The 53,739-nt window shown below is 73.4% G+C and carries 49 protein-coding genes and 1 pseudogene; 17 read left to right on the forward strand and 33 right to left on the reverse strand.

The window, feature by feature from the left end:
• Positions 1-323: 323 nt before the first annotated feature.
• Both ACFV4G_RS07660 and ACFV4G_RS07665 read right to left on the reverse strand, forming a co-directional pair.
• A complete protein-coding gene (locus ACFV4G_RS07660) occupies positions 324-686 on the reverse strand; it encodes a DoxX family protein (RefSeq protein WP_380437575.1) in 363 nt (120 codons plus the stop codon).
• Positions 687-703: 17 nt separating this feature from the next.
• On the reverse strand, positions 704-1,186 hold the full coding sequence (locus ACFV4G_RS07665; protein WP_380437577.1) for a cupin domain-containing protein: 483 nt from the start codon (positions 1,184-1,186) through the stop codon (positions 704-706).
• Positions 1,187-1,267: 81 nt separating this feature from the next.
• Between ACFV4G_RS07665 and ACFV4G_RS07670 the strand changes: the two genes are divergently transcribed.
• Positions 1,268-2,119, forward strand: coding sequence for a LysR family transcriptional regulator (locus ACFV4G_RS07670; protein WP_380437579.1), 852 nt, complete (start codon positions 1,268-1,270; stop codon positions 2,117-2,119).
• 66 nt (positions 2,120-2,185) lie between these two features.
• Here the strand turns inward: ACFV4G_RS07670 and ACFV4G_RS07675 are convergent, their stop codons facing one another.
• The 3 genes from ACFV4G_RS07675 to ACFV4G_RS07685 form a co-directional block, all read right to left on the reverse strand.
• Positions 2,186-2,524 (reverse strand): hypothetical protein, encoded by a 339-nt coding sequence (locus ACFV4G_RS07675; RefSeq protein ID WP_380437581.1) that lies wholly within the window; start codon positions 2,522-2,524, stop codon positions 2,186-2,188.
• 74 nt (positions 2,525-2,598) lie between these two features.
• Positions 2,599-3,738 (reverse strand): hypothetical protein, encoded by a 1,140-nt coding sequence (locus tag ACFV4G_RS07680; RefSeq protein ID WP_380437583.1) that lies wholly within the window; start codon positions 3,736-3,738, stop codon positions 2,599-2,601.
• A complete protein-coding gene (locus ACFV4G_RS07685) occupies positions 3,735-4,658 on the reverse strand; it encodes a 5-dehydro-4-deoxyglucarate dehydratase (protein WP_380437585.1) in 924 nt (307 codons plus the stop codon). Before ACFV4G_RS07685 ends, ACFV4G_RS07680 begins: the two co-directional genes overlap by 4 nt.
• Positions 4,659-4,834: 176 nt before the next feature.
• On the opposite strand from ACFV4G_RS07685, the gene ACFV4G_RS07690 reads away from it, so the two are divergent.
• On the forward strand, positions 4,835-5,638 hold the full coding sequence (locus ACFV4G_RS07690) for an NAD-dependent epimerase/dehydratase family protein (protein WP_380437587.1): 804 nt from the start codon (positions 4,835-4,837) through the stop codon (positions 5,636-5,638).
• 31 nt (positions 5,639-5,669) lie between these two features.
• On the opposite strand, the gene ACFV4G_RS07695 is transcribed toward ACFV4G_RS07690, so the two are convergent.
• Positions 5,670-7,034: a sugar porter family MFS transporter gene (locus ACFV4G_RS07695; RefSeq protein WP_380437589.1), complete on the reverse strand. Its 1,365-nt coding sequence runs from the start codon at positions 7,032-7,034 to the stop codon at positions 5,670-5,672.
• Positions 7,035-7,325: 291 nt separating this feature from the next.
• The gene (locus tag ACFV4G_RS07700; RefSeq protein WP_380437591.1) at positions 7,326-8,708 is read right to left on the reverse strand and encodes a S8 family serine peptidase; all 1,383 of its coding nucleotides are present in this window, start codon (positions 8,706-8,708) and stop codon (positions 7,326-7,328) included.
• A 482-nt stretch (positions 8,709-9,190) separates the two neighbouring features.
• On the opposite strand from ACFV4G_RS07700, the gene ACFV4G_RS07705 reads away from it, so the two are divergent.
• Entirely contained in the window at positions 9,191-10,642 is a 1,452-nt protein-coding gene (locus tag ACFV4G_RS07705) for a purine-cytosine permease family protein (protein ID WP_380437593.1), read from the forward strand.
• A gap of 98 nt (positions 10,643-10,740) precedes the next feature.
• On the opposite strand, the gene ACFV4G_RS07710 is transcribed toward ACFV4G_RS07705, so the two are convergent.
• From ACFV4G_RS07710 to ACFV4G_RS07740, 7 genes are all read right to left on the reverse strand, one after another.
• Positions 10,741-11,241 carry a LacI family DNA-binding transcriptional regulator gene (locus ACFV4G_RS07710; RefSeq protein ID WP_380437595.1) on the reverse strand — a complete coding sequence of 167 codons (501 nt, stop codon included), beginning with the start codon at positions 11,239-11,241 and terminating at the stop codon, positions 10,741-10,743.
• 123 nt (positions 11,242-11,364) lie between these two features.
• A complete protein-coding gene (locus tag ACFV4G_RS07715) occupies positions 11,365-12,387 on the reverse strand; it encodes a hypothetical protein (protein ID WP_380437597.1) in 1,023 nt (340 codons plus the stop codon).
• 150 nt (positions 12,388-12,537) lie between these two features.
• Positions 12,538-13,260 carry a hypothetical protein gene (locus tag ACFV4G_RS07720; RefSeq protein WP_380437599.1) on the reverse strand — a complete coding sequence of 241 codons (723 nt, stop codon included), beginning with the start codon at positions 13,258-13,260 and terminating at the stop codon, positions 12,538-12,540.
• 44 nt (positions 13,261-13,304) lie between these two features.
• Positions 13,305-14,357 carry a hypothetical protein gene (locus ACFV4G_RS07725; protein ID WP_380437600.1) on the reverse strand — a complete coding sequence of 351 codons (1,053 nt, stop codon included), beginning with the start codon at positions 14,355-14,357 and terminating at the stop codon, positions 13,305-13,307.
• On the reverse strand, positions 14,354-15,670 hold the full coding sequence (locus ACFV4G_RS07730; RefSeq protein WP_380437602.1) for a CHAT domain-containing protein: 1,317 nt from the start codon (positions 15,668-15,670) through the stop codon (positions 14,354-14,356). The genes ACFV4G_RS07725 and ACFV4G_RS07730 overlap by 4 nt, the downstream gene beginning before the upstream one ends.
• 5 nt (positions 15,671-15,675) lie before the next feature.
• Entirely contained in the window at positions 15,676-21,486 is a 5,811-nt protein-coding gene (gene fxsT, locus ACFV4G_RS07735) for an FxSxx-COOH system tetratricopeptide repeat protein (protein ID WP_380437604.1), read from the reverse strand.
• A 138-nt stretch (positions 21,487-21,624) separates the two neighbouring features.
• Positions 21,625-22,368: an SOS response-associated peptidase gene (locus ACFV4G_RS07740; RefSeq protein WP_380437606.1), complete on the reverse strand. Its 744-nt coding sequence runs from the start codon at positions 22,366-22,368 to the stop codon at positions 21,625-21,627.
• A gap of 264 nt (positions 22,369-22,632) precedes the next feature.
• Here ACFV4G_RS07740 and ACFV4G_RS07745 point away from each other — a divergent pair, with 264 nt between their 5' ends.
• Positions 22,633-23,139, forward strand: coding sequence for a hypothetical protein (locus ACFV4G_RS07745; protein ID WP_380437608.1), 507 nt, complete (start codon positions 22,633-22,635; stop codon positions 23,137-23,139).
• Positions 23,140-23,219: 80 nt separating this feature from the next.
• Here the strand turns inward: ACFV4G_RS07745 and ACFV4G_RS07750 are convergent, their stop codons facing one another.
• From ACFV4G_RS07750 to ACFV4G_RS07770, 5 genes are all read right to left on the reverse strand, one after another.
• A complete protein-coding gene (locus tag ACFV4G_RS07750; protein WP_380437610.1) occupies positions 23,220-24,101 on the reverse strand; it encodes a JmjC domain-containing protein in 882 nt (293 codons plus the stop codon).
• Positions 24,102-24,111: 10 nt separating this feature from the next.
• Positions 24,112-24,417, reverse strand: coding sequence for a hypothetical protein (locus ACFV4G_RS07755; protein WP_380437612.1), 306 nt, complete (start codon positions 24,415-24,417; stop codon positions 24,112-24,114).
• Between the two features lie 293 nt (positions 24,418-24,710).
• Positions 24,711-24,947, reverse strand: coding sequence for a DUF397 domain-containing protein (locus ACFV4G_RS07760; protein ID WP_380437614.1), 237 nt, complete (start codon positions 24,945-24,947; stop codon positions 24,711-24,713).
• 114 nt (positions 24,948-25,061) lie between these two features.
• Positions 25,062-25,565 carry an NUDIX domain-containing protein gene (locus ACFV4G_RS07765; protein ID WP_380437616.1) on the reverse strand — a complete coding sequence of 168 codons (504 nt, stop codon included), beginning with the start codon at positions 25,563-25,565 and terminating at the stop codon, positions 25,062-25,064.
• A 201-nt stretch (positions 25,566-25,766) separates the two neighbouring features.
• Complete coding sequence (locus ACFV4G_RS07770; RefSeq protein ID WP_380437618.1) at positions 25,767-26,006, reverse strand: hypothetical protein; 240 nt, start codon at positions 26,004-26,006, stop codon at positions 25,767-25,769.
• A 127-nt stretch (positions 26,007-26,133) separates the two neighbouring features.
• Here ACFV4G_RS07770 and ACFV4G_RS07775 point away from each other — a divergent pair.
• The 5 genes and pseudogenes from ACFV4G_RS07775 to ACFV4G_RS07795 all read left to right on the forward strand — a co-directional run.
• Positions 26,134-26,337, forward strand: a pseudogene (locus tag ACFV4G_RS07775) (helix-turn-helix domain-containing protein); the annotation flags it as partial.
• Between the two features lie 15 nt (positions 26,338-26,352).
• Positions 26,353-26,964, forward strand: a complete 612-nt coding sequence (locus ACFV4G_RS07780; RefSeq protein ID WP_380437763.1) for a DUF5753 domain-containing protein — start codon at positions 26,353-26,355, stop codon at positions 26,962-26,964.
• Positions 26,961-27,155 (forward strand): DUF397 domain-containing protein, encoded by a 195-nt coding sequence (locus ACFV4G_RS07785; protein WP_380437620.1) that lies wholly within the window; start codon positions 26,961-26,963, stop codon positions 27,153-27,155. Before ACFV4G_RS07780 ends, ACFV4G_RS07785 begins: the two co-directional genes overlap by 4 nt.
• Positions 27,156-27,261: 106 nt before the next feature.
• On the forward strand, positions 27,262-27,456 hold the full coding sequence (locus ACFV4G_RS07790) for a DUF397 domain-containing protein (protein ID WP_380437622.1): 195 nt from the start codon (positions 27,262-27,264) through the stop codon (positions 27,454-27,456).
• Positions 27,457-27,602: 146 nt separating this feature from the next.
• Entirely contained in the window at positions 27,603-28,454 is an 852-nt protein-coding gene (locus ACFV4G_RS07795; RefSeq protein ID WP_380437624.1) for a hypothetical protein, read from the forward strand.
• Between the two features lie 473 nt (positions 28,455-28,927).
• Here the strand turns inward: ACFV4G_RS07795 and ACFV4G_RS07800 are convergent, their stop codons facing one another.
• Complete coding sequence (locus tag ACFV4G_RS07800) at positions 28,928-29,689, reverse strand: 3-hydroxybutyrate dehydrogenase (protein WP_380437626.1); 762 nt, start codon at positions 29,687-29,689, stop codon at positions 28,928-28,930.
• A gap of 309 nt (positions 29,690-29,998) precedes the next feature.
• On the opposite strand from ACFV4G_RS07800, the gene ACFV4G_RS07805 reads away from it, so the two are divergent.
• Positions 29,999-31,900 carry a regulator gene (locus tag ACFV4G_RS07805; RefSeq protein ID WP_380437628.1) on the forward strand — a complete coding sequence of 634 codons (1,902 nt, stop codon included), beginning with the start codon at positions 29,999-30,001 and terminating at the stop codon, positions 31,898-31,900.
• A 134-nt stretch (positions 31,901-32,034) separates the two neighbouring features.
• Here ACFV4G_RS07805 and ACFV4G_RS07810 read toward each other — a convergent pair whose 3' ends face one another.
• From ACFV4G_RS07810 to ACFV4G_RS07820, 3 genes are all read right to left on the reverse strand, one after another.
• Complete coding sequence (locus tag ACFV4G_RS07810; protein WP_380437630.1) at positions 32,035-33,258, reverse strand: cation:proton antiporter; 1,224 nt, start codon at positions 33,256-33,258, stop codon at positions 32,035-32,037.
• 175 nt (positions 33,259-33,433) lie between these two features.
• On the reverse strand, positions 33,434-34,765 hold the full coding sequence (locus ACFV4G_RS07815) for an NAD(P)/FAD-dependent oxidoreductase (protein WP_380437632.1): 1,332 nt from the start codon (positions 34,763-34,765) through the stop codon (positions 33,434-33,436).
• 371 nt (positions 34,766-35,136) lie between these two features.
• Complete coding sequence (locus ACFV4G_RS07820; RefSeq protein ID WP_380437634.1) at positions 35,137-36,051, reverse strand: TIGR01777 family oxidoreductase; 915 nt, start codon at positions 36,049-36,051, stop codon at positions 35,137-35,139.
• 73 nt (positions 36,052-36,124) lie between these two features.
• Between ACFV4G_RS07820 and ACFV4G_RS07825 the strand changes: the two genes are divergently transcribed.
• Both ACFV4G_RS07825 and ACFV4G_RS07830 read left to right on the forward strand, forming a co-directional pair.
• Positions 36,125-36,622, forward strand: coding sequence for a GNAT family N-acetyltransferase (locus ACFV4G_RS07825; RefSeq protein ID WP_380437636.1), 498 nt, complete (start codon positions 36,125-36,127; stop codon positions 36,620-36,622).
• Positions 36,623-36,741: 119 nt separating this feature from the next.
• Positions 36,742-37,875, forward strand: coding sequence for a DUF2510 domain-containing protein (locus tag ACFV4G_RS07830; protein ID WP_380437638.1), 1,134 nt, complete (start codon positions 36,742-36,744; stop codon positions 37,873-37,875).
• Positions 37,876-37,894: 19 nt separating this feature from the next.
• Here ACFV4G_RS07830 and ACFV4G_RS07835 read toward each other — a convergent pair whose 3' ends face one another.
• The 7 genes from ACFV4G_RS07835 to cobU all read right to left on the reverse strand — a co-directional run bounded on the left by ACFV4G_RS07835 (position 37,895) and on the right by cobU (position 46,639).
• Entirely contained in the window at positions 37,895-38,410 is a 516-nt protein-coding gene (locus ACFV4G_RS07835) for a DUF4240 domain-containing protein (protein WP_380437640.1), read from the reverse strand.
• 158 nt (positions 38,411-38,568) lie between these two features.
• Complete coding sequence (gene sucB / locus ACFV4G_RS07840) at positions 38,569-40,332, reverse strand: 2-oxoglutarate dehydrogenase, E2 component, dihydrolipoamide succinyltransferase (protein WP_380437642.1); 1,764 nt, start codon at positions 40,330-40,332, stop codon at positions 38,569-38,571.
• A gap of 79 nt (positions 40,333-40,411) precedes the next feature.
• Positions 40,412-41,800, reverse strand: a complete 1,389-nt coding sequence (gene lpdA / locus ACFV4G_RS07845) for a dihydrolipoyl dehydrogenase (RefSeq protein ID WP_380437644.1) — start codon at positions 41,798-41,800, stop codon at positions 40,412-40,414.
• Positions 41,801-42,297: 497 nt separating this feature from the next.
• The gene (locus ACFV4G_RS07850) at positions 42,298-43,797 is read right to left on the reverse strand and encodes a leucyl aminopeptidase (protein WP_380437646.1); all 1,500 of its coding nucleotides are present in this window, start codon (positions 43,795-43,797) and stop codon (positions 42,298-42,300) included.
• A gap of 261 nt (positions 43,798-44,058) precedes the next feature.
• Positions 44,059-44,838, reverse strand: a complete 780-nt coding sequence (locus ACFV4G_RS07855) for an adenosylcobinamide-GDP ribazoletransferase (RefSeq protein ID WP_380437648.1) — start codon at positions 44,836-44,838, stop codon at positions 44,059-44,061.
• Positions 44,839-44,922: 84 nt separating this feature from the next.
• On the reverse strand, positions 44,923-46,038 hold the full coding sequence (locus ACFV4G_RS07860) for a nicotinate-nucleotide--dimethylbenzimidazole phosphoribosyltransferase (protein ID WP_380437650.1): 1,116 nt from the start codon (positions 46,036-46,038) through the stop codon (positions 44,923-44,925).
• Positions 46,039-46,066: 28 nt separating this feature from the next.
• Positions 46,067-46,639, reverse strand: coding sequence for a bifunctional adenosylcobinamide kinase/adenosylcobinamide-phosphate guanylyltransferase (gene cobU, locus ACFV4G_RS07865; RefSeq protein ID WP_380437652.1), 573 nt, complete (start codon positions 46,637-46,639; stop codon positions 46,067-46,069).
• A gap of 96 nt (positions 46,640-46,735) precedes the next feature.
• Between cobU and ACFV4G_RS07870 the strand changes: the two genes are divergently transcribed.
• Positions 46,736-46,936 carry a hypothetical protein gene (locus tag ACFV4G_RS07870; protein WP_359967816.1) on the forward strand — a complete coding sequence of 67 codons (201 nt, stop codon included), beginning with the start codon at positions 46,736-46,738 and terminating at the stop codon, positions 46,934-46,936.
• 26 nt (positions 46,937-46,962) lie between these two features.
• On the opposite strand, the gene ACFV4G_RS07875 is transcribed toward ACFV4G_RS07870, so the two are convergent.
• Positions 46,963-47,673, reverse strand: a complete 711-nt coding sequence (locus tag ACFV4G_RS07875; protein ID WP_380437764.1) for a class I SAM-dependent methyltransferase — start codon at positions 47,671-47,673, stop codon at positions 46,963-46,965.
• Between the two features lie 218 nt (positions 47,674-47,891).
• Positions 47,892-48,488 (reverse strand): DUF3043 domain-containing protein, encoded by a 597-nt coding sequence (locus tag ACFV4G_RS07880; RefSeq protein ID WP_380437654.1) that lies wholly within the window; start codon positions 48,486-48,488, stop codon positions 47,892-47,894.
• A gap of 300 nt (positions 48,489-48,788) precedes the next feature.
• On the opposite strand from ACFV4G_RS07880, the gene ACFV4G_RS07885 reads away from it, so the two are divergent.
• Together ACFV4G_RS07885 and ACFV4G_RS07890 are read left to right on the forward strand one after the other, a co-directional pair.
• Positions 48,789-49,595 carry a PspA/IM30 family protein gene (locus tag ACFV4G_RS07885; protein WP_380437655.1) on the forward strand — a complete coding sequence of 269 codons (807 nt, stop codon included), beginning with the start codon at positions 48,789-48,791 and terminating at the stop codon, positions 49,593-49,595.
• A 36-nt stretch (positions 49,596-49,631) separates the two neighbouring features.
• On the forward strand, positions 49,632-49,925 hold the full coding sequence (locus tag ACFV4G_RS07890) for a hypothetical protein (protein WP_363652151.1): 294 nt from the start codon (positions 49,632-49,634) through the stop codon (positions 49,923-49,925).
• A 98-nt stretch (positions 49,926-50,023) separates the two neighbouring features.
• On the opposite strand, the gene nadA is transcribed toward ACFV4G_RS07890, so the two are convergent.
• Complete coding sequence (gene nadA, locus ACFV4G_RS07895) at positions 50,024-51,208, reverse strand: quinolinate synthase NadA (RefSeq protein ID WP_380437657.1); 1,185 nt, start codon at positions 51,206-51,208, stop codon at positions 50,024-50,026.
• Positions 51,209-51,597: 389 nt separating this feature from the next.
• On the opposite strand from nadA, the gene ACFV4G_RS07900 reads away from it, so the two are divergent.
• Positions 51,598-52,062, forward strand: a complete 465-nt coding sequence (locus ACFV4G_RS07900; RefSeq protein WP_359967830.1) for an Lrp/AsnC family transcriptional regulator — start codon at positions 51,598-51,600, stop codon at positions 52,060-52,062.
• Positions 52,063-52,257: 195 nt separating this feature from the next.
• Positions 52,258-53,625: a pyridoxal phosphate-dependent decarboxylase family protein gene (locus ACFV4G_RS07905; protein ID WP_380437659.1), complete on the forward strand. Its 1,368-nt coding sequence runs from the start codon at positions 52,258-52,260 to the stop codon at positions 53,623-53,625.
• The last annotated feature ends 114 nt before the right edge of the window (positions 53,626-53,739 follow it).

Here is a 53,739-nt window from a genome sequence, read left to right on the forward strand (position 1 = left end):
CCCTGCACTGGGTGCCCTGCTACCTGCTCGACACCGTGATGCCGCCCGACCAGGCCCGCCGCGTCCACGACGCCTGGGACGCCTGGGAACACGGCTCCGGCCGGCCTCTCCTCCTCCACGGCACCCCCGTCCCGATCCGCTGACGCAGGAAGTCGACCACGCCGACTTCCTGCGCACAGAGGACGGACCCACCATCGGCGCCGCTTCGACAGTGCCGAAGCGGCGCCCGAGAACCCGAAGTGCGCAACCAATCCAGCCGCACAGGAAGTCGGACCCGCCGACTTCTTATGAAGAGTCGAGCCGCGACCGAGAGCCGTGCTCGATCACAGCCCAGTGGCCAGCCAGGCGGTCACGGCCGCGGTGACGATGAGCCCGGCGTTGAGGGCGATCCGGCGGTCTCCGCCGGTCAGGTGGACGGTGATCGCGCCGGCCTGGAGGAGGACGAGGCCGACGGCGGCAACAACGGCCAGTGCGGGGGCGACACCCGTCAGCGGCGGCAGGATCAGACCGGCCGCCCCGAGCAGTTCCACCGCCCCCAGCGCCCTGACGGCGGGCAGGGGCATGCGATCGACCCAGGCCATCATCGGCCGGAGTTGGTCCCGGCTACGGACGGCCTTCAGCGTGCCCGAGTAGACGTAGAAGAGCGCGAGCAGTCCCGCGACGATCCCGTAGGCGATGTGGTTCATGGTTCCCGTTCGGTGAATCACGCGTGATCGGTGGCGGGCTCGGTCGCGTAGCGGCTCATCGCGTCGAGGTTGGTTTGCGGCGTCAGGGGCCGTCCGTCGGCGAGCGACTCCTGAAGGTCCCGGAAGTACTGCACGTACAGGTCGGGGGTGAACGTGCTGAGCATGACGGCGGGTTGGTCGGTGAGGTTGGCGAAGGTGTGCGGGGTGCCGGGCGGGACGATCACGAGCGTGCCCGTGGTGGCCTCGTAGTCGTCCGTCCCGACGGTGAACCGCACGGTGCCGGAGAGGACGTAGAAGCCCTCGTCGTGCCGGCCGTGGCGGTGCTGGGGCGGCCCCTGGGTGTGCGGGGCGAGGACGGACTCGGCGATCGCGAGGCGGTGTCCGGTGTGGCTGCCGTCCTCCAGGACGCGCATGTGCGTGGTGCCGAGGACGATCGTTTCGCCCTGGCCGGGCCCCACGACGTACACGGCGGGCTCGCTGGTCTTCGCTTCTTCGGTCATGCTCACCAGTGCACCGCCGGGACCGCACGGCCGTCCAAGACCTGTCCTGCAGCGCCGATACCTCGTGGGTATCGTTGCAGCGTGGAGCTACGAACCCTGCGCTACTTCGTGGCCGTCGCCGAGGAACTCCACTTCGGCCGGGCCGCCACCCGACTGCACATGAGCCAGCCGCCGTTGAGCCGGGCGATCAAGCGGTTGGAGGCCGAGGTCGGGGCCCTGCTGTTCGCCCGCTCGCCCACGGGCGTCACGCGCACGCCGGTGGGCGCGGTGCTGCTCGACGAGGCGCGGGCCCTGCTCGACCACGCCGACCGCGTCCGGGAGCGGGTGAGCGCGGCGGCCGGCCACGCGACCATCACCGTCGGCATCCTGGGCGACGGCACCGATCCGGGCGTGGCCAGGCTGGCCGCCGCCTACCGTCGGAGCCACCCCGGCGTCGACATCCGCATCCGCGACACCGATCTGACCGACCCGACCTGCGGGCTGCGCGCCGGACTCGTCGACGTCGCGCTGACCAGGGCGCCCTTCGACGAGACCGCCCTGACGGTGCGTGCGCTGCGGGCCGATCCGGTCGGCGTGGTGCTGCGCGCCGACGATCCGCTGGCCCGCCGCGACCGGCTGCGGCTGGCCGAGCTGAGCGACCGCCGCTGGTTCCAGTTCCCGCCGGGCACCGACCCCGTCTGGCAGTCGTACTGGAACGGCGGCACGCCGCGCGAGGGCCCGGTGGTGCGCGCCGTCCAGGAGTGCCTGCAGGCCGTGCTGTGGAACGCCACGGTCGGCTTGGCCCCGCTCGGACACGACCTGCCAGCGGAGTTGGCCGTCGTACCGCTGGTCGATATGCCGCCGAGCCGAGTGGTGGCGGTGTGGAACGAGGGCGACACCAACCCGTTGGTCCGGTCGTTCGTCGATATCGCGACGGCCGCGTACCGCCACTGAGCGGTCCGGCCCGAAACGCGAAGGAGCTCCTTCCCAGGGCGGGGGAGGAGCTCCGCGGACGGCTTCTTACTTCGGATCAGGCGCGGAACGGCCCCGGAGCCAGCCCCAACGGCGGCGCGCAGTGGTTTTGGGAGGCTCGGGTGCAGAGCGGGCGGCCCCGGGAGTGACTTCGACGACAGCCAGCGCATCGGCGCTTCCGTCGAGCTTTTCGCCGCGTCTGTCACCGGCCCAGACCACCGCGCGGAATCCGTCCGGTGCGATGCCTGTCCGGTTCTCTTCGAGGAACTTCTCCAGGAGCATCTCGCCCAGATCGGAAGGCTCACCAGGCCATGCGATCACGTTCACACGGTCATCGTTCGTGGCCCACACGACGGAGTCGTCGGGCCAGATCTGCTTGCGCTGCACTGCACAGGTATAGACCGGCATGGACCCGAACCTACCTCACCGTTCCGGGAGTTCGGTAGGGAGCAGGCCCGTGTTCACCTTCCGACGGCGGTGCGGACGGCGGCGAGATCCTGGTGGGAGGCCAGGCCGAGGTGGTAGAAGCGCAGCTCGGTCGCGCCGGCCGCAGCCAGGTCCGCGCACCAGGCGGGCAGGTCGGCGGGATCGCCGCCGAGGCCGGCGACGGCGCTCACGGTGGCTGCGAGGCGTCGGCCCGGAGCGGCGTACGCGCGGACGGCGGCCAGGGCGGCCTCCGCGCGGGTGGGGGCGAGCACGACGGGTACGGCGCCGCGGGCGTCCTTGGGGGCCAGGCCCGGGGACGGGCCGAAGCCGAGCGGGTCCGGCTGGGCGTGCAGGAGGACGGGGAGGTCCGGGCGTTCCGTCGCCACCGCTGCCAGCACGGACCGCCGCAGCTCGGCGGCGGTGCGCACCCGCATCCGGGCGACGGCCGCGGCCGACTCGGGGTCGAGCGCCGCGTCCTGCGTCGTGCCGGCGAAGACCGGGTCGAGCGCGTCCCGGACCTTCGCGCGTAGCGCCCACGGCTCGGCGCCCTCCGCCGCGTAGCCGTCCCGGCAGTGCGGGCAGAAGCAGAGCGAGATCAGCAGCCGCGCCGCCGGCGCCAGGGACACCCCCGCGACCTTGTCGTGTGCGTGCAGGTGGTCGAAGCCGTACCAGCCGCAGGACTCCAACTCCACTCCGGACAGGCCCGGTTGGGCGGCGGTCTCGGCGGCCAGCGTGGCGCAGTAGAGTCGCACGGCGGGGGAGGCGACGCACAGCGCCCACGGGTAGCGGTCGCCGTAGGCGTTGAGGACGGCCGCGTCGGGGTGGCGCACGCCGAGGCGCTGGCCGTGTGCGAGGACCGTCCAGGCGTACACCTCCACCCCGGCCTCGGCCAGCGACTCCGTGGCCCGGCCGAAGGAGCGCGGCGACCACGGCGCCTCGACCGGGCGCAGCCGTCCGGGGCCGGACCAGCGGTCCTGGTCGGGCCGGTAGTAGACGGCCGCGTGCTCGGCGGTGACGACCTTGTGGCGCGGGTGGCGGGGCGTCAGCGCACGCACGCTGTGGTAGGCGGCGGCGACGGCGGCCCGCCGGATGCCGAGCCCGGCGAGGCGTGCGCCGCAGGCCGGGTCGCCGTCCACGTCCCAGGGGTAGAGGTACGCGCCGAAGGCCGGCGTCACGCCAGCGCCTCCCGCGTGCGGTCGACGAGGTCCAGCAGCGCCCGCACGTGCTCCGGCGCCGGCTCGGTCAGCGGCGCGCGCACGCCCCCGACCGGGTGGCCCACGGCCCGCGTCGCCGCCTTGACCAGGGAGACCGCGTAGCCGGGCCGCAGGCTGCGCAGTTCGACGTAGGGCCGCAGGAAGAGCTCGATCAGCACCGCCAGCGTGCCCCGGTCGTCCTCGGCGAAGGCGCGGTGGAAGGCGAGCGCGATGTCCGGGGCGAAGCAGAAGACGGCGGACGAGTAGAGCGGCACGCCGATGGCGCGGTAGGCGAGCTGGGTCATCTCGGCGGTCGGCATGCCGTTGAAGAACAGGAAGTCCGGGTGTCCGGCGGCGCGGACGGCGCTGACGGTGCGCAGCATCCGGTCGAGGTCGCCGAGGCCGTCCTTGAAGCCGATGACGCCGGGCAGCGCGGCGAGGCGGGCCACGGTGCCGGGCTCGTAGGCCGTCCGGTCGCGCTGGTAGAGGATCAGGTCGAGCGGGGTGGCGTCGGCGAGTGCGGTGATGTGGCGGACGAGGCCGTCCTGGCCGCCCTCGGGGCCGTACGGGGGCAGGACGAGCAGGGCGTCGGCGCCCGCGTCCTGCGCCGCGCGGGCGTAGGCGAGGGCGAGTGCGGTGCCGTAGCCGGTGCCGGCGACGACGGGCACGCGTTCGCCGGCCGCGTCGACGGCGACGGAGACGCAGCGTTCGTACTCCGCGGGGGCGAGGGCGGGGAACTCTCCGGTGCCGCAGGCGGCGAACACGGCGGCGGGGCCGTCGTCGAGGCGTGCGTCGAGGTGGGCGCGCTGGGCGCCGGGGTCGAAGGAACCGTCGGGGGCGAAAGCGGTGACGGGGAAGAAGAGGAGCCCGTCGAGCGGGAGCGGGCCGGTGCGTGCGGGCATGGGGTGGGTCCCTTCGTGGAGAGCGTCCAGCGGTGGGAACACCGAGGAGCGTAGGAGGGCCCGCGCGCGGAGGTCAAGGGATCGGCGTTCTCATATCTGAATGACAGTCATTCTTGTGAACTGCCTTCGGGCTTTGTGAGCATGGGGTGCATCCGTCCCCGGTCCAGGGAGTCACCGTGTCCCGCATCCTCGTCACCGGCGCGGCAGGCGCCGTCGGCAGCCTCATCCGCCCCCGGCTCGCCCGCCCCGGCCGCACCCTCCGGCTGCTCGACCTCGTGCCGCTCGACCCCGGCGAGGGCGAGGAGGCCGTCCAGGCCTCCGTCACCGACGCCGACGCGATGCGCGCCGCCTGCGAAGGCGTCGACGCCGTGATCCACCTCGGCGGGATCTCCCTCGAAGCGCCCTGGGAGCGGATCCTCGACGTCAACATCCACGGCACCTACACCGTCTTCGAGGCCGCCCGCCGCGCCGGCGTGGCCCGCGTCGTCTTCGCGTCCTCCAACCACGTCGTCGGCTACCGCACCCCCGCCGAGTACCCGCTCACCGCCGACACCCCGCCACTGCCCGACACCTACTACGGCGTCTCCAAGGCGACCGGCGAGGCCCTCGGTGCGCTCTACCACCACCGCTACGGCCTCGACGTCATCTGCGTCCGCATCATGACCTGCTTCGCCGAACCGCCGAACCCCCGTGCCCTCTCCACCTGGCTCTCCCCGGACGACTGCGCCCGCCTGCTGGAGGCCTGCCTGGCCGTCGAGAAGCCCGGCTACCGCATCGTCTACGGCGTCTCGCCGAACACGCGCGGCGGTTGGGTCTCCCTCGACGAGGCCCGCGCGCTCGGCTACGCCCCGGCCGACGACGCCGAGGTCCACGCCGACGCCGTCCACGCCGCGCACGGGCGGCCCGCCCACGACGACCCCGTCTTCGCCTACTTGGGCGGGCCCTTCACCTTCCCCGACCTCGACGCCGACCGCTTGTAAGGACCTGCGGCCCCTCGGGGGCGAGCGGGATTCAGGCGCGCAGGCCGAGTTCGATCTGCTCCAGGGTGCGGCCCTTCGTCTCCGGCACGAGACGGAGGGTCAGCACCAGCAGGACCGCGTTGACGCCGGCGAACACGTACATCGAGCCGCCGACCCCGAGGTGGTGGCGGTCGGACATGACCGGGTAGCCGGCGGTGACCACGCCGGTCGCCGCCCACAGCACCACCGCCGCGACGCCCGTCCCGGCGCCGCGCGCCTTGAGGGGGAACACCTCCGCCATCATGACCCACACCACCGCGCCCCAGCCCAGCTCGTACCCGGCCAGGTAGAGGACGAGCAGCACGACGGTCAGCGTGCCGAGGGCGGACTTGTCGTGGACGTGCGTGACGACCCAGCCGGTCAGGCCCAGCGTCACCACCATCACGGCGCTGCCGATCAGCAGCAGCGGCTTGCGGCCCCAGCGGTCCACGACGAACACCACCCATGCGGTGAAGGCGAGTTTGGTGATGCCGAGGATGATCGCCGAGAGGAGTGCGGTGTCGGTGGTGAGCCCGAGCGAGACGAGCATCGTCGGGAAGTACGCGTTGATCGCGTTGACGCCGCCGAACTGCTGCCCGACCGCGAGCAGCAGGGCCACCAGCAGCATCGGCCGCACCCAGGGGGCCCACAACTCCCGTACGCGGTAGGTGGTCTGCGCGGCATCGAGCCGGATCACCGCGCGGATCGAGTCGAGTTCGGCCTCGATCTCCCCGGCCGGGTGGGTGGCCGCGAGGACGGCCCTGGCCTCGTCCTCCCGGCCGAGGTTGACCAGCCAGCGCGGCGTCTCCGGCAGGAACGCGAGCCCGGCGACGAGGATCACGGCGGGCACCAGCGCGCCCGCGAACATCCAGCGCCACAGGTGGTGCGGCTGGAGCCAGTAGTCGACGAGGAACGCGATCAGGATGCCGCCGACGATGAAGATCTGGTTGAGCGAGCCCATCGCACCCCGGATTCGCGCCGGCGCGAGCTCGGACAGGTACGTCGGCACGGTGGCCGAGGAGAGGCCGACCCCGAGGCCGAGCACCGTCCGGAAGCCCACCAGCGCACCGAAGTCCGGCGCGAGCGCGCAGGCGAGCGTGCCGACGATCACCACGCCGCCGGCCGCCATGATGGTGCGGCGGCGGCCGATCCGCCCGTTGAGCCGCGCGGCCAGGCCCGCGCCGAGCATCGCGCCCGCGGACAGTGAGGCCGTCAGGACGCCCTGCTCGAAGCCGGACAGCTGCCAGGACTTGGCGACCACGACGAGGATGCCCGCGATCACGCCGAGGTCGTAGCCGAAGAGGACGCCGCCGAGTGCGCCGAAGGAGTACAGGAGGACGGGCTTGATCCTGCGGGGAGTGGGGCCGGGCCGGCTCATGGGGGATCGCCTCGTCTCGGGGGTGGCGCGCGGGTGATGGGTGCCGTGCGAGGGAGGTGCGGTACGGGGAGTGAAGCGGTCGGCGGGGTGGTGGTCAAGACCTCTCGTCCAGATCCGCGAATCCGGAGAGAAGCCGAATGCGGAGTTGTGGGCGGGTATTTGGCGATTGGCCCGTTCAAAGGGCTGAACTGTGAACGGGATTCGGAACGCCGAGGAACACAACGATGGCCCCCGCCCAGTGAGGGCAGGGGCCATCGGCGCGCAGGGGGGACGATCGTGTCCTGGAGCGCGTCAGAGGTCGGCGCGGCCGCTGAGGGACTTGACGAACTGGTAGGCGTCGATGGTGCCCCAGCCGGTGGCGAGGTTGTAGCCCGGGCCGGCCGAGTAGCCGGTGACCCCGTGGGCGGAGTTGTCGCCGCTGGTCACGTCCAGGATCCCGTGCGGGTGGTCGGCGTCCTGGCCCTGCGCGAGCGGGTAGAGGCGCGGGCCGAGGGCGCCGAGGCGGGTGCCTGCTGCCTGGTCGGCCAGCGCGGTGACGCCGGCCAGCATCGGGGTGGCCTGGCTGGTGCCGCCGATGACCTCCCAGCCGGTGTGTGCCGGGTCGTAGCTGCTGTAGATCCAGGCGCCACCCTGCGGAGAGGCGCTCATGCTGAGGTCGGGGATGCCGCGGTTGGCGCCGGTGGTGGCCGCCACGCCGGCCTGGTAGTCGGGACGGGCGAACACCCGGGATATCCCACCGCCGGTGGCGCCGCCGTTTCCGTCGTTCCAGACTTCGTCGGGCGAGAGCCGGGTGCCGCTGTCGTCCAGATACATCCTGGTGCCGCCGACGGCGGTGACCAGCGGGTCGGAGGCGGGCCAGCCCACCTCGCGCTGCTGGTAGTAGGTCTTGCCGTCGAGCATCTTGTCGGTGGCGCCGTTGTCGCCGCTCGCGGCCAGCACGGTGCTGTTCTGCGCGGCGGCGGCCTGCAGGCCGTAGCGCAGGTTCTGCAGCAAGTGGTAGTCGCCCGCCCGGCCGGCCTCCTCGGCGAAAGTGTCCTCGGTGGCGCCCAGGCTGAAGCTGATCACGTCACCGCGGCCCTTGGCGGCCAGGTCCTTGATCGCGTCCATCATCTCGGGGAATCCGGAGGTGCCCTCGTTCTCGGAGGTGCCGGTCTCGACCAGCAGGATGTGCGCGCCGGGCGCCACGGCATGGGCGTACTCGACGTCCAGGGTGGTCTCGCCGGCCCAGGCGGTGTGCTCCTTGTTGGTCGGATCGAAGGCCGGCACGTTGCCCCACTTGACCACCTCGACCTGGGTGTCGGGCAGCCCGTACTGGCGGTCGAAGGCCTCCAGGTCGTGCTGGACCGTCGGCGAGCCGAAGGAGTCGACGATGACGATCGTGCGGCCGGTGCCGTCGATGCCCGCGTCGTACAGCGGCTGCAGGTTGTAGGCGGTGCGGTAGTGCAGCGGGCCGTAGCAGTCCGTGCCCGACTGGGCCTGGCAGTCGGCGGTGGAACTCGGCGCCGTCGCGTCGACCCGGTGCAGGTGCCCGGCACTCGCAGGTATGGGGCGGGCGTGCGCGGTGGGGTGGTGTGCGGCCGTGGCGTTCGGCTGGGCGGAGGGCAGCAGCGTCGTGACCGTGGCGACGGCGGTGGCGCCGAGGGCGGTCAGGGCGGTGCGCTTGGAGGAGGGCATGGGTCATCCCCAGTGGAGGTGTCGGGATTCCGCGCGGTGCGGTGGATGCCGGGTGCGCGGCGCCCGGGCCGGCGGAGGGGTCTGCGGGCCACGGGCGTCGGTCAATGTGATTGCCAGACTGGCAACTTCCGCACCACTGTGAACACCCGTCGATCGGCGGGTGACGAAGCAGCCGGTCGGCGGCTCTCGGTGGTGCCGGGCCGGCGGCTAGGTGTGCCGCCCGTCTCGGCTTGGCGCGTCAGACCATGTCGGTGGCACGGGGCAAGGCCAAGGACGCCGTGCTCGACCAGGACGGCACCCGGCACCCGCGCTACGAACGCACCTACGCCGGCCGGGTACGGCGGCGGGGGCGACGGTGCGTTTCGTCAGAATCATTGACTGAAATTTAAGTCAGTCCCTAGGGTGGCGCCGCCCCCGTGATCACGGAATGCCGGGGTAGTCGACGTGGGCCGCGGACGGCCCCGCACACAGAAGGCCATCACATGGGGAAAATCGCCTCGAACGCCGAGGGCCACGCACGTCCCGCAGGCATCGAACAGCACTCGATCGACTGGGTGCCCCTGGACGAGCGGCACGGCGAACCGTCGAGCATGGGCGCCATCTGGTTCGTGGGCAGCCTCAACCTCACCGGTCTGGCGACCGGAGTCGTCACGCTCTCGATGGGCGCCTCGCTCGTCTGGACGGTGATCGCCACCGTGCTGGGCTCGCTCTTCGGCACCTTCTTCATGGCGTTCCACGCGGCCCAGGGACCCCAGTTGGGACTGCCCCAACTCGTGCAGTCACGGCCGCAGTTCGGCTACCTCGGGGCCGCGCTCACGGTGTGGGTCTTCGCCCTGGTCAACTACGTGGCGTTCAACACCTCGGACGCCCTGCTGTCCGGTCAGGCCATGAACACGCTCTTCGGGATCCCCAACGTGGTCGGCTATCTGATGGCCGCGATGGTCGCGGCCGTGATCGCCCTGTTCGGCTACGACTGGATCCACCGCTTGAACAGGTGGCTGACCTGGCCCTTCGTCGTGGTCACCGTGGCGGTCACGGCGGCGGCGCTGTTCGGAGGGGGGCTGCCGGCCGGCATCTGGCACCCGGGCCCGTTCGAACTCGCCCCGTTCATGCTGGTGTTCGTCTTCGTCGCGGGCTTCCAGCTGGGCTGGGCGCCGTACGTCTCGGACTACTCGCGCTACCTGAGACCCGACGTGTCCGTCCGCAGCACCTTCTGGTGGACCTATCTGCCCAGCGCCGTCTCCGGGGTGTGGGTGTTCGTCCTCGGCGCCGTGGTCTCGGCCGCCGCCCCCGCGGACACGGACCCGGTGACCGCGCTGAAGCTCGCGGCCGACCGGCTGTTCGACGGGTTCGGCACGATCGCGGTCGTGGTGCTGCTGGTCGGGCTGCTCTCCATCATGGCGATCAACCAGTACGGCGGCAGCCTCACCATGATCTCGATCGTCGATTCGTTCCGTCCGGTCCGGCCGACGCGGGCCATCCGGGTGGGGACGATCGGGATCATGCTGGTGGCCGTCGGCGCGGTCTCCACCCTCGTCGGGATCGACCGCTTCAACTGGTTCTTCGCGAACGTGGTGGTCGTGCTGACGTACCTGTTCATCCCCTGGACGGCCATCAACCTGGTGGACTTCTTCTTCGTCCGGCGCGGCCAGTACGTCGTGCGGGAGATCTTCAACCCGCAAGGCATATACGGCCGTTGGGGCTGGCGCGGGAACCTCGCCTACGTGATCGGCCTGGCGTGCATGGCCCCGTTCATGGTGATCACCGGCCTCTACGTCGGGCCTGTCGCGAAGTTCCTCGACGGCGTCGACTACTCGCTCCTGGTCGGCCTTCCGGTGGCCGGTGCGCTGTACCGGGCCTTCGCACGGAGCCTCGACCTGGCGACCGAGCGCCGGATGGTGCGGGAGGAGGGGCTGCTGACGGAACTCCACTGAGCTGATCCACCCCGGTACGTACGGCTCGGCACATCCGCGCCGGCGAGCCGCTCTTCGAAGCCGAGGGGCGCCGGACGCCGAGAGGGCGCCGAGCCGAGTCAGACCGGCGGAGGTGCCGTCGACTCGCGGAGGATCACGCGGCCCTCCACCCGGATCCGGGACGGCTCGGCGGGGCTGTCTCCGTTGAGCCGGGACAGGAGCACCTGCGCGGTGATCATGCCGATCTCGTGCAGGGGGTGGGCGAACGCGGTGACGGGCGGCCGGCAGATCTCGAACCAGTCGGCGTTGCCGAACGCGACGAAGGACAGCCGGCCGGGGACGTCCAGGCCGAGGGCGTCGGCCTCGCGCAGTGCGCCCAGCGCGAGATCGCTGCTGGAAGCGAACACCGCGGTCGGCGCGGGCCGCAATTCCATCAGGCGCCGCAACGCCTCGGCGCCCCACGCCGCCGTGTGCTCGCGCGCCATGACGTACTGCTCGGGAAGCCCGCCCTCGCCCAGGGCGGCGCGGGCGCCGGCGACGCGTTCGCGGGCATTGCTGAACCCGGGGTCGCCGGCGATGACCGCGATGCGTTCATGTCCGAGCGACCGCAGGTGGTCCATCAGGGCTGCCGAGCCGTCGGCCTCGGCGCATTGGACGCTGCCCCGCCTCGGCCGGGGACTTGAAGAACAACGATGGCCCCCACCCGGTGAGGGCAGGGGCCATCGGAGCGGCGGAGGGTGGTACTAGACCGGGCTGCCGGGCTTGCCGGAGTCCTTGGACTTCACCGGGCCCGACCACGGGGTGAGGGAGGAGTAGACGCACAGCGCCTCGCGGTCGTCGAACAGCCACCAGCGGCCCTGGCTCGGGTAGAAGTACCCGATCATTCCGTCCTCGGGGAGGTCGGCGGAGCTCGCCCGGTCCTGGCACATCCGGCGCGCGCTCGCCTCGACGCTCGCGACGCCGGGGTAGGAGCCGTTGCCGGGGAGCGTCACCGAGGCGAAGACCTCCAAGCGGTGCGGCTGGGCGCACGGGACGACCTGGTAGTGGTCCGACCCGCTCCGGTACGTGTGGATGTCGCCGACGGCGCAGTCGCCCGCCTGCAGGTACCAGGAGCCGGCCCGCCCCGCGACGACCGGGTGGCCGTCGGCGCCGCGCGTCGGGCCCGACGTCAGGTCGTGGTACGCGAAGGCCATGATGCCGCCGAGCATGGCGACGAAGAGGGTCCAGGTGACGGAGAACATCAGGCCGACGGCGGCGAAGCCGAAGCCGCCCTGCCGGCGGCGGAAGATCCGGCCGAACGAGCCGAGGGCGAGGCCCATCGACACCAGCGACAGCGGCGGGAGGAACCCGATGAGCCCGAGCACGAAGGAGGCGACGGCCATCCCGCTGACCTTGGCCTTCGGCTGCGGGACGAAGGGCGGCGGTACGGGGGCGCCGGGCGCGCCGGGCACGTACGGCGGCCAGGCCTGCTGCCCGGGGACCGGTCCGAACTGCCGCCCGGCGGCGAGGCCGGCGCCGGCCGGGCCGGTGGTGTACGGGTTGGCGTTGACGTCCGGAGCGGCGGCCGGGCCGGTGGTGTACGGGTTGGTGGCGTACGGGTTGGCGTTGACGTCCGGAGCGGCGGGCTGCGCGGGCACTGCGGCGGCGGGCCGGGCGTCCGCAGGCTCCGGCTCGGCGCTCGGCTTCGGTTCGACGTCGGGGGCCGGCTGGGCGGCCGACGGACCGGTGGCGGGTTCGGCGGACGGGTCGTCAATGGGCCGTGACACGGTGGCTGCTTTCCCCGGGGCGGTTCGGTGGGCGAAGGGCCCGCTCCCGGCGGGCCGCCCGGCGAATATAGCCGATGATCAGACTGCCGCTCACCCGAGATCCTCGGTAGGCGAAGGACCGGCCGAGGGACCGGGCCCCCGAAGGCGTCGTCAGCCCTCGAAGTCGTAGCACTCCCAAGGCACGACGAACGTGCCCGGTGCCACGAAGGCCTCGGGAATCCCGACCAGCCGGAGAAACGATTCGCCGCTGTCGTCCTCCGGCCCGTGCTCCACCTCGACGGCAGGGACGCCGAGGAACCCGCGCTCGAAGTGCAGCTCCGCGCGCACCGGCCGGGCCGGAGGCCGTCCGGTCAGGACGCCGAACACGCCCACGCCGTCCGCGTCCGCGTCCACCACCTCGCGGACCTCGAACCGCCAGTGGTCGGCGGCCAGCGCCAGGAGCCGACGGCCGTCGTCGCGGTGGAGCACCAGGACGTCCCGCCGGGCCCGGACCAGGTCGGCGATCACGCAGCACGCCTGGAGGCCGGGCAGGCCCGGGGCGCCGACCCGGCCGAAGTCGGGGTCGGGGAAACGATTCAGCAGCGTCTGGAGCAGGTCCAGCGCGGCTGAGGCGGCCCGCCGGTGGCCGTGTTCGACGACGTCCAGCAGGATCGGCACCGCGAGCTCGGCGGCCGGGTACACCGTGCCCTCGAAGTCGTCGGTGATGGCGCTGTCCAGCAGCCTGGTCATCCCGCGCGAGGCCTGGTTGAGCGTGGTCGCGGCGGCCAGGGCCCGCAGGTTCACCGCCGTGTCGGCAGTGTAGGGGTCCCGGCGGTGCGGGTGCGCCTCCCAGTCGACGGCGTCGATCGCTTCGAAGATCGCTTCCAGGTCCACGCGCGGCATCCTGCCAGACGCCCGGGCCGCCCCCGTACGGGTTTTCAGCGCGAGTGCGACGCCAGGCTCAGCATCAGGTGCGCCGACTCCGGGTGCTGGAAGTCCGAGTGGGCGCCCGCCGGTGCCAGCCGGGTCGCCGGGCCGCCCCGGTACACCGCGCTGGCGTCGATGTTCACGATCGGGTGGTCCAGTACGTCGTGCGGGTACGGCGAACCGGCCGGGCGCAGCAGCGTGGAGAACTGGTGCACCGGCGCCACGCCCGTGCCGGAGTGGCCGATGCCCGGCCGCCCTTCGGCCCGCAGGTGCCAGAAGCCGGTGGCGCGGTCCCAGCGGGAGTGGGTGAGCACGAGCGGCCCGCGCAGCGGCGCGGCGTGGGCCGGCCTGCGGTCGGACTCGGGGAACAGCCGCGGGAACAGCCGGGAGAAGGCGTCGCGGGGCGCGGCCATCTGGAAGACCAGCGCGCTGTCCACGGTGAACGGCCGCGCCGGATCGCCCGGCCGGCTCCAGCTCAGGACCCGGGGCCCGGCGGGCCGCTCGGCCGCGTGCTGGACGGCCTCGCACAGGAACCGCCCGCCGAAGGAGTGCCCGACCAGGTGCAGGTACTGGCCGCTGCGGTTGGCCAGCACGGCGGGGTCGGCCGGGTGGCCGCGGTCGGCGTCGAGGTAGCCGAGCAGGTGGCCGAGCACGTACCCGGCCTGGCCGCGGCCGGGCGCGCTCATCGCGTGTGCCCGTTCACGGACGCGGCGGTACCCGCCGAGCGAGGGCAGGCTCGACGACGGCCAGCGCACCACGACGCACCACGGCCGGTACCCGCGCTCCAGGCCCGGGTAGGCGCCCGGGCGGGCCCGGTGCAGGTCGGCGGCGCGCGAGAGCAGCGCCGTGGCCGCGCGGTCCGCCGCGGCGGGACTGGTCTGCCAGCCGTGGACGTACACGTAGATGTCGGTGGCCCGCTCCGGCACGCGCACGTGCCGGGCGAGGTGCTCGGCGACGCGCGCCTCGGGCACCGGGGTCCGGGTGCCGGGGACGAGCAGCCGACCGTTCTCGTCGAGGTCCACGGTGACGGGCCGGACGGACGGCGGGGTCGGGCGGCGGGTCACGGCGTGAGCTCCAGGATGCTGTCGATGCCGCAGTGCAGGGAGTAGGTGAGCGCGAGCGGGTTGCCGTGCTCGCGGGCGAAGCGCCGGACGAGGGTTTGGGTGATCTCGCCCGCGGTCAGCCCGCCGGTCAGGTAGAGGTCGAGGAAGGCGAACGCGTACTCGGCGGCGAACACCTGCGGGATCTCGATCTGCGGCCCGAGCACGCCCTCCGCCCCGAGGTCGACCAACGCCCGCCCCAGGTGTTCGAGTTCGCCTTCCGCGGACTGCCCGGTGTGGCAGGCGTTCAGGAGGACGAAGGGCCGGAACATCGCCTCCGGCGCGTCCAGGTGCCGGCGCCGGTGGCGGCGCACGAGGTCGGCGTCGATGTGCCGGTCGTCGGAGAGGCGGACGGCGAGCTGCTTGAAGGCGGAGCCGTCGGCGACGAACTGGCCGTGGCACCAGAAGTACATGACGTCCTCGTCCAGCACCGCGCGCGACAGGGCGTCGAGCAGGCCGCGGGACTCGGTGCGGACGGTGAGGTGCGAGCGGTCCTCCAGCAGCTTGCGGACCTCGGGGGCGCGGCCGATGGATTCGAGGGTGTCGTCGGTGTTGAGGCTGGTGACCGGCCGGGGCCGGGCCGGGTGGGGCGGCTGGATCGGCGGGTAGGCGGCCCCGGTCTGCTCGATCTGGTGCCGGTGGCCGAGGAAGTCCGCCCACGGGTCCGGGCGGCCGTCGGGGCCCGGTCCGCCGTCGACGGCGAGCATCGGCCACGGCAGGTGCAGGTCGGAGTCGAAGCTGATCCGGAGCGGGCCGTGCTCGGTGAGCGTCCGGTTGAGGTACTCCCGGAAGACGGTCAGCTCCCGACCGGGTCCGTCGAGCATCGTCTCCAGGAAGTACCGCCCCTCCTCGGCGAGTTCGGCCGCCCGGCCCTCGGCGACGGGGCGCAGGTGGGACACGTCGACGGCGGAGGCGAACGGGTAGTCGTCGGGCATCCCGAAGTCGTCGACCGTCGCGTAGCGGACCAGCTGGTCGCGCCAGGCCGTGCGCAGCCGGGCGGCCCTGGCGAGGAGCTTCGTGCCCGTGACAGCGAGCTCCGCGCGGTGCGGGCGGGTGCGCGGGGTGCGCTCGCCGGGCCGGAACGCGTGGACGTCCAGGGTGTCGTCGCGCCGGCGGCGCAGCGAGACGATGAGGTCGAGCGGGAGCGGGTCCTCGGCGTCCTCGGGGTTCCTGGCGTCCCTGGCGTCGTCGGCTTCTCGCGGACTGCGCTGGCGGGGAAGCCGGGTGAAGTTCGCGGAGGGGTTCTGCCGGATCTCGACGAGGAGCTCCTGGGGCACGTGCGTCACTCCTGCGTGGACTGGGGATCGGGGAGGCCGTGGACGGGACCGGGCAGCGGCACGTCCACGACGGCGGTGAGGTCCTGGAGGGCGGCGCCGTGGCCCGCGTCGTACACGGTGATCCGCACCCGGTGCCGCCCCGGCACGGCGGGCGTCAGCGCCAGCACGGCCGGTTCGCGGCCGGGCGCGTAGGCGGCGACCGGCGGTTCGAGCGCGGCGTCCGAGGCGACGGCGGCGACGAGCCGCAGGTCCGGCAGCTCGCGGGGGTCGGCGCCGGGCGCGTCGGGCTCAAGCCGCAGTTCGAGCCGCACGGTGGTGCCGGGCGCGGGCTCGTCGAGCAGCGTGAGCCGGGGGTGCCAGGCGCTGCGGGACACCGTCACGGCCGTTCGCCGGGCCCGTCGTGCGGGGAGCGGCTGGTCGGGCACGGCGGTGAGGGCGGGAGGCTCCGCAGAACCGTGCAGCCTCGCCCGGGTCTCGATGGCCAGCGGGTGTTCGGGGCCCATGACGGCCTCCCGCCCGGCCCGGACGGCGTCGAGCAGCTCCTGCGCGGCCTCCGGCCGGCCCGCCCCGGCGAGGGCTCGGGCGAGGCCGACGGCGAGGGTGGGGTAGTGGCCGACCACGCGGGGCCGCTCGGCCCCGACGGACAGGGCCCGCTCGTCGAGCCGCCGGTGCCCGTCGGCCAGCAGGGTGACGGCGCTCCGGCTGTTGGGCGGCAGGAGGTCCGCGACGACGCCCGCGTAGACGCGGACGGCCCCGGCGTGGTCCCCGGCGCGGAGACGGGCGTACGCGAGGCTCTGGCGGATGCTCAGGGTGCCCGGGTGGCGGGGGCCGTGCGCCTCGGTGGTTTCCTCGGCGAGTTCCTCCAGGAGGACGACGGCGCGCAGCGGGCGGGGGCCGTCGGCGAGGACGAGGCCCTGGATCTCGCGGGCCAGGAGGGCGCGGGGGTCGGTCGGGTCCAGGGTCTCGCGCGTGCGGGCGACGAGCTCCGCCGCCAGGAGCGTGGCGGCCTCCTGGTCGCCGTTCGCCCGGTGCGCGAGCGCGAGGTTGCCCTCCGTCCCGAGGACCATCGGATGGGCGGCGCCGAGGTGCCGGGCCGCGTCGGCGGCCAGGGCGGTGTAGTCGGCCACGGCGGCTTCAGCGCTACCGGCGCTACCGGCGCTACCGGCGAAACCGGCGTCACCGGCCAGGAGCCGGGCGTCGGCGAGGTCGCGGCGCGTCATCAGCACCTGGAGGCTGCCCTCGCCGAGGGCCAGGGTCGCGGCGCCGAGGACGTCCTCGTAGCAGGCGACGGATTCGGCGTAGCGCCCGGCGTCGCAGTGGTTGAGCGCGATGCTGTCCCAGGCGTCGAGCGTCAGGGGGTGCCCGGCGCCGAGGGCGCGGACGCGGCCGGACCTGACGTGCTCGAAGACGGCGGCGGCGCGGTCGTGCTGCCAGGCGCGGCGGAGTCCGTGGCCGAGCGACTCGGTGGCGGCGAGGGCGTCCGGGTGGTCGGGCCCAAGGACGCGGGCGTGCGCGGCGACGACGGCCTCGCGTTCGGCGATCGCCGCGCGCTTGCGGCCGGCCAGGTTGAGGGCCTGGGCGAGGCCGCGGCGCTCGTCGAGGGTGTCGGGGTGGTCGGGGCCCTGGATCCGGGTCCGGTCGGCGACCAGCGCCTCGTACAGCTCGACGGCCCGGTCGGCCTCGCCGAGTTCGCGCCGGGTCCGGGCGATCGCGCGGCGCAGGTCGAGGGTGGCGGGGTGCTCGGGGCCCTGGATCCGCAGCCGGTCGGCGAGCAGCGCTTCCCGGTCGTCCAGGGCCTGACGGATCATCCCCGCCTCGTGGCGGGCGAAGGCGAGGTTGGCGCGCTCGGTCAGCGTGGCCGGGTGGTCCGGGCCTAGGACGCGGATGCGGTCCTGGAGCAGCTCCTCGATGAGCCTGGCGGCGAGGCGCCTGTCACCCGCTGCCTGGTGCGTCGAGGCGAGCAGGTACCGGGTGCCGAGCGTGCTCGCGTGGTCCGGCCCGTCGAGGCGCAGCCGGTCGGCGAGCAGGGCCTCGCACAGCTCCGTCGCCCGCCCGAAGTCGTTCGTCACCCGGTATTCGACCGCGAGCCACCACCGGTCGCCGAGCGCCCCCGGGTGGTCGGCACCGAGGACGCGGGCCCGGTCGGACGCCAGCGACTCGAAGAGGGCGATCGCGCGCCGGTGGTCGCCGGCCTCCTGGACGAACCAGGCCAGGGTGAACCGGGCGCCGAAGGTGTCCGGGTGGTCCGGGCCCACGAGCCGGGTCCGGGCCGCGACGAGCTCCTCCGCGATGTCCCGGGCACGGCGGTGGCTCCGTGCGGCGGAGCAGGCCCAGGCCAGGCCGGAGCGGGCCTGGAGCGTTTCGTGGTGGTCGGGGCCGTGGTTGCGGGCGTTGTCGGTGACGAGGGCGTCGAAGAGTTCGAGGGCGCGGGCGTGGTCGTCGGCGAGGCGGTGCGCCGTGGCCTGCCACCAGCGATTGGTGAGCGTTTCGTGGTGGTCGGGGCCGTGGATCCGGGTGCTGTCGGCGACCAGGGCCTCGAAGAGTTCGAGTGAGCGGGCGTGGTCGACGGCCACCTGGTGTGCGTGGGCCTGCCACCAGCGGATGCCGAGCGTGGTGGGGTGGTCGGCGCCGAGGACGCGGGTGCCGATGGTGACCAGCGTCGGGTAGAGGGCGAGCGCGCGGTGGTGCTCGCTCGTGACCGTCAGGCAGCGGGCGAGGGCCAGGAGGTCGCCCAGGGTGGCGGGGTGGTGCGGGCCCTCGACGCGCGCCCGGTCGGCGGCCAGCTCCTCGTACAGCCTGACGGCCGTGCGGGGGTCGTCGGTGTCCCGGTGTGTCGCGGCGAGCCAGTGCCGGGCGTCCAGGGTGTCGGGGTGGTCGGGGCCCAGCACGCGGGTGCGGTCGGCCACCAGCCCGGTGTAGACCGCCAGAGCGCTGCGGTGGTCACCCACGCGCTGGTGTGCGGTGGCCAGCCAGTAGAGGCTGTCGAGGGTGTCGGGGTGGTCCGGCCCCTGGATGCGGGCCGCGTCGGCCGCGAGCGCCGTGAGCAGCGTGAGCGCGTGACGGTGGTCCCCCGCCTCCCCGTGGGCCAGCGCCTGCCAGCGGCGGGCACCGAGGGTGTCGGGGTGGTCCGCCCCCTGGACCCGGGTGCGGTCCTCGACCAGCGCGTCGCACAGGTCGGCCCTGCGCCGGTGGTCGCCGGCGGCGCCGCAGGCCTGCGCGAGGCCCAGGCGGGCGTTGAGCGTCTCCCCGTGGTCCGGGCCGTGGACGCGGGCGTGCTCCTCGACCAGCCGTTCCCACTCCGCGAGCGCCGCCCGCGGACGACCGGCGGCCTGCAACGCCCAGGCGAGGCGGTGGCGTTCGGCGAGGGTGTGCGGGTGGTCCGGGCCGTGGAGCCGGATGCGGTCGGCCACCAGCCGCTCCCGCTCCGGCAGTTCCTGCGCGGCCGGCCCGGCGAGGCGCAGTGCGAACGCGAGGTCGCCGCGCTCCTCCAGGACGTCCGGGTGGTCCGGCCCCTGGACGCGCTCGCGGTCCTGCACCAGCGCGCGGTGGAGCTCGACCGCCCGCCGGTAGCGGCCCGCCTCGCGGTGCGCGCGGGCGAGTCCGGTGCGGGCGGCGAGCGTCTCGGGGTGGTCGGGGCCGAGGGAGCGGCCGTAGTCGGCGACGGCCTCCGTGTACTCCGCGAGGGCCGCGGCCGGGCTGCCCGCGTCGCTGCGCGCGAGGGCGAGGCGGCAGCGGGCGGCGAGCGTCTGCGGGTGGTCCGGGCCCTGGACGCGCGTGCGGTCGCGCACGACCGCCTCGTAGCCGGCCACCGCCGCCGGGTGGTCGCCGGCGACGGCGTGCGCGGCGGACAGCCAGCCGCGGCTCGTCAGCGTGTCGGGGTGGTCCGGGCCCAGCACGCGGGTGCGGTCGGCCACCGCCTCCTCGTACAGGGCGACGGCCAACCGGTGCTCGCCCGCCGTCAATTGGGCGAAGGCCAGGCCGATCCGGCGGGTCAGCGTGTCCGGGTGGTCGGGGCCGAGGACGCGGGCGGCGTCGGCCAGCACGCGCTCGAACTCGGCCACCGCCTCCGCGTGCCGCCCGGCCACCTGCAGCGCGTACGCGAGGCCCGCCCGGCTGGACAGGGTGTCCGGGTGGTCGGCGCCGAGCACCCTGGTCCGGTCCGCCACGACCGAGCCGAACTCCTCGACGGCCAGGGCGTGCTGGCCCGACCGCCGGTACGCGTGGCCGAGCGTGTTGCGGTCGCCGAGCACCGCCGGGTCGTCCGGGCCGAGCAGGTGCAGGCGGTCCGCGATGACGGACCGTGTCAGCGCGATGGCCCGGGCCGGATCGCCGGTGCGCGCGTGCAGCTCGGCGAGCCGGCCGCGGGTGGCGACCGTGTCCGGGTGGTAGGTGCCCAGCAGCCGGGCCTGGCCGTCCGCCAGTGCCGTCACCAGCGGCAGCGCGAACACCCGCTGCGCCTTGTCGGTGAACTCCTCCGCCGCCAGCCGGTAGAGCGCGACCGTCCGCGCCGTCGGCCGCTCGGACGGGCCGGTGGCGGCCAGCTCGCGGATGTGCGGCAGCAGCGCCCGGCGGATCCGCGGGTCGGACGCCGGCCACAGCCGCGCCGCCGCCTCGGCGAGCTGCTGCTCGGCGCGCTCACGCATCCGCCGCCCGCCGTCCGCGGTGCGCAGCACGCTCTGCAGCAGCCGGTGCACGGCGACCGTGGACGTGCCGAGGGTGATCAGGTTGTAGTCGGCGAGCAGCCGGAGCCCGGCCGCGACCTCGTCCGGCCGGCGCGCGCCGAACGGCACCAGCGCCTCGCGCGGCAGCGCCTCGGGGGCGTACCAGGCGAGGGTGCGCAGCAGCTCGACGGCGAACGGCGCGGTGGTCTGGACGGTGTGCAGCGTCGTCTGCCACAGCCGCGCGACCGTCTCGACGGTGGACGGGCGGGTGCCCGTGCTGGGGCCGGTGGAGCGCAGCAGGCGGCGGCGGTAGGCCGCGAACGTGGTGCGGGTCTGCTGGACGAACGCCCCGGCCTGGGCGAGGGCGAGCGGCAGGTGGCCGAGCTCGTCGGCGAGCGAGCGGGCCTCGGCCTGCTCGTCGGCGTCCACGGCGCTGCCCGGGTAGGCGGTGTCGCACAGCAGCCGGGCGGCCTCGGGCCCGTCGAGCACGTCGATCCGCACCCGCCGGATGCCCGGGTGCCAGCCGCTCGCGCGCCGGCTGGTGACGAGCTGGTGGCCGCAGCCGAGGAGGCGGCCGAGGTAGGGGGTGAGGTGGAGCGGGTCCTCGGCGTTGTCGAACACGAGCAGCCAGCGGTCGTGCGCGCGCAGCCAGGCCAGCGCCCACTCGACCTGCTGGCCCGGGGAGGCGGTGAGCGCCCACGACGGGTACAGCTGGACGGCGAGGTCCGCGAAGGCCTCGGCGAGCTGCTCCTCGGACTCGGCGGTGATCCACCAGATCAGCCGGTAGTGGTCGGCGTGGGCGTAGGCGTAGTGCAGGGCGAGCGTGGTCTTCCCGACGCCGCCGAGGCCGTGGAGCGTGGTGGCCTGGGTGACGAGCCCGCTGCCGTCGCCGTCCGCGAGCGCCTCGCCGATGGCCTGGAGCGCGGCGTCCCGCCCGACGAAGCCGCCGCCGGAGCGCGGGGGGAGGTTGTGCCAGGGCGGGGGGGCCTCGACGCTGCGCGCGGCCCGCGGGGCGGCGGGCGGCAGGACGACGCTGCGCTGCTCGGTGTGCGGGTTGACGGCGGTGGTGGAGGGCGCGGACGGGCGGCGGCGCTGCTCGAACGCGTCGTGGTCGGGCAGGCCGCCCTCGGGCCGGGCGTGCGTCGTCATCGACATGATCACCGTGCTGCCCACCCCCCCGTTGACGTTTGCTCGCCAACGGTAACGGGAGATCAGCGGGCTGTCAGCGGATTTGGGCAGGTGGGTGATGCGCCGTCAGGCCCTACCGTCAGGCCCCACCGTCACTCCGCACCGTCAGTCCGCCAGCCCCAGTGGGTCCTCGGCGCCGTCGAGCAGTTCCGGGCCGTTGGAGCGCACGCTGTTGACGGCCGTCGACACGGCCCGTACGCGCAGGGCGCCGTCGGCGGGGCGGCGCAGGAGGTGGTGCAGCTCGGTGGCGTCGGTGACGTCCGGGGCGAGCCAGGTGGCCACGTCGTCCGGGGCGATGGTGAGCGGCATGCGGTCGTGGACGCGGCCGGCGGTGTCCGTCGCGTCGGTGGTGATGATGGTCGCGGTGGCGAGCCAGGCGGCGGGGTCGTCCTCGGCGAGGGTGCGGTCGCGCCAGAACTCGTACAGCCCGGCCATCAGCATCACCGAGCCGGTGCTGAGGAAGTACGGCTGCTTGAACTTCTTGCGGTCGGCCTCCGCCGGGACCTCGCGCCACTCGAAGTAGCCGTCCGCCGGGATCACGCACCGCCGGGCGGTGAAGGCCTTGCGGAAGGCGGGCTTCTCGTGGACGGTCTCCGAGCGCGCGTTGATCATGCGGGCGCCGCCGGAGACGTCCTTGGACCAGGACGGGACGAGGCCCCACCGCAGCGGCCGGAACTGCCGCAGCAGCTCGCCGGTCTCGCGGTCGACCCGTTCGAGCACCGCCGGGACGGGGTCGGTCGGGGCGACGTTCCAGCTCGGGGCGAGGGCCTCGGCGGGGTCCCAGCGGAGCTCGCCGAGCAGGCCGACGAGGTCCTGGGGCGTGGTGGTGGAGACGAAACGGCCGCACATGCTCCCCACCCTGCCACTCCCGACCGACAAACGCCCTCACCTCCCACCCGCTTCAGGCGGCGACCGTGGCCATGGCCTCCGCGGAGGCGTCGAACGGCGCGGTGCGCCCGGCAGCGGCGAACGCCGACCGGGGACCTGCCCCGGGTGGTCCGTGCGGTCGAATCTGCCGGTGGGTCGTGCCGGGACGTTCCGGGCGACGGCAGGGCCGAGGTTATGAATGAGCCGCCCGCCCCCTCATGAACACCGACTTCAGGAGCCACACGAATGCGCCCTGTGAGAACGGCCTGCCTCGGCACGGCCGCCGCGCTGGTCACCCTCCTCGCCTCCGCCCCCGTCGCGACGGCCGCGACGAACACCGAATCGCCCGTCCCCCAGGCCCGCGACCGGGTCATCACCCTCATCGGCCGCCTCGCCCAGCAGTCGTTCTTCCCCGTCAACCCCGGCGGCGCCCCCGCCCAGGGCGACCGGACCGTCTTCCGCTCGGTGCTCTCCGATCTGGACGGCAACCAGGTCGGCGAGACCGGCGGCACCTGTACCACCACCCGCACCGACAACGGCGGCGCGGAGGAGTGCACCGTGACCTACACCCTCCCCGGTGGCCAGATCACCGCCCAGGGGATGGTCTTCGGCAACCTCAACCCGGGCCCGCCGCCGTCGTTCGACAACGCGATCACCGGCGGCACCGGGGACTTCGACCGCGCCCGTGGCTCGATCCACGCGGACACGGTCGCTCCCGGTACGAGGCGCTTCATGATCGACCTCGACCGCTGAACCTCCTTCCCCCCGCCCCCGGGCGGGCGCGCCGCCGCGCCGGGCCCCCAGGGGGGGAGGAGAGCGTTTCGGCGGGATGGTCAGGGCGTGCCGGTCAGTTGCGGGGCGATGCGGTCGGCGAGGCGGTCCAGGTCGAGACCGGCCAGGTAGTCGGTGATCATCTCGCGCACGTTGCCCAAGGTGCTGCCGAGGTTGTCGGCGCGCAGCTGAGTAGGGGCGAGGCCCTCGCGGAAGGTGTCGTGGTCGAGTGCGGAGGCGATCAGTTGGTGGGCGAGGTCGAGCGGGGTCCGCTCGCGTAGGGCGAAGGTCAGGTGGAAGCTCGGCTCCTCGCCGGCGCAGACGGGGGCGTGGACCCATCCCCTTGGGATCACGAGGGTGTCGCCGGGCTCCAGGGTGTAGGTGGCGAACGGGTCGGTGGTGTCCCAGATCTGCTGCATCTCCCGCGTCCATTGGGTCGGGGAGCCGAGGTGGTCGTCCATCGGGTGCTGCACGGTCGGGGCCCACAGCGGCCAGCGCTTTCGGCCGGACATCTGGGCGGCCAGGACGGTGGTCTGGTCCCAGTGGTGGGTCAGGCCGGTCTCCCCGGCGGGCGTGATGATCGCGGAGACGTACAGGGTGTAACCGGTCTCGGCCTGGACCCGGGCACAGAACTCCGCCAGGAACGGTGCGTTCCTCTGAATCTCGCGGAGGTTCACCGTGTGCCCCTCCTCGATGAGGCCGCGCAGCTTTCCGCGACGCATCTGGCCGTTCTCGGAGAAGCGTCCGGGGTGAACGGCCCGGCCGTTCTTGACTGCCGCAGTACGCGAGGGGGCGGTGAGACCGTGGTCGATGTACGAGTTCATCAGGTCCAAGGTGATGGCCTGGTCGAGTGCCGTGTGTTGGCGACGGTAGAGGCGTGGTTCAGTGGGGCAGGCGGCGAGCAGGTCACCGGCGTGGGTGCCGAGAAGCTCGTGCAGAGACAACGTCGTCTCCTCAGGACAATGGGCACTTGATGTCGGGGTGGAACGGCAGGGACGGGCAGCAGATCACGGCGGAGCTCGTGAACCGCAGGTCTTCGAGGTAGTGCGACCACACGACGTCCGAGCCGTGGAGCAGGGTGCGGTGAGCGCACTCCTGGTACCACTCCAGCGACGCGTAGGCCTGTTTTCCATCGGAGCGCCGCAGGGGCGGGAAGTGCTTGTAGACGCTGGTGAGCCAGTCGACGGCCGGGGGCGCGGTGGTCCAGGTGCGCTGGTCGAGGCCTTCGGGACGGCGCAGGAGGTAGTGGCCGGTCATCATGGGCGGAATGGTGCGTTGGGCGAAGGGCAGAAAGGTCTCCTGTGGGTGTGCGTTCATTCCGCTGGGGACGCGCAGGAGATTCATGTCCAGTGATGCGGGTCGGCGCAGGTATTCCAGCTCCATGAGCCTGCGGGATCCGACCCATGGGCCATAGCCGTGCCAGTGTCCATCGCGTTCGGCGAATGCCTCGGGAGTCATGGGTATCCTCCAAGGACTGGGTGGCCGCTCCCAATTAGGGTGGGACGGCCACCCGGCTGTGCGTTGCGAGTTGATCGCCCAGGCGATCGGATCGATCAGATGGTGAGGCCTCGGCTCTGCGCCCACTGGACGACGAAGGTGTCGAGCTCGGTGCCGGTGTAGCGCAGCTGGAGGCCGGCGCCCTCGGGCTTGGTGTCGCCGAGCGCGAACGCATCGGCGACGCCCGTGAGCGGCGCGACGCTGACGCACGACTCGGCCTCGCTGTCGAGGTTGCCGCCGCACTGGGCGGCCAACTCGCCGCCCAGCGCCAGCTCGTAGAGGTTCTTGGTCATGGTTCCTCTTCTCTAAGGGTGATGTCGAGCAGCCACGCAGAGAGCGCGCGGCCACCCGCTGCCGGGCCGGTGAGGCTGCCCGGAAGTCTTGGGCGGGAGGCCGGTGGTGTGTGATCAGCGGACCGGGACGGGGGTGCCGCGGAGGAGGAGGGGGCGGCCGGCGCCGTGTTCCCAGGCGTCCCAGGCGTCGTGGACGCGGAGGGCCTGGTCGGGGGGCATCACGGTGTCCAGGAGGTGGCGGGGGATCCAGTGCAGGGCACGGATGTTCGGCGGTGGGCGGTGCAGGTTGACGGCTTTGGCTTGCCTGGGGGTTACGACGCCGCCCGCGTAGACGAAGTTGATTCCCTCGGGGTATTGGTGCCGGGCCATGTAGTCGACGGTGAGGATCGTCCGGAGGGGGAGGGCGAGCCCGGTCTCGGTCTCCAGGTGGCGGCGGGCGGCGAGGTGGGGCGGCTCGTCGGCCTCGGCGCTGCCGCCGGGGAGCGTGTAGCCGTCCCGGTAGACGGGGTCGACGAGGAGGACGTGGAGTTCGTCCTGCCCGTCGGGGCTGTGGTGGAGGACGAAGGCCTGCTGGCCCAGTCGGCGGGCGGGCGGCTTCCGCATGATGTCGTCGTTCAACGTTGCTCCTTGGGAGAGGAGTTGAGGGGTTGGCGCTCCCCGCCGGAGGAGGCTGCCGGCGGGGAGCGGTTCGGCTCGACAAGGGCTGTACGCCAACGCGCCCTTGGAGCCGGCTTCGCGCTGCGTGTTCTGCGGCAGCAAATCCGGCGGCGGCCAGGGAAGTTAGGTGGAGCGTGGCGAGCAGTAGGAGGCTGCTCGGGCTCACGGCGGCTCTTCCTGGAGCAGTCGACGGTGGGAGCGGGCACCGGAACCGGGCGCGATCTGGCGGGGGTTGAGGACGCTGACCTGGTCGGCCCGGGTGGTCCATTCGACGCCGCCGCCGACCGGGCGGAGGTACATGATGCCGCCGCACTGCTCCATGAAGACCCCCTCGCGAGGCCGGCCGTCGTCGAGGTGCCCGCGGTCGATGACCACTTCGTGGGGGAGGGGGACTTCGGACATGGGGGTGCTCTTGTCCATTAGGGGAACTCCGATCCGTAGTGCGATGACTACCGGGAGTGCCCAATGTCCCCTATGCTCGGCAGGTGTTCAACTTGTCCACACTGCTTGATTGGTAGGACGACTAGCCTTGAACAAACGTGAACTTGAGCCCCAGGCCTCCCCTGCTGCGGAGTTCGGATCCTTCCTTCGCAGGTGGCGAGAGCAGCGAGGCTGGACACAGGAGCATCTTGCGCGGCTGATTGGCTGCACGTCGTCGCACGTCTCAGCGCTGGAAAATGGCCGGCGCAGAGCAACTGCCCCGATCTCGGCAGCGCTTGACAGAGTGTTTGACACATCTGAGGAGGCGGTGTTCCGGCACAAGGCCAGCGACGTCAAGCATGGTGCACTTCTGGCGGGGTTCTCCGAGTTCGTCACCCAAGAAGGCCGGGCTGTCGAGCTGCGTCTATTCGAGGTTGCCCTGATTCCGGGGCTGCTCCAGACAGCGGACTACGCAACGGCCATCGCAGCGGCCGCCGTTCGCCGGGGCAGCATTACCCAGGCGAAGGCGGATGAGCGAGTGCAAGTCCTCATAGACCGACAGGCAATCCTGCGCCGGGACTCGCCGCCCCTTGTCCACGTCGTCATGGATGAGAGCTGCATCCGCCGCCCTGTGGGCGGGGATGCCGTAATGGCAGCTCAGCTTGATCGGCTCGTAAGCTTCGCCAACGAGCCCACTGTGCGGCTGCAGATCGCCCCGTTCACGCTCGGCGAGGACCGGGCCTTCGATCTTCCGGTTTCCATCCTGACATTGCCGGATCGATCGCTCATGTCCTATGCGGAGAGTGCGCACCAGGGCCGCCTGGAGCGGGAAACCAACGCGGTGACGGCGGGGCTGACGGCCTACTATCAGCTACAGACCCATGCTTGTTCACAGGCGGACTCGGTGGCGATGATCCGCGAGCTACGGAGGCAACTATGACGCCCCTCGAATGGTTCAAGTCCAGCTACAGCAGCAATGGCGGACAGTGCATAGAGGTATCCAGCAGCGTGCCTGGCGCGGTCCCTGTCCGTGACTCCAAGGACCCCCAGGGCCCTGCGCTGGCCTTCCCTGTCGAGGCCTGGTCCGCCTTCGTCGCCGCCGTTCGCTCTGGCGAGTTCGGCGAGGTCTGACGCTCCGCGTTGCCGAGCCCCTACCTAATCGGGTAGGGGCTTCTTGCTGCTTGGCTGCTGCAGCCTGATGCTTGTTGGTGGTGATCCGCGAGCTACGGAGGCAACTGTGACGCCCCTCGAATGGTTCAAGTCCAGCTACAGCAGCAACGGCGGCGAGTGCATCGAGGTCGCGGCCAACTGCGTTCGCACTGTTCCCGTTCGTGACTCCAAGGACCCTGACGGTCCCGTGCTGGCCTTCCCTGCCGAGGCCTGGTCGGCCTTCCTCATCGCTCTCCGCTTGGGGGAGTTCGGCGAGGTCTGATGCGGCGGGTTAGTGCGATAAGCACCCTTCCGGCGATGGGCAGTTGACCGACCACCCCGCGTGTTACGTTCCGAATCAAACAGCAAACAGGTGACCCCGGCAGCGCGCCAACGCTCCGGGGTCCGGCACCAGGAGTCAGAGCTCCCATGCGCATCCATCGTACCGAACAGGTACGGCACTTCACCGTTCTTCCCAACGCCGTCCTCCAGTACCGCAAGCTCAGCTACACCGCCCGCGGCCTCCTCGCCGACCTCCTCTCCCGCCCCGACGGCTGGCGCGAGGACGGCCGCCACATGGCCGCCACCAGCCCCCAAGGCCGTGGCGCCGTCCGCAAAGCCCTCAAGGAGCTCACCGACGCCGGCTTCTACCGCGTCGAGACGATCCGCCTGCCCGACGGCACCCTCCGCAGCGAGTCCCACGTCTACGACACCCCCTGGCCTTCCCCTCCGGGTGCCACCCGTCCGGCGCCCGGTGGCCCGGCTGTCGGTCGCACAGGCAGCCCTCCCGTAAAGAACCGGCAGCAAGAACCCACCCTCCCCGCGAATCCGGCTGCCGACGAGCAGACCCGACAGGCAGTGGCCGCCCTGTTCCGGGCGATCCGCCCCGAGCCCCGCCTCCGCCTCGGCCAGGCCGAAGCGGAGATGCTGGCACCCCTCGTTGCCCAGTGGCTGGAGCGAGGCAGCACCCCGAGCGACCTCGCCCAAGCCCTCCTCGCCGGCCTGCCGAACCCGATCCACTCCGCCGCAGCCGTGCTCCGCTACCGCCTGGAGCACAAGATGCCGCCCTGCCGCGCCCCGGAACGCCCGCCAGCACCCCGGTACGCCGAGTGCGCGGAATGCCGCGACCCCGTCCCCCGCCCGGGCCTCTGCCGCACCTGTAGCGGCCTTCGAGCGGTCGCCGTCTGCCATAGCGTCGGCGCCACTCGTGCCCGTACGGCACCGAGAAGCGCCCCCAGCGCGCCGCCCAGCCCCCGTCGGCCGGCGGGCTCGCGTCCGTGATGCGGGCGACCGCCGACTCCGCTTCTGCACAGGAAGTCGGCCGGACCGACTTCCTGTGCTGTGGGGGTGCGGCCCGTTCGGAGCGCCGTCCGGCCGCTGTCGGCGGGCGGGCTCGCGTGCGTGCTGGAGGTGGCGGGTGGGAGGGCGAGGACTGGCCTTCGTTTCTGCGTGGGAAGTCGGCTCGGTCGACTTCCTGTGTAGTGGGGCGCCGCGTTCAGTGTGCCGTCCGGCCGCTGTTGGCGGGCGGGCGCGCGTGCGTGCTGGAGGCGGGGGTGGCGGGCGGCCGCTGAGTTCCCTTCCGCGTAGGAAGTCGGTCCGGTCGACTTCCTGCGCAGTGGGGGTGCCGCTGCGTTCAGTGTGCCGCCCAGCCCCCGTCGGCTGGCGGGCTCGCGTCCGTGATGGAGGTGGCGGGTGGGAGGGCGAGGACTGGCCTTCGTTTCTGGACTTCCTGTGCAGCGGGAGCGCCGCCGCGCTCAGTGCGCCGTCCAGCCGCCGTCCACCGGCAGGCTCGCGCCCGTGATGTAGGAAGCAGCCGGCGTGCAGAGCCAGAGGGCCAGCGCGGCTACTTCGGAGGGCTCGATGAGCCGCTTGATAGCCGTGCGGTCGAGCATGATCCGCTCGACCACCTCCTCCTCCGGGATGCCATGCGCCTCCGCCTGGGCAGCGATCTGCTTCTCCACCAACGGAGTCCGGACGTACCCCGGGTTGATGCAGTTGCTCGTGACCCCGTACGGTGCCGCCTCCAGCGCGACCGTCTTGCTGAGCCCCTCCAACCCGTGCTTCGCCGTCACGTACGCGGACTTGAACGCGCTGGCCCGCAGGCCGTGGACGGACGACACGTTCACGACGCGGCCCCACCCCCGCGCGTACATGTGGGGCAGGGTGCGTCGCAGGATGCGGAACGGGGCCTCCACCATCACGCGTTGGATGAGGGAGAAGCGCTCGGGTGGGAACTCGTGGACGGGGGCGACGTGTTGGAGGCCGGCGTTGTTGACCACGATGTCGGCGTCGGCCGGCAGGGCGTCGACGGCCGCCGGGTCGGCGAGGTCCGCGACGACGGCGAGTCCGCCGATCCGGGCCGCGAGCTCCCGGGCCGGTTCGGCCGCCAGGTCGACGACGTAGACCCGGGCGCCGGCCCCGGCGAGGGCCTCGGCGCAGGCCCGGCCGATGCCCGAGGCGGCGCCGGTGACCAGGGCCGTGCGGCCGTCGAGCGGGCGGGCTGTAGTGGTGTCCATGGGCCAGAACGGTAGGAATCCGGCGGCTCGCCTCCCATGTGCCGGGGCACTACAGCATGCTGATGGACGGTGGTGGTCACCACTATGACGGTCGATCGACGGTTCGACCCTGGAAGTCCAAACCCATCCTGTCCCGGCTTCCCCACAATGGGCGCGGTTGCTTCACCCGTTCGGAGGATTGCTCGGTCAGATCCACCCATAGCGCCCGAATGCTCGCTACATTCACGCCGATTCCCGACAGGGGGCGCCGCCACAGGCAGCCGAAGCGCTGGTAGAGCCCGGTGCGGCGTCCGAGAGGTGTTGACTGATATGCCCCAACGGCCTGCAACCGACAGCCCGGCGTACGGACCGCTCGACCCGCTCGACCAGCACCGCGGTCCGGTCGGCCGGGCCCTTCCGGACGCCCCTGACGCCCTGACCGCCCACGCCCCGGCCGCCGACGAGCTGCGGCTGCCCGAGCAGGCCATGCCCGACCGGCACCAGCCCGCGACACCCACGGCCGTCGCGGGCACCGCGACGGCGACCGCCACGGCCACCGCGACCGCCACGGCCACCGCGACCGCCGCGACCGCCGCGCCCCCGGCACCCGCCGCCGGCCACCCTGGCGGCCACGCGGGCCACTCCGGTCCGGCCCCGCAGAACGGCCACCTGGCGGCGCTGATCGAGGAGGCCGGCTTCTCGCACGCCGGCCTGGCCCGCCGGGTCGACCAGCTCGGCCTGGAGCACGGCCTCGACCTGCGCTACGACAAGACCTCGGTCACCCGCTGGCTGCGCGGCCAGCAGCCGCGCGGCGCCACGCCCGCGCTGATCGCCGAGGTCTTCACCCGCCGCCTCGGCCGCCGCCTGACCGCCCAGGACCTCGGCCTGGACGCCTGCGCCCCGGTCTACGCGGGCCTGGAGTTCGCCGAGACACCGCAGGAGGCGGTGGACATCGTGGCGAGCATGTGGCGCAAGGACAACGGCCCGCAGTCCGAGCTGCGCCGGATCGCCTTCACCCCGGCCGGCCTGGTCGTCCCCAGCCGGGACTGGCTGATCGGCCGCACCGATGAGCGCGTCGCCCGGGACGGCTCCACGCTGGCCCGCCCGGACGCCGCCACCGGCCCACCGCCCGCGGGCCCGCCGACGGCCAACGCGCCCGGTGCGGCGGCCCTGGGCCCGGCACGCGGACCGGTCCCCGGCGGCCCAGGCCCGCGCCCGGCTGCCACGGCCGCCGCGCTCAGCCGCGTCCCCACCCAGAGCCGCCGCCCGCCCGCGGCCGTCGAGCCCCCGTACGCCGACCCGGCCCGCGAGCAGCGCCCCGCCCTGCGCGTCGGCCGCGGCGACATCGCCGCCATCCGGGCCGTCGGCGACCTCTTCCGCGCGCTCGACCACGCCTACGGCGGCGGCCACGCCCGCCAGGCGCTGGTGCGCTACCTGGAGAGCGAGGCCGAGCCGATGCTGCGCGGCCGCTACGGCGAGCAGATCGGCCGCGCCCTGTTCGGCGCGGTCGCCGACCTCACCAGGCTGGCCGGCTGGACGTCCTTCGACATCGCCGCCCACGGCCTCGCCCAGCGCTACTTCGTCCAGGCGCTGCGCCTGTCCCAGGCCGCGGGCGACCGCGCCCTCGGCGGCTACGTGCTGGTGACGATGAGCCAGCAGGCCGTCCACCTCGGCCACGGCCGGGAGGCGGTCCAGCTGGCCCGGGTCGCCCAGCAGGGCGTGGGCACCGCGGTGCCGCCCGTCGTCCAGTCGCTGCTGCACGCCGCCGAGGCGCGCGGGCACGGCCTGCTGGGCGACGTCCGGGCGTGCACCACGGCGCTCGTACGGTCCGAGCGCTCGCTGGCCGCGGCCCGGCCGGGCGATGAACTGCCCTCCTGGGCGCGGTACTTCGACGAGGCCCAGCTCTCCGATGAGTTCGCCCACTGCTACCGCGACCTCCAGCAGTGGCGCACCTCCGCCCAGCACGCCGAGAAGTCGCTGCGGCTGCGCTCGCCCGCGTACGCCCGCAGCCGGATCTTCTGCCGGCTGGTGCTCGCCACGGCGCGGCTCGGCATGGGCGACCTCGACGAGGCCTGCACGATGGCCACCGACGCGCTGCGGGCGGCGGGGGAGATGCGCTCGGCCCGCTCGCTGGAGTACGTCCGGGACTTCCACCGCCGCCTCACGCCCTACCGGGGCAGCCCGGTGGCGCGGGCGTTCGAGGAGACGGCCCGCCAGGCGGGGGTGATCTGACCCCAGCAGGCCGGACAACGGAGGCCGACGGATGCTAGGGCCGGGCGCACGACGACGCCCGGTCCGCACCGGCCCGGCCCGACCCGAAAGACGCCTGACCCGGCCCGACCCCAAAGACGAAAGGCGCCCCAGCCTCACCAGCTCTCGGCGCGCACCCGCGGTCGCCCCGCCTCCGGCGTCGGCGGCCGGACGTCGCCGCGCAGTCGCTGCGCGGCGAGCGGGAAGACGAGCACCGAGAGCATCCCCGCGCCGACCAGCGCGGCGGCCGTCGAGGACGGCATGTGCCCGGCCTCGACCTCGATCGTCGTGATCACCACGACCAGCGGCAGCGCCGTCGCGGCGTACAGCCCGAGCGCGCCGCGGTCGCGCCGCCCGAGCCCGGCCGGGGCGAGCAGCGCGGCAGGCGCCCCGCGCACCGCGAGCAGCAGCACCAGGAACACCGGGACGAGCAGCAGCGTGCCGGGGTCGTCCAGCAGCGCGTCCAGGTCGAAGTTCATCCCGCTGACCACGAAGAACACCGGTACCAGGAAGCCGAAGCCGATGCTCTCCAGCTTCGCCTCGATCACCTCCTCCTCGTGCGCCCGGACGCCGGAGAGCAGCATTCGGGAGACGATCCCGGCGGTGAACGCGCCGAGCAGCATGTCGAGGTCGAGCCAGATCGCCGCGGCGACCATCACCGCGAGCACCAGGATCACCGCGCGGATCGCGAACTGCCCGGACGTGCGCAGGGTGCGCTCGATCAGCCGGGTGACCCAGTCCGGCCGGGGCCGCTGCGCGCCGAGGACCGCGAAGGCGGTGATGACGGCGAAGGCGCCGAGGATGACGGCGGTCCGGGCGGGGGAGTTGCCGCTGAGCAGGACCGCGATCGCGATGATCGGCCCGAACTCGCCGACGGCGCCGGTGGCCATCACCAACGAGCCGAAGGGGGTGGGGAGTTCGCCCGAGTCGCGGAGGATCGGCAGGATCGTGCCGAGTGCGGTGGTGGTGAGCACCAGCCCGGCGAAGGCGCCGTCCAGCGGGTTCGGGTTGACCAGCGCGCCCACCCCGAGGCCGAGGACGACCGTCGCCAGCCACGCGGTGCCCGCCCGTTTCAGCGGGCCGCCGCGCAGCTTGGCGAAGTCGATCTCGTACCCGGCCAGGAACATCAGCATCGCGAGGCCGAACTGGGAGAGCGCGGTGACGAGGTCGTCGACGCGCGCCCAGTCCAGGACGTCCGGTCCGATCAGGACGCCGAGCACGATCTCGAACACGACGGTCGGGACGGCGATCCACCGCAGCAGCCGGTCGGCGAGCAGCGGCGCGGCCACCGCGGCGGCGGGGATCAGGATCAGCGTGAGCGGGTGGACGGCGGCGCTCACCGCGCGACCGGCCGCAGGGCCCGGGCGGCGGCGGGCGCCGCAACGGGCAAAACCCCACGAATAGCAGTCATAGCGGGCATAGCGGCATCCTGGCACGATGCCGGTCCGCCGTCCCGGCAGGCCGTCCGCGTGTTCCGGGCAGCCGTGACCGCCGTCCCGGCAGCCGTGACCGCCGTCAGGCCGCGGCCTCCGCCTCCCGCGCGGAGGCCGGCAGCCCGAGGTCGCGCAGCACGGCCCGCGCCGCCCGCCGTCCGGAGACCAGGGCGCCCTGCACGGAGCTGGTGTCCCGGTGGTCCCCGGCGACGTACAGCCCGGCGAGCACCCGGACCGGCCGCTGCGGGTTGTGCGGCGGCGGCATGGCGGGCAGCGCGTCGGGCAGGTGCCGGACGCTGAGGAACTGCCAGCCCCGGGTCGACGTCCCGTACAGCTCCGCGAGCCGGGCCCGGACGGCCGGTTCGAGCCCGGCCGGGCCGCCCGCGTCGAAGGCGCGCCGGCCGAGCACGGTGGTCGCGACGAGCGCCTGACCGGCCGGGGCGTACGAGGGGTCCAGTTCGCTGAGCACCAGCGAGTGCGAGACGAGCGGCGGCTGGCCGCCGGGCCGGTCGGCGTCCAGGAGGAGGACGGGTTCGTTCACCGGGGACCGGTCGGCGGCGTGGAAGAAGGTCGTGACGGGGTGGAAGTCCGGCAGCCGCAGTCCGGGCATGAGCTCGACGGCGGAGCGGGCGTCGGTGGCGATGACGACGGCCTGCGCGCCGATCCGGCCGTGCGCGGCGGTCTCGACGCCGTCGGCCGCGATCCCGGTGACCTCGATCCCGGTGCGCACGGTGCCGGCGGGCAGCGCGGCGGCCAGCTGGGCCGGCACGGTCGCGATGCCGCCGGCGGGCAGACAGAGCCGCCCGCGGGCGTAGGAGCGCAGGACCAGTTCGGCGATCCGGCTGCTGGTCCCGAGCGCCGGGTCGCTGAGCAGGGCGCTGAGCAGCGGCCGCAGGAAGCCGTCGACGGTGCGCGGGGCGAGCCCGTGGCCGGTGAACGCGCGGGCGGCGGTGGTCTCGGGGCGGGCGTGGATCCGCCCGGCCGGGGTGGCGGCGAGCCGGGCCAGGTAGCTGCCGAGGCGGGCCTTGTCCAACGGGCTGCCGAGCGGGGCCCGGACGGCGGCCTGCCGGGCGGCGGTGAGCTGAGGGTCCCCGGCGCGGTAGCGGCGGCCGGCGCTGTGCACGAGTACGCCGGGCGCGAGCGGGCGCAGTTCCAGGCGGTCGACGTCGAGCGCGCGGCGCAGTTCGGGGAACGCGGTGTTGAGCAGGTGGCTGCCGTCGTCGAGCCGGAATCCGTCCAGCTCGCGGGTGGCCATGCGGCCGCCGATCCGGTCGGCGCGTTCGAGGAGCTGAACGGTGAGGCCCTGGCCGGTGAGCGCGCGGGCGGCGGTCAGGCCCGCGAGGCCGGCGCCCACCACGACGACGTCCGGGTCGGACGGTCGGCGGGCGCGGCGGGTGAAGTCGTACGTGGGCACGGGCGTGCTCCCTCCCTGGTTCCCGGGGCTCCGGCCGACGCAGGCAGCGGGGTGCCGGGACACGGTCCGACGATGTGATGCCCAGTCAGTGTGAGCGTCAGACAAACGCATCGGGCCGGATCGGGTGCCGGGAAGGGCGTGGGTGGGGGCGCGGTCACGGACTGTGCGCCGTGGCGGCCGGGTTCGGGGGTCGGCGGGCGCGCACGGTCACCGGGGGCGTGCAACGCGCCCACCGCGTGCTCCCGTGCGCCCCCTGCCGGAGCCCCGTCCGACCCCCGCTCGGCATATGCCCGTGGCCAGCACGAATGCCGTACGCCCGGTACGTTTCCGGGCCCCGGTCACGCACGCCCGGCCCCGGGACGGGAGGGCCGTCAGAGGGCCGCCCGCACCGCCGCGTCGACGTCCGTGTGCGTGAACTCGAAGCCGGCGTCGAGCAGTCGCCGGGGCACCACCCGGTGGCTGCCGACGACCTCGATCGCGAGCTCCCCGAGCACCGCCTTCAGCACCGCCTCCGGCACCGGGAACAGCGTCGGCCGGCTGAGCACGCGCCCGAGGGCCGCGGTCAGCTCGGCGTTGGTCACCGGCTCCGGTGCGGTGAGGTTGAAGGCACCCGACAGGTCCTCCCGGTCGATCAGGAAGCGCAGCGCGGCGACCTCGTCGGCCAGCGAGATGTAGCTCCAGTACTGCCGCCCGTCGCCGAGCCGCCCGCCCAGGCCGAGCTTGAACAGCGGGAACAGCCGCCCGCCGGCCCCGCCGGCCGCGGACAGCACGAGCCCGGTGCGCGGGTGGACGACCCGGATCCCGGCGCGCTCGGCGGGCCGCGCGGCGGCCTCCCACTCCACGCACACCTCGGCGAGGAAGTCGTCGCCGAGGGGGGAGTCCTCGTCGATCACCCGGTCGCCGGTCTGCCCGTACACGCCGACCGCGGAGGCGCTGACGAAGACCTTCGGCGCTTCCTCGAGCTCGGCCAGCGCGACGGCGAGCGTCTCGGTGCCGAGCACCCGGCTCTCCCGGATCTCCCGCTTGTAGGCGTCCGTCCAGCGGTGGTCGCCGACCCCGGCGCCCGCCAGGTGCACGACGGCGTCGACGCCGGCCAGTCCGTCCCGGTCCACCTGGCCGAGCAGCGGGTTCCAGCCGATGGCCGTGGTGCCGTCGGGCTGCGGACCCGTCCTGGAGCGGTGCCGGACCAGCCGGACCACCTCGTGGCCGTCCGCCGTCAGGGAGCGGACGAGCGCCGAACCGATCAAACCCGTGGAGCCTGTGACAGCGATGCGCATGGGCCCCATCCTCCCAGTTCTTAACCCGTAGGCCCCTTTAACCGGGAGAACGGGGTGGACACCCCTCATTAGGCTGACGCGCATGCACGATGACGATCTGATCATCCGACCGGCCAGGCCGGAGGACGAGCGCGAACTCGCCGCCCTCAACCGCGCCGCGTGGTCCCCCCTGTCCGAGGTCGCCCCGCAGCCGCCCGAGGAGGACGGCGTCTTCGACGAGCGGCACGCCCCGGAGCAGTACCTGCTCGCCCTCCTCGACGGCCGGATCGTCGGCTACATCCGCCCGGTCCCGGCCACCCCGCTCGCCAGCAACCGGCACGTCCGGCAGATCCAGGGCCTGGCCGTCGACGCCTCCGTGCGCGGCCGGGGCGTCGGCCGGAAGCTGGTCGAGGCCGCGTGCGCCGCGGCGCACGCCGAGGGCGCGCGCAAGATGACGCTGCGCGTCCTCGGCTGGAACACCCCGGCCCGGCGCCTCTACGAGAGCTGCGGCTTCGTCGTCGAGGGCTCGCTCGCCGAGGAGTTCCTGATCGACGGCTCGTACGTGGACGACATCTGGATGGCCCGCCGCCTCACCGGCTGAGCGCCCCGGCCGGTCGTTCGCCCACCACTCCTGACGGTGTGTCAGTTGTGAACGAGTGGTGCAGAGTCGTGACCGACCCGCGCTGTCTCGACCGCCGTCGTGCCGGGTACGGTACGCCCGTGAGCAACTCGACGCCTCCCGGGTGGTACCCGGTACCCGGTGCGGACGGCGCGCCCGGTCAGGAGCGCTGGTGGGACGGCAACGCCTGGACCTCCGAGGTGCGCCCGCTCCAGGGCGGCGCCGCCCAGGTCGCCGACGCGCCGACCCAGGGCTGGCAGCCGCCGGGGCCCTCGGCCCCGGCCGCCGGGTACGGCTACGGCGCCCCAGCCCCGGCCCCGCAGGACGCGCCGCCGCCCGGCTACGGCTACCCCGGCGGCCAGGCCCCCGGCTACGGCTACCCGGGCCAGGGCTACGGCGCCCCCGAGTACGGCCAGGGCTACGGGAACCAGGAGTACGGCCCGGCCTACCCCGGCGCCCAGCCGCCCGGCTACGGCTACCCGCCGCCGGCCCGCGGCGGAGGCGTGAAGCCGGGCGTCGTCATCGGCATCGCCGCCGCGGTCCTCGTCGTCGGTGCGGTGATCGCCGGCCTGACGCTCGCCGGCGGCTCCCCGTCGGCCGACCCGACCCCGAACCCGACGGTCACCGTCACCCGGAGCCAGGACCCGGCCCCCAGCCCGACCTACACGCTCCCCACCACCGTGCCGACCCCGGCGCAGACGCAGCAGGCGCCCAAGCCCGCGCCCGTCCTCAAGGGCACCGTGCCGGACGCCCAGCACGCCATCACCGTCCCGCTGTTCGACGGCTGGGAGGCGCAGACCAACAACACCAAGTCGACGGTCTACCTCGGCTCCGGCCGCTACACCTGCCCGGACGGGAACAACACCTGCATCCGCGGCCAGTTCGCGATCCAGAAGGACACGGTCCAGGGCGCCACCGCCAAGGCCGCCGCCGAGGCCGCGATGCCCGACTACGCGGCCGCGATCTTCACCGGGATCACCTCGCACACCGACTCGGGCTCGGCCTACGTCACCGTCGCCGGGGTGCTCGGCTACGCCTCCCGCTGGCACGTGCGCACCTCGGACGGCACCCAGGGCTACGTCCTGCTGGCCACCGTCCCGGCCAAGGGCGGCGGGTTCGTCGTGTTCGAGGGCGGCGTGGACGACGACCCGGCCGCGCCGGACGCCTCCGTGCTGGACCAGATCCTCCGGGGCATCAAGCAGGACGGCAGCGCCGGCACGGGCAGCACCACCTGACCCCCCGGAGGACGGCGCTCTAATCCCCGTAGCGCTCCCAGAGCTTGGGAAAGCGTTTCGCCATCGCGTCCGGGTCCTCGAAGTCCAGCGGCGTCCCCGCCGGACGGCCCGCCTGCCGCCCGCCCACCTCGGGCAGCGGCAGGCCGGTGAGCTGCTCGTAGGCCTCGTCGGCGGCGTAGCCGAGGTCCTCGGCCTCGCCGTCCTCCTCCTCGTCGAACTCGGGCAGGAGGTCGGCCAGGTCGTCCGGCTCGTGCAGCCCGCCCTCGAAGACGTCCCGGCCCTGGCCGATCAGCCAGCAGCGGAAGAAGTCGAAGGTGTCCTCGGAGGCGCCGTCGAGCAGCAGGTGGGCGGCGCCCCACAGGTCGTACCGGTAGGCGCGCTGGAAGCGGGCCTCGAAGAGCCGGCCGAAGTCGATGACGTCGTCCGGGGTCAGCTGGACGAGGTGCTCCACCAGCCGGTCGGCCTGCTCGTCGGGGTCGCCGTCGGCGGCCTCCCGGGTCTCGTCGATGATCTGCCAGAAGTCGGTCTCGTCCATCACCGCTCCAGCATCCCCGTTCGCCCGCCTCCGCGCATGCCATGGCCCGGCGAAACGCTGGTGACGCCCGGCGGAACGTTCGTCGGCGGCCGGGCCGGGAACGGCGGAACCCCGCGCCGTCCGGGGACGGTGCGGGGTTCCGCGGGGACCACGGGGGGTCAGAGGCCGAGCTCGACCTCGAACTCGCCGGCCTCCAGGATCTCCTTGACCGCGACCAGGTAGCGGGCGGCGTCGGCGCCGTCCACCAGGCGGTGGTCGTAGGAGAGCGACAGGTAGGTCATGTCGCGGATGCCGATGGCGGTGCCGCCGTCGGCCTCGATGACGACCGGGCGCTTGACGGTGGCGCCGATGCCCAGGATGGCGACCTGGTTCGGCGGCACGATCACGGTGTCGAACAGCGCACCGCGCGAGCCGGTGTTGCTGATGGTGAAGGTCGCACCGGACAGCTCGTCCGGGGTGATCTTGCTGTCGCGGACCTTGGTGGCCAGCTCGGCGGTCTTCTTCGAGATGCCGGCGATGTTGAGGTCGCCCGCACCCTTGATGACCGGGGTCATCAGACCCTTCTCGGAGTCCACCGCGATACCGATGTTCTCGGTGTCGAAGTAGGTGATGGTGCCCTCGGCCTCGTTGATCCGGGCGTTGATGGCCGCGTGGGCCTTCAGCGCCTGGGCGGCGGCCTTGACGAAGAACGGCATCGGGGACAGCTTGACGCCCTCGCGGGCGAGGAAGGAGTCCTTGGCCTTGCCGCGCAGCGACATGATCTTGGTGACGTCCACCTCGACCACGCTGGTCAGCTGGGCCTGCTCGTGCAGGGCCTTCAGCATGTTGTCGCCGATGACCTTGCGCATGCGGGTCATCTTGACCGTCTGGCCGCGCAGGGCGGACGGAGCGGCGGCGGCCTTCGGCGCGGCGGCCGGGGCGGCAGCGGCGACCGGAGCCGGCGCGGCCTTGGCGGCCTCGGCGGCGGCGATGACGTCCTGCTTGCGGATGCGGCCGCCGACACCGGTACCGGTGACGGCGGACAGCGCGACACCGTGCTCGGCGGCGAGCTTGCGCACCAGCGGGGTGACGTAGGCGTCACCGGCGTCGGCCACCGGGGCGACCGGAGCCGGGGCGGCAACGGGGGCCGGGGCGGCGACCGGAGCCGGGGCAGCCGGAGCGGCAACGGGAGCCGGGGCGGCAACCGGAGCCGGGGCGGCGACCGGGGCCGGAGCAGCCGGAGCGGCGACCGGAGCCGGGGCAGCCGGAGCAGCGACCGGAGCCGGGGCGGCAACCGGAGCCGGGGCGGCAGCAGCCGCACCCGGGGCGCCGATCAGCGCGAGCTGAGCGCCGACCTCGGCGGTCTCGTCCTCGCCGACCAGGATCTTGACGACGACGCCGGCGACCGGCGACGGGATCTCGGTGTCGACCTTGTCCGTGGAGACCTCGAGCAGCGGCTCGTCGACCTCGACGGTCTCACCCTCGGCCTTCAGCCAGCGGGTGACGGTGCCCTCGGTGACCGACTCGCCCAGCGCGGGCAGCACGACCGGGGTGGCGTCGCTGGCCGGAGCAGCCGGGGCGGCAACGGGGGCCGGGGCGGCAACCGGAGCCGGAGCGGCAACCGGAGCCGGGGCGGCGACCGGGGCCGGGGCGGCGGCGGGCGCGGCCGCGGCGGCCGGAGCAGCGGCGGGGACCGGGGCGCCGGAGCCGTCGTCGATGATCGCCAGCTCGGCGCCCACCTCGACGGTCTCGTCCTCGCCGACCTTGATCGAGGCCAGGATGCCGGAGGCCGGCGCCGGGATCTCGGTGTCGACCTTGTCGGTCGAGACCTCGAGCAGCGGCTCGTCGACCTCGACACGCTCACCCTCGGCCTTCAGCCAGCGGGTGACGGTGCCCTCGGAAACGCTCTCGCCCAGCGCGGGCAGTGTTACTGAGACCGCCATGGTTTCAGCGACTCCTATCAAGTCTTGCGTACGGGAGTACGGGAAGTACGGAAGTACCGGAACGGGGGTGGGGGCGTGATCAGTCGTGCGCGTGCAGCGGCTTGCCGGCCAGCGCCAGGTGCGCCTCGCCCAGGGCCTCGGACTGGGTCGGGTGCGCGTGGATCAGCTGCGCGACCTCGGCCGGCAGGGCCTCCCAGTTGTAGATCAGCTGGGCTTCGCCGACCTGCTCGCCCATGCGGGCGCCGACCATGTGGACGCCGACCACGGCGCCGTCCTTGACCTGGACGAGCTTGATCTCGCCGGCGGTCTTCAGGATCTTGCTCTTGCCGTTGCCGGCCAGGTTGTACTTGAGGGTGACGACCTTGTCCTTGCCGTACAGCTCGACGGCCTTGGCCTCGGAGATGCCGACGGAGGCCACCTCGGGGTTGGAGTACGTCACGCGCGGGACGCCGTCGTAGTCGATCGGCATCGGCTTCAGGCCGGCCAGGCGCTCGGCGACCAGGATGCCCTCGGCGAAGCCCACGTGGGCGAGCTGCAGGGTCGGGGCGAGGTCACCGACGGCCGAGATGGTGGGCACGTTGGTGCGCATGTACTCGTCGACGAGGACGTAGCCGCGGTCCATCGCGACGCCGTTCTCCTCGTAGCCGAGGCCGGCCGAGACCGGGCCGCGGCCGATGGCGACGAGCAGCAGGTCGGCGTCGATCTGCTTGCCGTTCTCGGTGGAGACGCGGACACCGGCCTCGGTGTACTCGACGCCCGAGAAGCGGGCCTTCAGCTCGAACTTGATGCCGCGCTTGCGGAACGCGCGCTCCAGCAGCTTCGAGGAGTTCTCGTCCTCCAGCGGGACGAGGTGCGGCAGCGCCTCGACGATGGTGACCTCGACGCCGAAGGACTTCCAGACCGAGGCGAACTCGACGCCGATGACGCCGCCGCCGAGGATGACGGCCGACTTCGGGATGCGGTCGAGCTTGAGCGCGTGGTCGGAGGAGATGACGCGGTCGCCGTCGATCTCCAGGCCCGGGATCGAGCGCGGCACGGAGCCGGTGGCGAGGACGATGTGGCGGCCCTCGATGCGCTGGCCGTTGACGTCCACCGAGGTCTGCGAGGAGAGCTTGCCCGCGCCCTGGATGAAGGTCACCTTGCGGGAGGCGACCAGGCCCTGGAGGCCCTTGTACAGGCCGGCGATGACGTCGTCCTTGTACTTGTGGACGCCGTTGATGTCGATGCCCTGGAAGGTGGCCAGCACGCCGAACTCGGCGGCCTCCTTCGTCTCGTCGGCGATCTCGGCCGCGTGCAGCAGCGCCTTGGTCGGAATGCAGCCGCGGTGCAGGCAGGTGCCGCCCAGCTCACCCTTCTCGACCAGGGCGACGCTCAGGCCCAGCTGAGCGGCGCGGAGCGCCGCGGCGTAACCGCCGCTTCCGCCTCCGAGAATGACTACGTCGAAAACGGTGCTGGCGTCGTTCGCCACGTCACGTCCTCCATGCAATGGGGTGGGTCGCCGGGCCGGTCGCGGTCCGGTGGGTCGGAAGCCTTTGTGGGGCGCCCAGTCGTGCCGGAAATACATCTTCGCACTTGTTCACGGCGGCTGATGTCCGGGTCCGCCCCGCGGGTGTCCCACCGGGTGGTCACGGGGGTGGGAACACCCCCGACGGAAGGGCATCATTGCAGCTCAACGCCGGGTTGACAGCCACCGGGCGGGCGCTGTGACGCCCTTCGGGCGCCGCTGCTTCCGCACTGCGGAACAAAGTTTCGCCCGCAGCGAACAGGGGTGCGGGGCTGGGTGGCGGCCTACCTGCGGGTAACCCGTCCGGAACGCCGGAGGGGGGGCCGGGCCCCAGCCCGCGGCGCCCCCCCCCCCGGGGGGGGGGGGGGGGGGGGGGCCCCCCCCGCGGTCCACCCGGCGCGCGCCGCGGGGCGGGCGCCCGGCGCCGCCCCCCGGCCCCCCCTCCGAACGGGTGGGCCGGGTCAGGCCTTCGCCGCCGCCGTCCGCTCGGCGTAGGCGAGCAGGGTGCGCACCGCGCTCGCGGTGCCGCCCTTCGGGGTGTAGCCGAACGGCGCGCCCTCGTGGAACGCCGGGCCGGCGATGTCCAGGTGCGCCCAGTCGGTGCCCTCGGCCACGAACTCCTTCAGGAACAGACCGGCCACCAGGCCGCCGCCCATGCGCTCGCCCATGTTGGCCAGGTCGGCGATGGTCGACTCGGTCATGCCCTTGCGCAGCTCGGCCGGCAGCGGCATCGGCCAGGACTGCTCGCCGACCTCGCCCGCGACGGTGTGCAGGGTCTCGCGCAGCTCGTCGTTGTTGGACATCACGCCGAAGGTGCGGTTGCCCAGGGCCAGCACCATGGCGCCGGTCAGGGTGGCCACGTCGACGATGGCGTCCGGGTTCTCCTCGCCGGCGCGCACGATCGCGTCGGCCAGCACCAGGCGGCCCTCGGCGTCGGTGTTCAGCACCTCGACGGTCTTGCCGCCGTACATGCGCAGCACGTCGCCCGGGCGGGTGGCGGAGCCGGACGGCATGTTCTCGGCCAGCGCGAGCCAGCCGGTGACGTTGACGGCCAGGCCGAGGCGCTTGGCCGCGACCACGGTGGCGAACACGGCGGCGGCGCCGGCCATGTCGCACTTCATGGTCTCGTTGTGGCCGGCCGGCTTCAGCGAGATGCCGCCCGAGTCGTAGGTGATGCCCTTGCCGACGAAGGCGAGCGTGGCCTTGGCCTTCGGGTGGGTGTAGGCCACCTTCACCAGCCGGGGCGGGTTCGCCGAGCCGTTGCCGACGCCCAGCAGGCCGCCGAAGCCGCCCTTGGTGAGCGCCTTCTCGTCCAGCACCTCGACCTTGAGGCCGTGCTCCTTGCCGGCGGCCTGGACGATCGCGGCGAAGCTCTTCGGGTTCAGGTCGTTCGGGGCGGTGTTGACCAGGTCGCGGGCCCGGTTCATCTCCTCGCCGATCGCGGCGGCGCGCTCCACGGCGGCCTTGGAGTCCTTGCTGCCCTTGCGCGGGGCCAGCACGACGAGCTCGCCGACCGGCTCCTTGCCGCCCTCGCCCTTGTAGGTGCCGAAGGCGTACGAGCCGAGCAGACCGCCGAGGGCGACGGCCTCGACCTCGTCCGCGGACTCGGCGGGCAGGGCCAGCGCGGCCTTCTTGGCGCCGGCCAGGGTGCGGGCGGCGACACCGGCGGCGCGGCGCAGCGTCTCCAGGCCGTAGCCCTCCTCGGCCGCCTCGCCGAGGCCGACCGCGAGCACGAGCGCGGCCTTCAGCCCGGCGGGAGCGGGGACCTTGACGGCCTCGCCCTCGGCGCCGGTCGCGCCCAGGGTGGTGAGGACCTCGGCCAGCTTGCCCTCGAACGCCTCGTTCACGGCGTCGGTGCCGGCGGCCAGCACGATGCCCTTGGGGCCCTTCGCGACACCGACCACCAGCGCGTCCGCACGCAGCGAGGCGGCGGCGGAGGTGCTCACAGACAATGCAGTCACGTAATGCGTCCTGTTCTTTCGCGGTCCACGGTCGGGTGCGGCGAGGCTGCCGCACCGGCGCAGCCCGGCGGGCGTCGCGGGTGTCCCTCCGGCGCGGTCCGGGTCCGGGTCCCCTGGCTACGCGCACCCGCCGTTCGCGGACACGCACACCAGAGGCCCCGGCTCCACGCTCGGCGCCGGGCGGGCAGGACCTGCGACGGTGCAGGGCTGCGGTGCTCCCCGCATGGTAGTCCGCATGGTGGGATCACGCGCCGCCCGGTGTCAGGCCAGCAACGCCAGGGCGAACAACGAGCCGGTCGCGGCGGTCTCCGCCGCGGCACCGAGCACGTCCCCGGTGATGCCGCCGAAGCGCCGTACGCAGCGGCGGAGCAGCAGCCACGCGCAGCCGACCCCGAGGGCGAGGGCCAGGGGAAGGCGGACGGATGACGAGCCGTCAAACAGGCCGAGAATGGCCAGAAGGAGCGCCGTCGCGGCCGTCGCGGCCAGGGCGGCCGGGGGAGCGACGGTGCTCGCCACCATCGCCCCGAGTCCGCCCGGCCGCGCGGGCGGAACCGACCGCAGGCAGCCCCATGCGAGCGCGCACCGCGCGGCCACCGCGGAGCACACAACCGCCAGCGCCCCGCGCAGCGGCGAGTGCCCGAACTGTCCGGCCAATGCGGCGATCTGGGCGAACAGGGCGAGAAGCAGCACAAGTACGCCGAAGGGCCCGATATCGGACTGCTTCATGATGCGCAGCGCGTCCTCGGCGGGCTTCCCGCTGCCCAGTCCGTCCGCGACGTCCGCGAGCCCGTCCAGGTGCAGCCCCCGGGTGAGCGCCGCGAGCACGCCCACCGCCGTGACCGCCCCGAGCAGCCCGCCCGCCCGCCAGGCGACGAGTGCCCCGGCCCCGGCCGCGATCCCGCCCAGCACGAGTCCCACGGCCGGCGCCAGCACCATGGCCCGCCCCCCGGCCGCCCGGTCCCACCGCTCGACCCGCACCCGCAGGACCGACAGCGTCCCGAACGCGAACCGCAGCCCGTCGCCCCAGCCGGCCCGCTCCACGACGCACTTCCTAACTGTGTGAGACGGCGGACGGCGGCCCGAACGCCGAGCCGCCGTCCGCGGGTTGTCCGTACCGGTGCGCGCCTACAGCCGCCGCAGCAGGTCCGCCGCCGACGGCAGCCTCGGCTGCTCCTTGGGCGCCGCCGGCACGTACGCGCGCGGCGCCTCGTCCGCGAGCGCGTCCCCGGCGGCCTGGAGCAGCGGCAGCGCCAGCAGCGCGCCGACGCCCTCGCCCATCGTGATCCCCTGCTCCTGCATCGGCGTCAGCGTCAGGCGGTCGTACGCCTTGGCCTGGGCCGGCTCCCCGCTGGACTGCCCGGCGCGCCACCACTCCGGCGCCCGGAACGCGATCCGCTGCGCGACCAGCGCGCAGGCCGCCGAGACGACCCCGTCCAGCACGACCGGCAGCTTGCGCACGGCGGCCTGGAGCAGGAAGCCGGTGATGGCGGCGAAGTCCGCGCCGCCGGTGGCGCCGAGCAGCGCCAGCTGGTCGCCGAGGACCGGCCGGGCCCGCCGCAGCGAGTCCCGGATGGTCGCGCACTTGACCATCCACACGCGGTCGTCGATGCCCGAGCCGCGCCCGGTCACCGCGGCGGCGTCCGTCCCGCACAGGGCGCCGATCAGCACCCCGGCGACGGTCGTCGAGCCGACCCCGAGGTCACCGAGGAGCACCAGGTCCGTCCCGGCGTCGGCCTCCTCGTCGGCGACGGCCATGCCGGCCCGGAAGGCCCGGACGGTCTCCTCGGGCGTGAGGGCGTCCTCGATGTCGATCCGCCCGGAGCCGCGCCGGATCCGGTGGCCGACCACCTCGTCCGGGAAGTCCGCCGGGTCGGTGTCCACCGCGACGTCGACGATCCGCACGTCGGCGCCGTACCGGGAGGCCAGCCGGGCGACCGGCGCGGTGCCGTCGAGCACGGCCCGCACCCGGGCCGCGGTGCCGCCCGCGGCGGGCAGCCGGGACACCCCGAGCGCGGCCACGCCGTGGTCGGCGGCGAACAGCAGCACCTTGGGCGCCGAGACCGGCCGCACCGGGGAGCGCCCCTGCACGGACGACAGCCAGCTGCCCAGCTCCTCCAGCTTGCCGAGCCCGCCGCGCGGCCGGTCGGCCGCCTGCCAGCGTTCGTCGGCGGCCCGCCGGGCGCTCTCGTCGGGGCGCTCGACGAGCGAGGAGAACGTATCGAGATCCACGGTCGTGTCCATCGTCCGAGAGGCTACACGCCGCAGGTGTTCACGCCGCGGCTGGCTTGACCGTCAGAACCTGCCCGGCCACGACCAGCAGCACACGCTGCGAGGCGTCCGCCACGGCCATGTTGAGCCGTCCCAGGGTGTCGCGGAAGCGGCGGCCGGCCGCGGTCGCCGGGACGACGCCCATGCCGACCTCGTTGCTCACGGCGACGACGTGCCGCCCGGTCGCCGCCCAGGCCCGTGCGAGGGCGTCGCACCGCCGCTGCACGGCGGCCTCGGCGCCGCCGGCCCAGGCCGCGTCGTCCCAGGCGCCGCACTCGTCCATCACCGAAGTCAGCCACAGCGCAAGGCAGTCGACGAGCACCGGGGCCGGATCGGCGGTGTCCGCGAGGACCGCCTCCAGGTCGCAGGTCTCGGCGGTGCGCCAGCTCGCCGGGCGCCGCTCGCGGTGCAGGGCGACCCGCTGGGCCCACTCGGCGTCGCCGTCCCGGGTGCCGCCGGTGGCGACGTACAGGACGTCCGCCCGGTCGGCGAGGAGCAGTTCGGCCTTGGTGGACTTGCCGGAGCGCGCACCGCCGAGGAGGAGCGTGCGGGAGGGTTCGGGGTGGGTCGCCATGGTTCCCATCCTGCCGGACCGGGCATACGGAAGATCGTGCCGGGCAGGCTAAGGTGCGCAGCACACTGGCAGGGTCGTCGGCGGGAGGAGCCGGGCATGGTCTGGACGTGGCGGTACGAGAAGGCGGACGGCACCGAGGTGGCGCCGGGCGTCGGGCACGAGGAGTTCGCCGGCCAGGGCGACGCCGAGACCTGGATCGGCGAGACCTGGAAGCAGCTCGCCGAGGACGGTGTCGACAACGCCGTCCTGCTGGACGACGACCGGGTCGTCTACTCGATGAGCCTGCACGAGGACTGACCGGCGCAACCGCCCGTCAGGGGGCGCTACTTGGCCCCGATGACGTGCAGCAGTGCGGCCACCTGCCGGTAGGGGTCGGTGCGCCCGGCGCGGTCCTCGGCCTCCAGCAGCTGGGCCAGCTGGCGCCCGTCCACCGGCGGGGCCGCGTCGTCGGGGGCGTTGTCGGTGAAGACCCGCACGCCGTACCAGTGCTTGAGCGGCACCGACACCTCGGAGAGCGTGACGGACAGGTCGGCGAGCCGGTCGGCGCGGGCGGCCAGTCCGAGCCGGTTGTAGTAGCGGTCGCTCTCGAACGCGTGCAGGGCGGCCCGCCAGTCCCCGGCGGCGGCGGGCCGCAGGGCGAGCGCGTCGCGGTTGCGGACGAGCAGCGAGAGCAGTCCGCCGGGCGCGAGCAGCCGGGCCAGCGAGGCGATCATCGGGTCCGGGTCGGGCAGGTACATCAGGACGCCGTGGCAGAGCACGACGTCGAAGCTGCGCGGGCCGAACCAGCGCCCGCACTGGTGGCCGTCGCCGCTGAGCAGCTGGATCCGCCCGCGGACCTCGGGCGCCTCCTCGGCGAGCGCCCCCTGGGCGACGCCGAGCGCGACCGGGTCGGAGTCGATGCCGGTGACGTAGTGGCCGGCCCGGGCCAGGCGCAGCGCCTGGGTGCCCTGGCCGCAGCCGATGTCGAGGACGCGCTGCGCGGTGCGGCCGGCCAGCTGGTCGGCGAGCTGTCGGCTGACGAGCTCCTGGCGCACGAAGTTGCGCAGTCCGCCGAGCCGGTCCAGCCACGCGGCGGTGCCGCCGGCGAAGGAGCCGCTGCGGGAGGGCAGCCGGCGCTCCTGGCCGGCCCGCTCCTGGCCCGCGCGCTCCTGGCCGAGCCGGTCGTGCCCGCCGTCGCCCTGGCCCGGCAGCGCGTAGAGGCCGGGCCCCTCCCAGGACGGCGGGGCCCAGCCGGAGTCCACCGGTTCGGCGGTCAGGGCCGCTCCCCGCGACGGACCTGCGGCTTGGGCAGCCGCAGCCGGCGCATCTGCAGGATGCGCATCAGGCCGTAGGCGACCGTTCCGCGGGTGTTCTGGCCCGCGAAGCGCTCGCCGAGCTGCTTGCGCAGGCCGAGGCCGAGGCGGACGAAGTCCAGCGCGACCAGCACGAAGAACAGCAGGAACAGCAGGGTGGAGAGCAGCTGCAGGGCCGGCACCTTGACGATGCTGAGGACCAGGATGAGCACGGCCGCGGGGAGGAAGAACTCGGCCAGCGACCAGCGGGCGTCCACGTAGTCGCGGGCGAACTTGCGCACCGCGCCCTTGTCGCGCGCGGGCAGGTGGCGCTCGTCACCGTCCATGAGCGCCTGGCGCTGCTTCTCGCGCTCGACCCGCATCCGGTCGCGGGCCTGCTTGGCGGCCTCCTTGCGGTCCTTGGGCACGACCACCCGGGTACGCCGGTTGGCCTCGGCCTCACTGCGCTTGGGAGTGGGCCGGCCCTTCTTGGCCTGCGGGTCGCGGGCCTGGGTCGTCTCGTCCTGCTTCTCCAGCACGGTGGAGGCAGCGGCATCATCTGAACGGCGTCGGAACACACCACCAGCGTACGGGGTGCGGCGGCGCTTCTCGGGGCGGCCTCGGACGCAAACGCGTATCGATCCGCGAGGTGGGAACCCGCCCGGGGTTTTCCGGCCCCTTCCCGTAGGGGATCAGTCGGGTGGAGGATTGGGGGGATGAGAATGGGATCCACCCGGGGGATGAGGAAGAGGCACCCAGCGCTGTAGCAGTCTTGTTGCAGGCAGGTGCACTGCGGCGACGGGCTCGCTGCACATACACTCGTCGTGTCTGGTAACGAGATAGAGACCGCAGGCCGGAGAAGGGGGCACCCGAGGCCCATGAGCGACGGAATCATGAAGCGTATGGGGTTGATCTTCCGCTCCAAGGCGAACAAGGCCTTGGACCGGGCGGAGGATCCCCGTGAGACGCTCGACTACTCCTACCAGAAGCAGCTCGAACTGCTGCAGAAGGTACGGCGTGGCGTCGCGGACGTCGCGACCTCGCGCAAGCGCCTGGAACTCCAGCTGACCCAGCTCCAGCAGCAGTCCGCGAAGTACGAGGACCAGGGCCGCAAGGCGCTGTCGCTCGGCCGCGAGGACCTCGCGCGCGAGGCGCTGACCCGCAAGGCCAACATGCAGTCCCAGATCAACGACCTGGAGGCGCAGTACCAGGCGCTCCAGGCCGAGGAGGAGAAGCTCACGCTCGCCTCCCAGCGGCTGCAGGCCAAGGTGGACGCCTTCCGCACCAAGAAGGAGACCATCAAGGCCACCTACACCGCGGCCCAGGCGCAGACCCGCATCGCCGAGTCCTTCTCCGGGATCTCGGAGGAGATGGGCGACGTCGGCCTGGCGATCCAGCGCGCCGAGGACAAGACCGCGCAGATGCAGGCGCGGGCCGGCGCGATCGACGAGCTGCTGGCCTCCGGCGCGCTCGACGACGCGAGCGGTCTCGGCCGCAAGGACGACATCGAGGCGGAGCTGGAGCGCGTCGCCGGCGGTTCGGACGTCGAGCTGGAGCTGGCCCGCATGAAGGCCGAGCTGTCGGGCGGTCCGGCTGCCGGCCCGGCCGCGATCGAGCAGGGCAAGCCGCAGCAGCAGCCGCACGATGCGCCGCAGGACACCCCGCGCATCAACTACAACAAGTGAGCTGAGCTCCACCCACGAACCAGGGAGACGCACGGCATGATCATGAGGGTCATGGGTGAGGGGCAGTTCGAGGTCGGCGAGGCCCACCTCAACCTGCTCAACGAGCTCGACGCGGAGCTCGTCACCGCGGTCGACTCGGGCGACGAGGAGCTCTTCCGCTCGGCGTACGGCAAGCTGCTGGACGCCGTGAAGCAGTACGGCACCAGGCTGCCGGACGACTCGCTGGAGCCGTCCGAGCTGATCCTGCCGGCCGCGGAGGCGACGATCGACGAGGTCCGCGCGCTGCTGATGGCCGATGACGAGGGCGTCATCCCCGGGTACCCGGAGTAGCCTTCCGCACCGCTCGGCGCCAGACGAAAGGGCGGGCCCCCTCCACTCGGAGGGGGCCCGCCCTTCGTGCGTCCGCCGCTGTTGCGGCAGGGCGAGTGTTACGGCAGGGCGAGCATCCGGTCCAGCGCCGCCTTGGCGTACCGCTCGGTCTCCGGGTCGACGGTGATCACGTTCGGCACCCGGCCCTCGACCAGCGACTCCAGCGCCCAGACGAGGTGCGGCAGGTCGATCCGGTTCATGGTCGAGCAGAAGCAGACCGCGCGGTCCAGGAAGACGATCTCCTTGTCCGGGTGCGCCTTGGCGAGGCGGCGGACGAGGTTCAGCTCGGTGCCGATGGCCCACTTGGAGCCGGGCTCGGCGGCGTCGAGCGCCTTGATGATGTACTCGGTGGAGCCGACCATGTCCGCGGCGGCGACGACCTCGTGCTTGCACTCCGGGTGCACCAGGACGGTGACGCCGGGGATGCGCTCGCGGACGTCGTTCACCGAGTCCAGGCTGAACCGGCCGTGCACCGAGCAGTGGCCGCGCCAGAGGATCATCTTGGCGTCGCGCAGCTGCTCGGCGGTCAGGCCGCCGTTCGGCTTGTGGGGGTTGTACAGGACGCAGTCGTCCAGCGAGAAGCCCATGTCGCGCACCGCGGTGTTGCGGCCGAGGTGCTGGTCGGGCAGGAACAGGACCTTCTGCCCCTGCTCGAAGGCCCACTCCAGGGCGCGCTTGGCGTTGGAGGAGGTGCAGATGGTGCCGCCGTGCTTGCCGGTGAAGGCCTTGATGTCGGCGGAGGAGTTCATGTACGAGACCGGGACGGTCACGTCGGCTATGCCGGCGTCGGTCAGCACGTCCCAGCACTCGGCGACCTGCTCGGCGGTGGCCATGTCGGCCATCGAGCAGCCGGCCGCGAGGTCGGGCAGGACGACCTTCTGGTCGTCGCCGGTGAGGATGTCCGCGGACTCGGCCATGAAGTGCACGCCGCAGAAGACGATGAACTCGGCCTCCGGGCGGGCCGCCGCGTCCCGGGCGAGCTTGAACGAGTCGCCGGTGACGTCGGCGAACTCGATCACCTCGTCGCGCTGGTAGTGGTGCCCGAGGATGAAGACGCGCTCGCCCAGCGCGGCCTTGGCCGCCCGGGCGCGCTCGACGAGGTTCGGGTCGGAGGCCGGGGGGAGGTCACCGGGGCACTCGACGCCGCGCTCGCTGTTCGGGTCGGCCTCCCGGCCGAGCAGCAGCAGAGCGAGCGGCGTCGGAGTGGGGTCGACGCCGTAGGTCTCGGTGATGGTGGTGGTCACGGGCGGGTGCCCTTCTGTGCGGCCGATCAAGCGGTGAAGCCTTTTCGTCTATCTGACACTATCTATGATAACCGGTTAGCGTCAGAGTGACGATGGCCATCCTGTCGATGTGACGAGAACCGCTTGCCGGATCGGATGCTTCCGGGCGTGGCCGAATCGGTATCCGGGCGGCTCCGGGTGTGCGCCGAGCGCCGGGGGCCGCACTCGCGAGAAGATCGTGCTGCCGGTGACCTGAACCACGAGTGGCGCCCTGGTGTACGCCTCCCGGTCATCTGTCAGCGGTGAACTCGCTCATGTCATCCGCCAGAATGGATGCCGAACCGTTTCGGCAGACCGGCCACTGCCGTCCCGTCCGCCGATCCCCGCACGACCCGTGGAGCCCCGCACCGATGAGCAGCAGCCGAGCGCACGAGGTGACCGGGGCGGACCTGGACGAGACCGACCGGCTGCTCCTCGCCCGCCTCGGCAGCGACGGCCGTGCCTCCTACGCCGAGATCGGCCTCCAGGTGAACCTCTCCGCCACCGCCGTCCGCCGCCGGATCGACCGGCTGCGGGCGCGCGGGGTGGTCCGCGGCTTCACCGTGGTGCTCGACCCGGCCGTGCTCGGCTGGCAGACCGAGGCCTTCGTCGAGGTGTACTGCCGCGAGCGGACCGCCCCCGAGGAGATCCTCGCGAGCCTGCGCCAGTTCCCCGAGGTGGTCGCCGCCTGGACGGTCACCGGCGACCCGGACGCCCTGGTCCACCTGCGCGCCGCCGACATGCGCCACCTGGAGGCCGTCATCGAGCGCATCCGCCGCGAGCCCGGGGTCCAGCGCAGCCGCTCCTCCGTCGTCCTGTCCCAGCTGATCGGCTGACCCGGACGGCCCTCTCCGGGGCGTACGCAGGAATCCTGCGCGGACCGGCCCGAAGACGCTCGAAACCTGCCTGACCAGCCGCGTTCCGACGCGCGGCCCACCCCCTTCGCTGCCTACGCTGATCACGTCCGGTCAGCGCGGTGAACGCTCCCCGCCCGGCCGGATCCCCCGACCCCACAGCCGAGAGGGACAGCCGTGTCCGCAGCACCCGACCGCATGCACCGGCCCGACAACGACCTGGTCGACCTGGTATTCGACTACATGCGGGAGCGGCTGCAGTACGACCCCGTCCCGCTCGACCACCCCGGCGACGGCGAGCACCTGCGCGCCCAGCTGGCCGGCCTGCTGAACCCCGAGGGCAACAGCCCGGCCGACGTGCTCAAGCTCTACGACCACGAGCTGTCCCGCGCCGTCATCTCCGCCGACAGCCCGCGCTACCTGTCCTTCATCCCGTGCGCCCCCACCAAGGCCGCGCTGCTGTTCGACATGGTCGTCTCCTGCGCCTCCCTCCAGGGCATCTCCTGGCTGGAGGCGGCCGGCGCGATCGCCGCCGAGAACCAGGTGCTGCGGCTGATCGCCGACCGCGCGGGCCTGCCCGAGACGGCCGGCGGCTGCTTCGTCTCCGGCGGCTCGGCGGGCAACCTGTCCGCCCTGGTCGTGGCCCGCGACACCGCGCGCCGCAAGCTGGGCGTCGGGCCGGAGGCACGCCTGCGCATAGCCGTCGCCGACCAGGTGCACTCCTCGGTCAAGAACACCTTCAACATCATCGGCGTCGAGGCCTTCAAGGTCCCGACCGTCGACCGGCGGTTCACCGGCGAGGCGCTGCGCGCGGCCCTGGCCGCCGACCCGAACCCCGAGACGGTGATCGCGGTCGTCGGCACCGCCGGCACCACCAACGAGGGCATCGTCGACGACCTCCAGGGCCTCGCCGAGGTCGCCCGCGAGCGCGACATGTGGTTCCACGTGGACGGCGCCTACGGCGGCGCGGGCCTGTTCGCCCCCTCGGTCCGGGCCCGCTACAACGGCATAGAGCACGCCGACTCCTTCGTGGTGGACCCGCACAAGTGGCTGTTCGCCCCGTTCGACTGCGCCGCGCTGATCTACCGCAACCCGCAGCTCGCCCGGGCCGTCCACACCCAGGACGCCTCCTACCTCGACGTCCTGCACACCGAGGGCGACGAGTGGAACCCCACCGACTACGCCTACCACCTGACCCGGCGCGCCCGCGGCCTGCCGCTCTGGTTCTCGCTCGCCGTGCACGGCACCCAGGCGTACACCGACGCCATCGAGACCGGCCTCAAGCTGGCACAGGACACCGCCCGGCTGATCCGCGACACCGAGCACCTGGAGCTGCTGTTCGACCCGCAGCTCTCCGCGGTCTGCTTCAAGCGCACGGGCTGGACCAACGACGACTACTACCGCTGGTCGCAGCAGCTGCTCGCGGACCAGATCGGCTTCGTCACCCCCACCGGCTGGGACGGCGAGACGGTCGCCCGCTTCGCCTTCCTGCACCCGGGCACCACGATGGAGATGGTCCGGGAGATCCTGGACACCATGGCCTGAGCCCCGCACACCTCACCGCGGCCCCCCCGGAGCACCCCCCGCGGGGCCCCGGCACCCCCCCCGGCAGGGCCCGACAGGAACGCCCCCGGCGGCCGGGACGGCGCCCGCGGCCGC

The sequence above is a fragment of the Kitasatospora sp. NPDC059747 genome, from assembly GCF_042732955.1.
Taxonomy (GTDB): Bacteria; Actinomycetota; Actinomycetes; order Streptomycetales; family Streptomycetaceae; genus Kitasatospora.

Coding starts and splice junctions, on each gene's coding strand:
- ACFV4G_RS07660 (WP_380437575.1), bottom strand. CDS start 686: ATGAACCACATCGCCTACGGGATCGTCGCGGGACTGCTCGCGCTCTTC.
- ACFV4G_RS07665 (WP_380437577.1), bottom strand. CDS start 1,186: ATGACCGAAGAAGCGAAGACCAGCGAGCCCGCCGTGTACGTCGTGGGG.
- ACFV4G_RS07685 (WP_380437585.1), bottom strand. CDS start 4,658: ATGCCCGCACGCACCGGCCCGCTCCCGCTCGACGGGCTCCTCTTCTTC.
- ACFV4G_RS07695 (WP_380437589.1), bottom strand. CDS start 7,034: ATGAGCCGGCCCGGCCCCACTCCCCGCAGGATCAAGCCCGTCCTCCTG.
- ACFV4G_RS07700 (WP_380437591.1), bottom strand. CDS start 8,708: ATGCCCTCCTCCAAGCGCACCGCCCTGACCGCCCTCGGCGCCACCGCC.
- ACFV4G_RS07705 (WP_380437593.1), top strand. CDS start 9,191: ATGGGGAAAATCGCCTCGAACGCCGAGGGCCACGCACGTCCCGCAGGC.
- ACFV4G_RS07710 (WP_380437595.1), bottom strand. CDS start 11,241: ATGGACCACCTGCGGTCGCTCGGACATGAACGCATCGCGGTCATCGCC.
- fxsT (WP_380437604.1), bottom strand. CDS start 21,486: ATGTCGATGACGACGCACGCCCGGCCCGAGGGCGGCCTGCCCGACCAC.
- ACFV4G_RS07740 (WP_380437606.1), bottom strand. CDS start 22,368: ATGTGCGGCCGTTTCGTCTCCACCACCACGCCCCAGGACCTCGTCGGC.
- ACFV4G_RS07745 (WP_380437608.1), top strand. CDS start 22,633: ATGCGCCCTGTGAGAACGGCCTGCCTCGGCACGGCCGCCGCGCTGGTC.
- ACFV4G_RS07755 (WP_380437612.1), bottom strand. CDS start 24,417: ATGATGACCGGCCACTACCTCCTGCGCCGTCCCGAAGGCCTCGACCAG.
- ACFV4G_RS07760 (WP_380437614.1), bottom strand. CDS start 24,947: ATGACCAAGAACCTCTACGAGCTGGCGCTGGGCGGCGAGTTGGCCGCC.
- ACFV4G_RS07770 (WP_380437618.1), bottom strand. CDS start 26,006: ATGTCCGAAGTCCCCCTCCCCCACGAAGTGGTCATCGACCGCGGGCAC.
- ACFV4G_RS07785 (WP_380437620.1), top strand. CDS start 26,961: ATGACGCCCCTCGAATGGTTCAAGTCCAGCTACAGCAGCAATGGCGGA.
- ACFV4G_RS07795 (WP_380437624.1), top strand. CDS start 27,603: ATGCGCATCCATCGTACCGAACAGGTACGGCACTTCACCGTTCTTCCC.
- ACFV4G_RS07800 (WP_380437626.1), bottom strand. CDS start 29,689: ATGGACACCACTACAGCCCGCCCGCTCGACGGCCGCACGGCCCTGGTC.
- ACFV4G_RS07805 (WP_380437628.1), top strand. CDS start 29,999: ATGCCCCAACGGCCTGCAACCGACAGCCCGGCGTACGGACCGCTCGAC.
- ACFV4G_RS07820 (WP_380437634.1), bottom strand. CDS start 36,051: ATGGGGCCCATGCGCATCGCTGTCACAGGCTCCACGGGTTTGATCGGT.
- ACFV4G_RS07825 (WP_380437636.1), top strand. CDS start 36,125: ATGCACGATGACGATCTGATCATCCGACCGGCCAGGCCGGAGGACGAG.
- ACFV4G_RS07835 (WP_380437640.1), bottom strand. CDS start 38,410: ATGGACGAGACCGACTTCTGGCAGATCATCGACGAGACCCGGGAGGCC.
- sucB (WP_380437642.1), bottom strand. CDS start 40,332: ATGGCGGTCTCAGTAACACTGCCCGCGCTGGGCGAGAGCGTTTCCGAG.
- ACFV4G_RS07860 (WP_380437650.1), bottom strand. CDS start 46,038: ATGGACACGACCGTGGATCTCGATACGTTCTCCTCGCTCGTCGAGCGC.
- cobU (WP_380437652.1), bottom strand. CDS start 46,639: ATGGCGACCCACCCCGAACCCTCCCGCACGCTCCTCCTCGGCGGTGCG.
- ACFV4G_RS07870 (WP_359967816.1), top strand. CDS start 46,736: ATGGTCTGGACGTGGCGGTACGAGAAGGCGGACGGCACCGAGGTGGCG.
- ACFV4G_RS07885 (WP_380437655.1), top strand. CDS start 48,789: ATGAGCGACGGAATCATGAAGCGTATGGGGTTGATCTTCCGCTCCAAG.
- ACFV4G_RS07890 (WP_363652151.1), top strand. CDS start 49,632: ATGATCATGAGGGTCATGGGTGAGGGGCAGTTCGAGGTCGGCGAGGCC.
- ACFV4G_RS07900 (WP_359967830.1), top strand. CDS start 51,598: ATGAGCAGCAGCCGAGCGCACGAGGTGACCGGGGCGGACCTGGACGAG.